This is a genomic window from Alteromonas sp. G5_S2_22_S1, from assembly GCF_054968525.1.
In genome coordinates, this window is sequence record NZ_JBQKUJ010000003.1 from 115,344 (window position 1) to 173,014 (window position 57,671).

General features: G+C 44.9%; 44 protein-coding genes and 2 tRNA genes (2 of these 46 cut by a window edge). 34 read left to right on the plus strand and 12 right to left on the minus strand.

The window, feature by feature from the left end:
• Together ACTRWF_RS04865 and ACTRWF_RS04870 are read left to right on the plus strand one after the other, a co-directional pair.
• On the plus strand, window positions 1-249 hold the 3' portion of the coding sequence (locus tag ACTRWF_RS04865; protein ID WP_020743169.1) for a cytochrome C assembly family protein. 549 nt of this gene lie to the left of the window's left edge; only the last 249 of its 798 coding nucleotides appear in the window; the start codon falls outside the window, past its left edge; the stop codon is at window positions 247-249.
• 177 nt (window positions 250-426) lie between these two features.
• On the plus strand, window positions 427-1,722 hold the full coding sequence (locus ACTRWF_RS04870; protein ID WP_015066648.1) for an HlyC/CorC family transporter: 1,296 nt from the start codon (window positions 427-429) through the stop codon (window positions 1,720-1,722).
• A gap of 10 nt (window positions 1,723-1,732) precedes the next feature.
• Here the strand turns inward: ACTRWF_RS04870 and ACTRWF_RS04875 are convergent, their stop codons facing one another.
• Both ACTRWF_RS04875 and sixA read right to left on the minus strand, forming a co-directional pair.
• Window positions 1,733-1,933 carry a hypothetical protein gene (locus ACTRWF_RS04875; protein ID WP_020743168.1) on the minus strand — a complete coding sequence of 67 codons (201 nt, stop codon included), beginning with the start codon at window positions 1,931-1,933 and terminating at the stop codon, window positions 1,733-1,735.
• Window positions 1,934-2,054: 121 nt separating this feature from the next.
• Window positions 2,055-2,570: a phosphohistidine phosphatase SixA gene (sixA, locus tag ACTRWF_RS04880; RefSeq protein ID WP_020744710.1), complete on the minus strand. Its 516-nt coding sequence runs from the start codon at window positions 2,568-2,570 to the stop codon at window positions 2,055-2,057.
• A gap of 171 nt (window positions 2,571-2,741) precedes the next feature.
• On the opposite strand from sixA, the gene ACTRWF_RS04885 reads away from it, so the two are divergent.
• The 3 genes from ACTRWF_RS04885 to ACTRWF_RS04895 all read left to right on the plus strand — a co-directional run bounded on the left by ACTRWF_RS04885 (window position 2,742) and on the right by ACTRWF_RS04895 (window position 10,732).
• On the plus strand, window positions 2,742-5,489 hold the full coding sequence (locus ACTRWF_RS04885; protein WP_462835186.1) for an insulinase family protein: 2,748 nt from the start codon (window positions 2,742-2,744) through the stop codon (window positions 5,487-5,489).
• 218 nt (window positions 5,490-5,707) lie between these two features.
• The gene (locus ACTRWF_RS04890) at window positions 5,708-10,264 is read left to right on the plus strand and encodes an EAL domain-containing protein (RefSeq protein ID WP_462835187.1); all 4,557 of its coding nucleotides are present in this window, start codon (window positions 5,708-5,710) and stop codon (window positions 10,262-10,264) included.
• 297 nt (window positions 10,265-10,561) lie between these two features.
• Window positions 10,562-10,732 (plus strand): hypothetical protein, encoded by a 171-nt coding sequence (locus ACTRWF_RS04895; protein WP_462835188.1) that lies wholly within the window; start codon window positions 10,562-10,564, stop codon window positions 10,730-10,732.
• 100 nt (window positions 10,733-10,832) lie between these two features.
• Here the strand turns inward: ACTRWF_RS04895 and ACTRWF_RS04900 are convergent, their stop codons facing one another.
• The 3 genes from ACTRWF_RS04900 to fadI form a co-directional block, all read right to left on the minus strand.
• On the minus strand, window positions 10,833-11,030 hold the full coding sequence (locus ACTRWF_RS04900) for a hypothetical protein (protein WP_020743164.1): 198 nt from the start codon (window positions 11,028-11,030) through the stop codon (window positions 10,833-10,835).
• A gap of 209 nt (window positions 11,031-11,239) precedes the next feature.
• On the minus strand, window positions 11,240-13,381 hold the full coding sequence (gene fadJ, locus ACTRWF_RS04905) for a fatty acid oxidation complex subunit alpha FadJ (RefSeq protein ID WP_333972858.1): 2,142 nt from the start codon (window positions 13,379-13,381) through the stop codon (window positions 11,240-11,242).
• Between the two features lie 19 nt (window positions 13,382-13,400).
• Window positions 13,401-14,711 carry an acetyl-CoA C-acyltransferase FadI gene (fadI, locus tag ACTRWF_RS04910; RefSeq protein WP_015066640.1) on the minus strand — a complete coding sequence of 437 codons (1,311 nt, stop codon included), beginning with the start codon at window positions 14,709-14,711 and terminating at the stop codon, window positions 13,401-13,403.
• A gap of 411 nt (window positions 14,712-15,122) precedes the next feature.
• Here fadI and ACTRWF_RS04915 point away from each other — a divergent pair, with 411 nt between their 5' ends.
• The 17 genes from ACTRWF_RS04915 to ACTRWF_RS04995 all read left to right on the plus strand — a co-directional run bounded on the left by ACTRWF_RS04915 (window position 15,123) and on the right by ACTRWF_RS04995 (window position 36,475).
• Complete coding sequence (locus ACTRWF_RS04915; RefSeq protein WP_012517843.1) at window positions 15,123-16,079, plus strand: AAA family ATPase; 957 nt, start codon at window positions 15,123-15,125, stop codon at window positions 16,077-16,079.
• Between the two features lie 3 nt (window positions 16,080-16,082).
• Entirely contained in the window at window positions 16,083-17,057 is a 975-nt protein-coding gene (locus ACTRWF_RS04920; RefSeq protein ID WP_020745603.1) for a DUF58 domain-containing protein, read from the plus strand.
• Entirely contained in the window at window positions 17,057-17,725 is a 669-nt protein-coding gene (locus ACTRWF_RS04925; RefSeq protein ID WP_462835189.1) for a DUF4381 family protein, read from the plus strand. Before ACTRWF_RS04920 ends, ACTRWF_RS04925 begins: the two co-directional genes overlap by 1 nt.
• Window positions 17,718-18,767 (plus strand): VWA domain-containing protein, encoded by a 1,050-nt coding sequence (locus ACTRWF_RS04930; protein WP_462835190.1) that lies wholly within the window; start codon window positions 17,718-17,720, stop codon window positions 18,765-18,767. The genes ACTRWF_RS04925 and ACTRWF_RS04930 overlap by 8 nt, the downstream gene beginning before the upstream one ends.
• A complete protein-coding gene (locus ACTRWF_RS04935) occupies window positions 18,767-20,770 on the plus strand; it encodes a VWA domain-containing protein (protein WP_462835191.1) in 2,004 nt (667 codons plus the stop codon). Before ACTRWF_RS04930 ends, ACTRWF_RS04935 begins: the two co-directional genes overlap by 1 nt.
• A complete protein-coding gene (locus ACTRWF_RS04940) occupies window positions 20,771-22,579 on the plus strand; it encodes a BatD family protein (protein WP_462835192.1) in 1,809 nt (602 codons plus the stop codon).
• A gap of 213 nt (window positions 22,580-22,792) precedes the next feature.
• Window positions 22,793-24,646, plus strand: a complete 1,854-nt coding sequence (locus ACTRWF_RS04945; protein ID WP_141153595.1) for a DUF885 domain-containing protein — start codon at window positions 22,793-22,795, stop codon at window positions 24,644-24,646.
• 108 nt (window positions 24,647-24,754) lie between these two features.
• Complete coding sequence (locus ACTRWF_RS04950) at window positions 24,755-25,312, plus strand: sigma-70 family RNA polymerase sigma factor (RefSeq protein ID WP_012517836.1); 558 nt, start codon at window positions 24,755-24,757, stop codon at window positions 25,310-25,312.
• Window positions 25,305-26,009, plus strand: a complete 705-nt coding sequence (locus ACTRWF_RS04955) for a DUF3379 family protein (RefSeq protein ID WP_462835193.1) — start codon at window positions 25,305-25,307, stop codon at window positions 26,007-26,009. The genes ACTRWF_RS04950 and ACTRWF_RS04955 overlap by 8 nt, the downstream gene beginning before the upstream one ends.
• Before the next feature lie 210 nt (window positions 26,010-26,219).
• The gene (locus tag ACTRWF_RS04960) at window positions 26,220-28,181 is read left to right on the plus strand and encodes a diguanylate cyclase (RefSeq protein ID WP_462835194.1); all 1,962 of its coding nucleotides are present in this window, start codon (window positions 26,220-26,222) and stop codon (window positions 28,179-28,181) included.
• A gap of 115 nt (window positions 28,182-28,296) precedes the next feature.
• Window positions 28,297-29,802 carry a sodium/proline symporter PutP gene (gene putP, locus ACTRWF_RS04965; protein WP_462835195.1) on the plus strand — a complete coding sequence of 502 codons (1,506 nt, stop codon included), beginning with the start codon at window positions 28,297-28,299 and terminating at the stop codon, window positions 29,800-29,802.
• 254 nt (window positions 29,803-30,056) lie between these two features.
• Entirely contained in the window at window positions 30,057-30,971 is a 915-nt protein-coding gene (gene cysD / locus ACTRWF_RS04970; protein WP_012517832.1) for a sulfate adenylyltransferase subunit CysD, read from the plus strand.
• Window positions 30,971-31,567, plus strand: a complete 597-nt coding sequence (cysC, locus tag ACTRWF_RS04975; RefSeq protein WP_012517831.1) for an adenylyl-sulfate kinase — start codon at window positions 30,971-30,973, stop codon at window positions 31,565-31,567. The genes cysD and cysC overlap by 1 nt, the downstream gene beginning before the upstream one ends.
• A complete protein-coding gene (gene cysQ, locus ACTRWF_RS04980; RefSeq protein ID WP_012517830.1) occupies window positions 31,567-32,358 on the plus strand; it encodes a 3'(2'),5'-bisphosphate nucleotidase CysQ in 792 nt (263 codons plus the stop codon). The genes cysC and cysQ overlap by 1 nt, the downstream gene beginning before the upstream one ends.
• 1 nt (window position 32,359) lies before the next feature.
• A complete protein-coding gene (gene cysN, locus ACTRWF_RS04985; RefSeq protein WP_462835196.1) occupies window positions 32,360-33,775 on the plus strand; it encodes a sulfate adenylyltransferase subunit CysN in 1,416 nt (471 codons plus the stop codon).
• Window positions 33,776-33,791: 16 nt separating this feature from the next.
• Window positions 33,792-35,516 carry an SLC13 family permease gene (locus ACTRWF_RS04990; protein ID WP_012517828.1) on the plus strand — a complete coding sequence of 575 codons (1,725 nt, stop codon included), beginning with the start codon at window positions 33,792-33,794 and terminating at the stop codon, window positions 35,514-35,516.
• Between the two features lie 254 nt (window positions 35,517-35,770).
• Window positions 35,771-36,475, plus strand: coding sequence for a YIP1 family protein (locus tag ACTRWF_RS04995; RefSeq protein WP_012517827.1), 705 nt, complete (start codon window positions 35,771-35,773; stop codon window positions 36,473-36,475).
• Between the two features lie 133 nt (window positions 36,476-36,608).
• On the opposite strand, the gene ACTRWF_RS05000 is transcribed toward ACTRWF_RS04995, so the two are convergent.
• Window positions 36,609-37,502: a DUF3025 domain-containing protein gene (locus ACTRWF_RS05000; RefSeq protein ID WP_287148493.1), complete on the minus strand. Its 894-nt coding sequence runs from the start codon at window positions 37,500-37,502 to the stop codon at window positions 36,609-36,611.
• A gap of 70 nt (window positions 37,503-37,572) precedes the next feature.
• On the opposite strand from ACTRWF_RS05000, the gene ACTRWF_RS05005 reads away from it, so the two are divergent.
• The gene (locus ACTRWF_RS05005) at window positions 37,573-39,240 is read left to right on the plus strand and encodes a M28 family peptidase (protein WP_462835197.1); all 1,668 of its coding nucleotides are present in this window, start codon (window positions 37,573-37,575) and stop codon (window positions 39,238-39,240) included.
• A gap of 100 nt (window positions 39,241-39,340) precedes the next feature.
• Here ACTRWF_RS05005 and ACTRWF_RS05010 read toward each other — a convergent pair whose 3' ends face one another.
• On the minus strand, window positions 39,341-40,123 hold the full coding sequence (locus ACTRWF_RS05010) for an RMD1 family protein (protein WP_462835198.1): 783 nt from the start codon (window positions 40,121-40,123) through the stop codon (window positions 39,341-39,343).
• Between the two features lie 349 nt (window positions 40,124-40,472).
• Between ACTRWF_RS05010 and asnB the strand changes: the two genes are divergently transcribed.
• Complete coding sequence (asnB, locus tag ACTRWF_RS05015) at window positions 40,473-42,143, plus strand: asparagine synthase B (RefSeq protein ID WP_012517823.1); 1,671 nt, start codon at window positions 40,473-40,475, stop codon at window positions 42,141-42,143.
• Between the two features lie 57 nt (window positions 42,144-42,200).
• Here asnB and ACTRWF_RS05020 read toward each other — a convergent pair whose 3' ends face one another.
• Together ACTRWF_RS05020 and queE are read right to left on the minus strand one after the other, a co-directional pair.
• Complete coding sequence (locus ACTRWF_RS05020) at window positions 42,201-43,121, minus strand: type 2 periplasmic-binding domain-containing protein (protein WP_020745595.1); 921 nt, start codon at window positions 43,119-43,121, stop codon at window positions 42,201-42,203.
• Entirely contained in the window at window positions 43,122-43,796 is a 675-nt protein-coding gene (queE, locus tag ACTRWF_RS05025) for a 7-carboxy-7-deazaguanine synthase QueE (protein WP_012517821.1), read from the minus strand.
• A 94-nt stretch (window positions 43,797-43,890) separates the two neighbouring features.
• On the opposite strand from queE, the gene queC reads away from it, so the two are divergent.
• Entirely contained in the window at window positions 43,891-44,547 is a 657-nt protein-coding gene (queC, locus tag ACTRWF_RS05030) for a 7-cyano-7-deazaguanine synthase QueC (RefSeq protein WP_020745594.1), read from the plus strand.
• A 120-nt stretch (window positions 44,548-44,667) separates the two neighbouring features.
• Here queC and ACTRWF_RS05035 read toward each other — a convergent pair whose 3' ends face one another.
• The 3 genes from ACTRWF_RS05035 to ACTRWF_RS05045 form a co-directional block, all read right to left on the minus strand.
• On the minus strand, window positions 44,668-45,594 hold the full coding sequence (locus ACTRWF_RS05035) for a LysR family transcriptional regulator (protein ID WP_015066624.1): 927 nt from the start codon (window positions 45,592-45,594) through the stop codon (window positions 44,668-44,670).
• A gap of 265 nt (window positions 45,595-45,859) precedes the next feature.
• Window positions 45,860-47,875: an excinuclease ABC subunit UvrB gene (gene uvrB, locus ACTRWF_RS05040; protein WP_012517818.1), complete on the minus strand. Its 2,016-nt coding sequence runs from the start codon at window positions 47,873-47,875 to the stop codon at window positions 45,860-45,862.
• A gap of 107 nt (window positions 47,876-47,982) precedes the next feature.
• Entirely contained in the window at window positions 47,983-49,365 is a 1,383-nt protein-coding gene (locus ACTRWF_RS05045) for an MATE family efflux transporter (RefSeq protein ID WP_462835199.1), read from the minus strand.
• Between the two features lie 1,033 nt (window positions 49,366-50,398).
• Between ACTRWF_RS05045 and ACTRWF_RS05050 the strand changes: the two genes are divergently transcribed.
• From ACTRWF_RS05050 to ACTRWF_RS05090, 9 genes are all read left to right on the plus strand, one after another.
• Window positions 50,399-50,475: transfer RNA gene (locus ACTRWF_RS05050), tRNA-Asn, on the plus strand.
• Between the two features lie 27 nt (window positions 50,476-50,502).
• Window positions 50,503-50,579: transfer RNA gene (locus ACTRWF_RS05055), tRNA-Asn, on the plus strand.
• 194 nt (window positions 50,580-50,773) lie between these two features.
• Window positions 50,774-51,355, plus strand: coding sequence for an electron transport complex subunit RsxA (rsxA, locus tag ACTRWF_RS05060; RefSeq protein WP_012517816.1), 582 nt, complete (start codon window positions 50,774-50,776; stop codon window positions 51,353-51,355).
• Entirely contained in the window at window positions 51,355-51,936 is a 582-nt protein-coding gene (gene rsxB, locus ACTRWF_RS05065) for an electron transport complex subunit RsxB (RefSeq protein ID WP_462835200.1), read from the plus strand. Before rsxA ends, rsxB begins: the two co-directional genes overlap by 1 nt.
• Window positions 51,937-51,941: 5 nt before the next feature.
• On the plus strand, window positions 51,942-54,389 hold the full coding sequence (gene rsxC, locus ACTRWF_RS05070) for an electron transport complex subunit RsxC (RefSeq protein ID WP_462835239.1): 2,448 nt from the start codon (window positions 51,942-51,944) through the stop codon (window positions 54,387-54,389).
• Window positions 54,386-55,474 (plus strand): electron transport complex subunit RsxD, encoded by a 1,089-nt coding sequence (gene rsxD, locus ACTRWF_RS05075; protein ID WP_462835201.1) that lies wholly within the window; start codon window positions 54,386-54,388, stop codon window positions 55,472-55,474. The genes rsxC and rsxD overlap by 4 nt, the downstream gene beginning before the upstream one ends.
• Window positions 55,471-56,244 (plus strand): electron transport complex subunit G, encoded by a 774-nt coding sequence (locus ACTRWF_RS05080; protein ID WP_012517812.1) that lies wholly within the window; start codon window positions 55,471-55,473, stop codon window positions 56,242-56,244. The genes rsxD and ACTRWF_RS05080 overlap by 4 nt, the downstream gene beginning before the upstream one ends.
• 2 nt (window positions 56,245-56,246) lie before the next feature.
• Window positions 56,247-56,939, plus strand: coding sequence for an electron transport complex subunit RsxE (locus ACTRWF_RS05085; RefSeq protein WP_462835202.1), 693 nt, complete (start codon window positions 56,247-56,249; stop codon window positions 56,937-56,939).
• 45 nt (window positions 56,940-56,984) lie between these two features.
• Window positions 56,985-57,671: the 5' portion of an endonuclease III domain-containing protein gene (locus ACTRWF_RS05090; RefSeq protein ID WP_012517810.1), read on the plus strand. It continues 27 nt past the right edge of the window; the window shows 687 of its 714 coding nt (coding positions 1-687); it begins with the start codon at window positions 56,985-56,987; its stop codon lies beyond the right edge, outside the window.

Consider the following 57,671-nt stretch of genomic DNA (forward strand, 5'->3'; position numbering starts at 1 on the left):
ACATCACTATTAACTGTGTCGCTAATCAGCGGTTTTGTGTTTTTAGAAGATATGTTTAATAAAACTTACGCACACAAAACCGTGCTTTCTGCTGCTGCTCTTGTGGTGTTTCTTATTCTATTAGTTGGGCAAAAGGTTCGAGGTTGGCGTGGTAAGCAGGTTATAGCACTAACCGTTTTGGGCGTTGCGCTATTGTCGCTAGCTTACTTCGGTAGCAAGTTAGTTCGCGAGTTTTTATTGTCAGCATGATTAAATAACCCGCTACCCCGCTCACCTGACTCATCACCAACCTCGCTAGGTTACCTAGCCAAAAGCACTGATGTCTGCGGTTTTCTAAACAATTAGGGGCATATCAACAATTTCCCCTTGAAACCCAGACATCAAATCAATACATTTGAAGCCTAAGTATAGACAGGGACCCCCTAATTGGACGACATATCAACGAGTACGCTGTTTATCGCGCTCGGCGTACTCATATTACTATCAGCGTATTTCTCTAGCTCAGAAACAGGCATGATGTCGATAAACCGCTATCGGCTCAAGCACTTACAAAGTGAAGGCAACCGTTCTGCAATACGGGTTGCTAAGCTTTTAGACAGGCCTGATCGCCTTATCGGTCTGATTCTTATTGGTAACAACCTCGTCAATATTGCGGCGTCTTCGCTTGCAACCATACTGTGTATTCGCTTATTTGGCGATTACTGGGGCCTTTTCGCCGCTACGTTTGGCTTAACCTTGGTGTTACTCATTTTTGCAGAAGTGACGCCTAAAACATTGGCGGCGCTCTACCCTGAAAAAATCGCGTTTCCTAGCTCGCTTATTCTTCTGCCTTTGCTCACCTTACTATACCCGTTTGTGGCCGCTATAAATGGCATCACGAATGGCATCCTTGCATTACTTCGTATTAGCCCTGCTAATGGAAGTGATGACTCGTTAAGTCGCGAAGAATTAAGAACGGTTGTATTTGAAGCCGGCACCATGATCCCTAAAAAGCACCAAGATATGTTGGTCAGTATCTTAGATTTAGAAAGCGTGACCGCCGAAGATATTATGGTGCCCCGCGCTGAGATTTTTGCCATCGACATCAATGACGATTGGAAGAAGATTCAAAAGGCGCTGACTCATGCGCAGCACACCCGAGTTTTACTGTATCGCGATAGCATTGATGACGCAGTGGGCTTCGTTCACGTGCGCGATGCGCTGCGTCTTCTATCAAAAGACCAGTTTACCAAGTCTAGTCTACTGCGCGCAGTACGAGAAATTTACTACACGCCAGAATCAACGCCGCTTCACACGCTAATGTATAAGTTCCAAGCGGAAAAAGAGCGAATCGCTCTTGTGGTGGACGAATATGGCGACATTATGGGCCTGGTAACGCTAGAAGATATTTTAGAAGAAATTATTGGTGATTTTACCACCAGCATGGTGCCAGACCACAGTAAAGAGGCGCACGTACAGCAAGATGGATCTGTGTTAGTTGACGGAAGTGCAAACGTACGTGAGTTAAACAAAGAGATGAACTGGAATTTACCCACTGAAGGCCCGAAAACCCTGAATGGGTTATTGCTCGAGTACTTAGAAGACATTCCTGAGAACAAGGTTAGCGTGCGCTTGGCAGGATACCCATTAGAGATTGTGGATATTTCAGAAAGCATGATAAAAACGGTTCGGATCATGCCCGAATATTATGTGCCCCCTAGAGACTCAAATAATGACGGTTAAGGTTTATTGCCTATAGCTCACCTTTTGCTTCGTCAGCTAGGCGCTGCTCACGGTTCGACAGTGCCCTAGCTTTCGCAGCAGCAACTTTATCTGATAGCTCAGATAGTTTGGCAATAATATCCTGCGTCTCCTCATCTTCACGTAAATCCGCCTCCGCCATATGCGATTGCAATGAACGCTTAAGGAGCTCAGGAATAGATTTGCTATCCATTTCCCAACCCTTCAATAGAATAAACTTTGACACTCTCAAAGATACTATCGACCGGAGAAAAGGATACTTAACGATTAATTGAACAATTCTTGGAATTTATCGGCGACGCTGAATAAAAACATTAAAGGCCCTGATAGTGAGTGACTAACGTGCCCTTGTGTTCGCGTAGCGAGTATTTAATGACGGCAATAGAAGCCGTAGAAAACAAACTTGTTGTGTACGACTGGCATAACTCATCAACTAAGTAGCTAACTAAGGGCATATGGCTTACTACCAACAACTTTTTAATCGGCTTTTTGGAGTTGACCGCGGCATGTAGCAGGCCATCAATGTAATCGCTCACAAGTTTCGGCGAGCCTTCTGGAACAATATCATCACTACTTTCTACTTTGCCTGCAGCAATATCTAGCGACACCATATCATGGGTTTGCTTTGCTCGACGGTAGGGGCTAACAAGCGCTAAATCAACGACGCCTGTATTGCAATATTGGTCTTTTAACCACAATGCGGCGGTTTTAGCTTGTTCTCTACCTAGAGGGGTTAGCTGTCTGCTTTTATCATCGAGTCGGGGCGCTTCGGCTTCACCGTGACGCATAATGAAAAGATAAATGTCGTCGTTGCTACTTTGACCTGACATAACATTGCGCATAGTATTAATGAAAGTATGCTAACGATATCAGAGAGCTGATACTACGCCTAGCGCTAAACGGCGAATAGTGAGAATTTTCGTACATTATTTAACGTTTTGTGAAGTTCTTCTAAATAGATGCTCCAGCAGTAAGGTGCTCCTGACCAAAAACGAGACAATGTGAATAACACCATAAACTTAGAAAATGCGCATCACGTTACTCTACCCAATGGATTGTGTGCCATGTTATGCCACACACCTGAAGCCAGCGAGTCTTTCGTATCTATGGCGGTTAGAGCGGGTCATTTTTACGACCCTAACGATTGTCAGGGGTTGGCCCACCTACTTGAACACATGCTTTTTATGGGAAGTCGTCACCTGCCCAAGCCGAACGCAATTAATGGGTTTATTGAGCAACACGGTGGAACAATAAACGCCTGGACAGGGACTGAATACGCCAACTACCACTTTAGCTGTAGCGGCGGTGCGTTAGCGCAAACCTTGCCCGCGTTTGCTGATATGCTTAGACAGCCCTTGTTCGAAGAAGACGCATTAACTAACGAAATAAAAAACATTCACGCTGAGTTCGAATTTAAGAAAAAAGATGACCTTCGTCGTCTGTACCAAATTCACAAAGAAACCTGTAATCCTCACCACCCCTTTGCGAAATTTTCCGTAGGCAACAGCGACACCTTTTCACAGCATGAATGCGCTGAACTAAAGCACCGGCTAAAGTCTTTACATCAAACTTACTACTGCGCTTTGAATATGCGATTGTGCATTGCCAGCCCTATGCCAACTCCTCAGCTTGAAGCCCTTATACACCAGTGCTTTGGCTCGCTGCCAAGTGGCGAACTCGCGCCCGATAACTGGCCCCCTCTATATACTGAAAACGAGTTGGGCATACAGATAAATATACACCCGTTACAATCAGCTAAACGAATGATTGTGACTTTCGCCCTCCCCGCTTTGCAAAACGATTACAAAACAAAGCCGTTAAACTACATCAGTCACTTAATTGGTGATGAGGGCGAAGGCAGCTTGCTTGCTTATTTAAAAGAAAAGGATTGGGCTCTCAACCTGATTGCAGGCTCAGGCATTGAGGGAGACAAATTTAAAGACTTTAATGTGAGTTTTCAGCTCACTCAGAAAGGCCTTGAAAACAAATCGCAGGTATTAGAAGCCCTCTTTAGCTACATAGCGTTAATTCGAAACGCCTCTGTAGAAGAATGGCGCTTTCACGAGAAGTCGCAGCTTAACGCCCTAGCCCTTGAATACGAAGAAAATGTAAAGCCACTCGGCCTTGTGACTGAGTATGCCGAGCATCAGTTTATCTTTGACGCTAGCGAGTTAAACCAATTGCGTTCGACAATTGGTAGTTTTGACCGAACTGTTATAGAACACGCTTTATCTTACTTTACACCAGACAATATCCGTTTAAAGGTAATTTCAAAAGATGTAGACACCACGCAGGTTTGCGCGTTTTATGAGGCGGAATATAGCGTTGAGCCTATTGATGATAGCGTATTACGTTCGCTCGCTTCGCCTAAAAAAATAGCAGCACTAAACCTTCCTCCACCTAACCCTTACTTGGCAAAAGAATATTCTCTTGTTTTGCCCGAAACAGGGTTCAATATTCCCAATAAACTTGTCGACAACGGCCACTATCGCTTTTGGTTTGCTCAAGACCAGCAGTTTCATAGCCCAAAAGGCGATATTTATATCTCCTTTGATGCGACCTCTTTTTCAGATTCTTTAACCTCGGTGGCAGCAAAGCGAATTTGGTTAGGCGCGCTAAATGACTACTTACAAGCTAAATACTATCGCGCCGAGATTGCTGGATTACATTATAGAATTTATGGGCATCAGGCGGGGTTTACTCTGCATACTCGAGGCTTTACTAATCAACAGACATTGTTAGCCGGCCAGCTTCTTGACGCTGTGTTGAGTTTCACCCCGGACGAGCGGGCATTTAAACACCATAAAGCCCTTCAAACTCAAAGCTTACATAATTCGCTTTTAAACAAGCCTACTAACCGTTTATTTTCCCGATTAAGCGTACTGATTCAAAGAAACACGCAAGCGCCAGTTGAACTGTTAGACGTGATCGACAACATCTCTTATGACCAAATGCTTACCAGCCGAAGTAAGGCCTTTGAGCGATATTTTGTCGAAGCCTTTATGCATGGGAACTGGACCAGTGATGAAGCAAAATCGTTTTCAGCCTCTCTTAAAGGTCAATGCGATAGCGCGGGTGGTGCACCGCTATCACGGGCCGTATCGAAGTTACCAGTAGGCGGCACTTTGTACCATGAAGTGGTGTGCAACCATGATGACTCGGCAGTGGTGCTTTATCTGCAAGCCCCGTCGCCCAGTTTAACAGACACAGCCCTTTGCATGGTATTGGAGCAAATGCTGGCGGCGCCATTTTTTAATTCACTAAGGACAGAGCAGCAGCTAGGCTACATTGTTGGTACGGGCTATGTTCCCCACAACCAGCATCCGGGAATGGCCTTTTACATTCAAAGCCCTCAGTGCAGCCCTAAACAGTTGTTAGATGCCATGACAGAGTTTTTATTCCAGCAACTAAACGAAATTGAGTTCTATCGCTTTTACTGGCCCACTATTCAACAAAACCTTATTAAACAACTAGAAGAAAGGGACCTAACCCTCTCTATGAAGTCACAGCGGTTATGGGTTAGTTTGGGAACCCAAGATTTAGGTTTTAACCGCAACACAAAGCTTGCAGAGCGTGTGAAGAGCCTTAGCTTTGAAGAAATACAAGACTTCGCACACCAGTTAGCCAAGCGCGAACGGTGTGGAGAGCTCGTGCTGTTTTCCAAAGGAAAATTTGAAACTATACCGACAAACGAAAAGCGCACTATTAACAGTATTTCTCAGTTTAAACAGGAAATACCTTACTACTGATAAGTTAATACCTTCACCTTTTGCCAACTCTATTGAAACGTACATCTTAATCGATTTACAAAAGCGAGTTGGCTATTAAGTAACCCACCAATATTGTTATTTCCAAAAAGTCCTTGTAGAGACACTTTTAATTCGGCATATTTATTGTTCTGGTCGTTAGGGATGCTGCCAGTAAATAAATAAAAAAATAATAAATGGCGTAAGCCAAAGGTGTTTAGGTGCGCTCAACCCTAATATATTCAATGCTGCTTCTTTTGTTGGCTTTGTCGGGAGTACTTTTTTCTTCCGCAAAGGCGATAGAGGTCTCTGATCTTCATTTTACAGAATTAAATAAGCAACACGGCCTTTCAGACACTGCAGTACTTGATATTGTGGAAGACCACATGGGCTTTATTTGGCTGGCAACGTCAAATGGCCTCAATCGCTATTCAGGTTATGACGTAAAGCAATATCATCCGTCAGATGTCGACCCGAATTCCCTACCTTCAGGCTACATTCAAACGCTATTTGTCGATTCAGAGGGCAAATTGTGGGTTGGAACCAACTCTGGTTTGGCGTTCTATCAGCCCGATTCAGACAGTTTTAAAGTCTTTAACAAAGAAAACTCGGTAATTAAGACAGATCTAATCACAGCGATTTCCGAAGCAAAAAATGGTGACGTAATTTTTTCGGATAAAAAGTTCCTTTACCGATATTCGAAACAGACGTCACAAATACACGTTCTCACCCAAGTTTTTAAAGACGAAAGCTTTATAAAAGTTATCTTTGAAGAGGCCAACCGTATATGGGTAGGCTCCAATAAATTTGGTGCCGCCCTAATAGATACCGAAACGCTGGAAGTTCACGACACGAGCAAAGTCAACCCCTGGGGCGTTTCTTTAGACATACGCGCGCTTCACGATATCACCGTGATTAACGGCAATTATTGGTTGGCGACAAATGAAGGCCTTATCGTTTTAGCGTCTAGCGGTCGTATTTTAAAGCGAATTCAAGGCGATGATTTAGGGGTCACAGAAGAAGTAAACTCGCTTTCAATCTCTGTAGTAGGTAACGATATTTGGGTCGGAAGCTATATTGGACTGTTTTTATTGTCAGACGCCGCTGAAAGCACCATATCACCTGATTACACCCCTGATTATCTGCACTTAAATTCAGACACTTATAGCGCAACCGGTATTCCATCCGCCATCGTAATGCGGGTAATAGAAGATCGCACGGGCGTAGTGTGGGCGGCAACCTTTCATCGCGGCGCTTTCAAGTATCACCCTGAGTATGCCAGCGTACATTTTCACCCCGTTTATAATTCCGACCGCCATAGCGACGATAACTTTTCTACCTTGTGGGGCTTTGCAGAGAGCAGCGACAAAGCCCTTTACTTGGTTTCCCAGCAAAAAGGGCTGGGTAAAATATCTCGGGAAACGGGAAACGTCTCGTTTTTCGACTTTTTCGAGGAAATGGACCCAGCCATACACTACTGGGATATTGAAATTGATGAGCAGGACAATATTTGGATTGCATCCTCTGCAGGCTTACTCGTCCTAAAAGACACCGGAGACGGCTTGGAGTTAGTCCACGAGTATTTTAAAGGTTCATTTATCGACTATATCTTTAAAAGCGACTCAGCCATTTGGTTGCAGGTAGCCATCGGCCATGTTTATTCGATAAATACTAATGCTATTCCAGCCCAGATTCAAAACATCGAAGTACTAAAAACGGCCTTCACTGAAAAGTATGGCGATATCCTAGCGATATACGAGGATGGCGATAATAACATTTGGTTCAGGGCAGGTGAAAAGCTGGTCATTTACTCTGTTAACGAGGGCAGAGTTATTCAAGTTCTGGACTCATCAAATGGCATAAATTCTTACGTCTATGGCGTGCATGAAACCCCATCTGGTTTATGGTTAACCACACGTTCTGATGGCGTTATCCAACTAGATAAAAAAAGTTTCGCCTTACTTAATAAACAGGAGAGAGACAATCAAAGCGGCTTTATCACCTCAACAACGGCTGTGGAAAATAGCATCTGGTATTCCGATGCCAAAGGGGTTCATAAAGTTCACTTACCGACATTGAGAGAGGCTGACAGCATTCCCAATGCACAGTTGGAGTTTAACTCTCTTGGCGAAGGCGCTGTAATTGCAACCGCTGATAAAACGATTTATTTTGGCGGTAATAAAGGCTTTGTTAAAATTTCAAAGCAAGCGATAAGCGCGAGTGACCAATTAAAACAAACCCTCCCGCCGCAACTTTATCAAGTTAGCGTATTTGGATCATTGGCAAAAGCTAAACGCAAACAAGGTGAAAATGAAGAAGCCTCAAGTTATCAATCTTTTAAAGAGAATGTCATCTATGACGAGCAGTTAGTGCTAAAGCACGACGAAACACGCTTTAGTATTTCGTTTGGACTCGTTAATCCGGTTTACCCAGAGCAAGTGACTTACCGATACAAGCTTGTGGGTTTTGAGAGTGATTGGATTTATGTTGATAAAGAACGTACTGCTCAATTTAACAATATTTCTTTCGGCAATTACACGTTTTCAGTACAGGCTAAAGAGCCTGGCAAAGCCTGGTCTGAAAGCAGAAACTTGAAAATAACCATTGAACGTCCCCCTTGGCTTCATACCGTTGCCCTTGTTTTTTACTGTTTAATCGCGTTAGCGATACTCGCCTTCATTGTGCGTCAATACCAAATCAGAAAAGCAAATCAATTGGCCATTAAAGAGTCTGAAGAGCGTTTAAAGCTTACGCTTTGGAGCTCTGGCGACGAACTGTGGGATTGGGATGTTTACCGAGGACAAGTCTACCGTGCTAATACCTGGGGCACCTTAGATTTTCCGCAGGACGATATCCGTACCACCGGCGCTTATGATGCCAACATTCATCCTAACGATATCAATCGGGTAAAGACTGCGTTACGAGAACATTTAGAGGGGAATAGCGATTTTTACGAGCTTGCCTATCGTGCTAAAACCTTTAAAAACCAGTGGATTTGGATATTAGACCGCGGAAAAGTAGTAGAGCGCGATCACAACGAGCAGCCTGTGCGAATGACGGGCACGCTTAAGAATATCCACCACCTTAAAGAGGCAGAAGAGCAGCTTAATCTATTTAAGCGCTCTATTGAAAACATCTCGGAAGGGGTATTCATTACGAATACGCAGTTTAAGTTTATTAGTGTCAATAACGCCTACTGCCGCTATACGGGAGAAACCCGCGAGCAGGCCCTAGCCAGTTACATGCACTTCCATTTGTACCCCGACGCATTTACCGAAGAAATTAAGAAAACCCTTAAAGCTAAAAGCAACTGGTCGGGCGAAGTAGAGAGCGTGCGCGTAAATGGCGAACGTTATGAAATGGAGCTTAATATTGATGCAGTCCACGATGAAGACGGAAAAATTAGCCATTTCGTTGGGGTATTTAGCGATATTACCTCGCGTAAGAGTACCGAAAAAGAGTTATTGAAACTCGCGAATGTGGACCCGCTCACAGAGCTTCCCAATCGCTCGTTTTTCCAGGCGAGTCACCAAAACTTAGTGCGAAAGGCAGCACAGCATAGCCTGCTCTGCCTAGACATGGATAACTTCAAAAAGATTAACGATTCCCTAGGCCACCAAACTGGCGATATCTTGATTAAACAAATCGCCAAACGGCTACAGCGCATTACGGGTAAAAACGCCACCTGTTATCGCTTAGGTGGCGATGAATTTAGTATATTGATGGAAGACAATGCGGATATCCACACGGTAACCCACTACGCCCAAAACTTACTTGATACCCTGTCGCGCCCCTTTATTATCAATAAGCAGGAGTTCGTCCTTGGTGCCAGTATTGGTATTGCATTTTTCCCAGACGACGGTGAATCCCCCCAGGAAATGTTGAAAAATGCCGACACGGCCATGTACTTTGCCAAAAACAATGGCGGCAATAGCTATCAATTCTTTAGTGGTGAAATGAACCAAAACGCGGTTAGGCAGCTGCAAATTGAAAACCTTATTCGCCAAGGCATTAAAGACGATCTGTTCACTGTGTATTACCAGCCTAAAGTGGATATCGCTTCTGGAAAGCTAGTAAGCATGGAAGCACTGGTGCGTTTTGAACACCCGCAAAAAGGCATTGTAAGCCCTGGGCAATTTATTCCGTTGGCAGAACAAACCGGTCAAATTATTGAAATTGGTGAGCAGGTACTTCGAAAAGCCTGTGCCGATACGAAACGCTGGGTAAATCAAGGGTTATTTAGCGGCCGTGTTGCCGTGAACATTTCAGCGAAACAATTCGAGTTGCCCGATTTGGACGACAGGATAAATAAAATATTAAGCGATGTGGGCCTGTCACCGCTGCATTTGGAGTGTGAAATTACCGAAGGTACGCTAATGGAAAGCCCTGAAAACGGGCTACAAATGATGACTCGCCTTCGTGAGCGCGGTATTCACCTAGCGCTAGATGATTTTGGTACAGGCTACTCGTCGTTAGCGTATTTAAAACGCTTTCCTTTGAATACCTTAAAAATTGATAAAGCCTTTATTGACGATATTGCAAAGAGTAACGTCGACCGTCATATGGCCGCCGCCATTATAAACATTGCCCACAACTTGGGGCTAAAAGTGGTAGCGGAAGGCGTTGAAGAAGAGTCTCAACTCGATATTCTGCGACGTTATGATTGTGAAATGCTGCAGGGCTTTTTATATAGCCGCCCGCTTAACGCAGAGCGCTTTGAGAAACTGCTAACAGAAAACCAAAAGCTTCATACCCTTTTAGGTAATACGCAATTCTAGAAAGATGTGCCTCGCTTAAGGGGCGTCAAATTTCCTTACTAACTTCCGCTTTTTGCAGCATAAGGCAAAACACTTCCTTTTAACCCTTCGTATATTAGACTTTAGTGCCAACTTTATGGCGCTAGAACATCGCCCCGTCAATCCGCACAAAGAAACAAACCATAACCTATTGATTTAAATAAATATATATTGTTTTTTCAATATTGGCACGGTACTCGCTATACCATTGGTGTCGATAAGAAATATAAAACAATCGGCTTTGTTTGTTCGTTCAAAAAATAATCAGAGGAAATTAACATGTTAAAAGAGTACGCCGTTGCACTAGTACTTTCTACCGCTACCCCAGTTGCTGCCGATAAGCAAGAAGGCGCTAAACAAGCCCCCGAATCGCAAAAAGAAACCATTACTCAGCCAGAGTACATCAGACCTAAGACCGGTGGCGGCCATGGCGGTGGCGTGGGCTTCTAATTTGAAGTTGAAACGATTTTCAAAAAAAGAGAGCCTCTGCTCTCTTTTTTCATATCTGGGGGATAAGCAACACTGCTATTAGTTTACTAAAACGCTAAAGCTACGCCGCAATATAAAGGTTATTAAACCCAACCGCATTACGCCAGTGTAAATGTCGAGAGATAGAGAACATAGGCAGTAGAACAGGGCCTAGAATAAGGCCGGCAATCGCCCACTTCTTTGCGTTCATTCCCCATTTAAACGCTTCTACATAAAAATATAGAGAAAATATAACGCTTAATACTACGAGTGAAATCACACTGCCTCCAACCTGTTTAACCTTAATTTGCAGAATTATTTGTCTCAATCAATTATTCACGTTAAGCCACTGATAATTGACGCCAACAATTTGACACGTTTAATTTTTAACCGCGCAGATTTTACCCAAAATAGAACAATAAACCAGCAGAAATAGACGTCAGGCACAAAAAAACCGGGCTAAGCCCGGTTTTTTAACATTTTATAAACTTAACTATAAAATGTTTGATCATTTTCCGCCATGTTCACCAACACATCGGCCGGTGCGAATTTATCGCCTACCGCTGTTGCATAGTGATTAAGGCGCGCAACCACATGTTTAATGCCAAGCATATCCATATAGCGAAATGGTCCGCCTAAAAATGGAGGGAAGCCAATACCGAAGATAGCGCCAATATCACCATCACGAGCGTTACGAATAACGCCTTCATCCAAGCAACGCGCTGCTTCATTTAGCATCATTAGTACACAACGTTCAGCCACTTCTTTTTCGCTTAGCTTAGCAGAAGGTGATAGCCCAAGAAGCTCGTAGATAGACTCATCCACTTCTTTACCAGGTTTTTTACCCTCGTAAGAATAGAACCCTTTCTGATTCTTCTTACCTTTTCTGCCATCGGCCAATACTTTGTCGAAGGCACTAGGCGCAGTGAAACGCTCACCAAACGCCTCTACAAGGAATGGGATGATCTTGGTACCTACATCAATGCCCACTTCATCAAGAAGCTTAACAGGCCCTACAGGGAAGCCAAATTTAACCAGAGACTTATCAATATGCTCAATAGGCTCACCGTCAAGGATAAGGTTCGCCGCTTCGTTCATGTACGGGGCTAAAATGCGGTTTACGTAGAAGCCCGCGCCGTCTTTAACTACAACCGGCGTCTTACCTTGCTTTTTAGCAAACTCAACCGTTGAAGAAATTACTTGGTCTGACGTTTTCTCATGCGCAATAACTTCAGCTAGCGGCATTTTGTCTACTGGCGAGAAGTAATGTAGGCCAATCACGTTTTCTGGACGTGCTGCTTCTGCCGCGATCTGCGTAATAGGGATCGACGAAGTGTTAGACGCAAAGATGGTGCTTTCTTTGCAGTTTTCTTCAATATCCGCCACCATTTTTTGCTTAAGATCTAAGTCTTCAAAAACAGCTTCTACAACAATATCTACATCTTGATAACCGCTGTAATCTAACGTTCCGGTTAATAGCGCAAGTTGCTTCTGCATTTCGCTGTTACGCATGAAACGCTTCTTCACCTTCTTGTTTAAAATGTCGTAACTGTATTTCATTGCGTTAGCGATGCCTTCAGCGCGGACATCTTTAATACGCACAGGTACGCCCGCTTTCGTTGAAGTTACATAGGCAATACCACCGCCCATTAAACCACCGCCAAGCACGCCGACCTTTTTCATCTTTTCAGGTTTAACACCTTCAACACCGTTCTCTTTCTTCATTTCCGTTGTCGCGAAGAAAATTTGGCGAAGTTGGAATGACTCAGGGGTCATGACAAGCTTACCGAAGGCTTCTGCTTCGGCTTTAAGGCCCGCTTTCATACCTTCGTTGATACCAGTTTCGATAACATCGATGATATGGCCAGGTGCAGGGTAGTTGCCTTTCGTTTTTGCAAAGGTCGCTTCGTGCGCTTTTTTGAACATCATGTTACGGCCTGGGCCGGTCTTTTCTAACATTTTGTCCATCACACTTTTTTGCGGTGCTTCACGTTCAGGCTTGCGCTTAAGAGCAAACTGCTCTGCCACTTTTAACAGCACGCTATGCGGCACTACATCGTCTACAATGCCGTATTTTTTGGCTTGTTTGGCTCGCGCAGGAGAGCCCGTAAGCATCATCTTCATTGCTTGCTGAACGCCAATTAGACGAGGAAGACGCTGTGTACCACCACTGCCCGGCAGCAAGCCTAGCTGAACTTCAGGTAAACCTACCTGAGTACTCGGTGAATCGGTACATACACGATAGTGACACGCCAATGCTAGCTCTAAACCACCGCCTAATGCAGGGCCATGAATAGCGGCAACAAACGTCGCCTTCATGTTTTCAATTCTATCGAAAATGGCTTGGCCACCAGCAGCAATGGTGGTGGCGTCTTCAGCAGTTTTACACTCAGCAAGCATACTGATATCTGCACCTGCCACAAACGAGGTAGGCTTACCGCTGGTAAGGACTACACCTTTAATGCTGCTATCACGCTCAATATCGTCGAGCATGGCAGAGATTTCATCGCCGAATTCCGCTTTAAGCGTATTCATACTTTCGCCAGGCACGTCCATGCTAAGAATAGCAACGCCATTATCCTGCTTTGTTAACGTGAATGCGCCAGATGTTGGCTGAACTTCATTTGTCATTTCTTGTTCCTGACTCATCTTATTCTGTCTCCACAATCATAGCGGCACCTAGACCACCGGCAGCACACGCAGTTAATAGACCTGAACCACCGCCACGACGATTCAACTCATTTAGCATTTGCGTAATCATTCGAGTACCGGTTGCGGCAAATGGGTGACCATAAGCAATAGAGCTACCCATTACGTTAAACTTATCCATATCAATTTCGCCAGTTGCTTTGTCGCGACCTAATTTCTCTTTGGCGAATTTGTCGCTTGCAAACATTTTAACGTTTGCCAAGGTTTGCGCGGCAAACGCTTCGTGCATTTCAATTAGTGTTAGGTCGTTAAGGGTCATGCCCGCACGGTCAAGAGCGATAGGCGTAGCATATGACGGGCCCATCAACATGTCTTCCCACACGTCTATTGCAGCGAATGCATAGCTTTTGATGTAACCCAGTGGGGTATAACCTAGCTCTTTTGCACGGCTTTCTGTCATCATTAGCACTGCAGAAGCACCATCGGTTAGTGGTGTAGCGTTAGCGGCGGTGACAGAACCGTATTTTTTGTCAAACACAGGGCGAAGCTTTGCGTACCCTTCAAGCTTTGAGTCAAAGCGTACGTTGTTATCGCGCTCAAGGGCACCTTTATAAGGTTCTGCATACGCTGTCATTACTTCGCTTGACAATTTACCCGCTTCCCAGCTTTCAGCCGCAAGGCTGTGCGAACGGTGCGCTAGCTTATCTTGCTCTTCACGAGAAATCTGGTGTGTTTTTGCCATTTGTTCGGCCGTTTGGCCCATCGACAAACCGGTAGAGTACTCCGCTACCGCAGGTGGAACGGGCGCGAGGTCTCTTAAGCTTAAGCGCTTGAAGATATTCAGCTTCTGACCAAGGGTTTTGGTTTTCTGTAAGTCTACTAGCGCGCGCGCTAGATTTTTTGACACTCCAATTGGCGACACAGACGTTGAATCTGCACCACCAGCAATACCCACTTGAACCGTACCAGCCATCATGCTTTCAGCAATATTGACTGTTGATTGGAAACTTGTAGCACAGGCGCGTGACACGCTGTATGCGTCAGTGTGAACGTTCATTCCCGTGCCAAGTACTATTTCACGCGCAATGTTCGGTGCTTCAGGCATTTGGACTACCTGACCATAAACCACCTGATCAACCCACTCTTTTTGAACACCATGGCGAACGAGAAGTTCGTTTACGACCATTTTACCTAAATCTACAGCCGGTACGCCGTGGAAATATGTAGCCATTTTCGCAAACGGAGTACGCAACCCCGCGACAATGGCGATGCGATCACCCTCTCGGGTAGTAACTGATTGTTTTGTAGCCATAATGCACCTAAATTGAGGACCTACTTTAAACTTCGCTTTACTGATTCAAAGTGGTCTGACCTGTAATAAACCCGATTTTTACAAACTATGAACAAAATAGCAAATAATGCGGGGAGAAGGACAATATAAATAGAACTAACGTTGTTATCGCCATCAATAGACAGTAGTAAACAACAATGGTTTTGCCATAAGCGCCACCAAATATCGTATTTTTATTACCATTTGACGACTTGAAGAAAGATACAATGAACCTTATATGGAAATGAAAGTCTGTTTTGTGTCATTGTGGCGCGTACTTAGATTTGGATAATTTATTTATAGTGTAAGCGATCACTTTTTTTAATGGTTCGTTTATGCCTCGGTCGAAATGACACTTCCCTATAACGAGAAATCAAACGGAAATTTTGCATTATGGCAGCAGCGCAATTTCAACAGTTACATGCTTATCTAGACCAGCAAATTATTGGTCAACATGCGTTAACTAAAAGCCTTCTTATCGCTCTTTTAGCTGATGGTCACCTGCTTGTAGAGGGGCCTCCCGGACTTGCAAAAACTCGCGCAATTAATGCATTGGCAAACGGTATCGACGGTGACTTCCATCGCGTTCAGTTTACGCCAGACCTTCTTCCGGCCGACCTGACCGGCACCGACATCTATCGCCCTGAAACGGGTGAGTTTGTCTTTCAAAAAGGCCCATTATTTCATAACTTAGTCTTGGCCGATGAGATAAACCGGGCACCGGCAAAAGTTCAGTCAGCGTTACTCGAAGCGATGGCTGAGCGTCAAATTACCGTGGGCAGTAAAACCTATCCGTTGCCACCGCTCTTTTTAGTTATGGCTACGCAAAACCCATTAGAGCAAGAAGGGACTTACCCTCTTCCTGAAGCGCAGTTAGACCGCTTTTTAATGCACGTTGATATTGACTACCCTGGCGCCGAGACGGAGTTAGAAATTTTGCGCTTAACACGCGGAGAAGCGCTGTCAGAACCGCCTGTCACGCCACCTACCCTTACTCAAGAAGACATATTTACCTCGCGTAAAGAGGCGCTATCTCTTTATATGGCGCCTGAGTTAGAGCAATACTTGGTGCAGCTAATAATGGCAACCCGTAAGCCTGCTAACTTTGATGCGGACTTAGGCCAATGGATTGCTATGGGTACTAGTCCTCGCGCAACCATTAGCCTAGACAGGTGTGCTCGCGCACATGCATGGCTGAGCGGCAGAGACTTTGTTGGCCCAGACGACATTCAAGCCGTTGTTCATAACGTTCTGCGCCATCGAATTATCTTGTCTTACCAAGCCGAGGCGGAAGGTATTACGATAAACGATGTGCTTGATAAGATTGTAGCTACTGTCGCAGTTCCATAAACCATGGATAATGTACACGCGCAGCTATACAAGCTGCAAAGTAATGGTGTTTCTCTGTCTACCGCAGAGCTTCTTCGCTATCAGCAGTTAGCCAAGCTATTTAACTTAGCGCCAAAGCGTGCGCCCCAAGCCAGGCTCGCAGGAAGCTATCTCACGAAGCACAAAGGGCGCGGTATGGAGTTTGACGAGGCGCGACACTACCAGCCTGGTGACGATATTCGCGCTATCGATTGGCGAGTAACCGCTCGCACGGGAAAAACCCATACTAAGGTTTACCGCGAAGAGCGTGAACGCCCGGTCTTTCTGTTCTGTGACTATTTACCGTCAATGGCGTTTGGCACCCAACTGCTGACAAAAGCGGTTCAAGCCGCTCACGTATCGTCGCTTATTAGCTGGTCTGCCGCTGCCCGCGGAGACAAAGTAGGCGCTCTTGTATTTAATCAACAGCAACATAAAGAAATAAAACCCCTTACCCGTAAAAAAGCCGTGTTGCATGTTTGCCATGAGCTGATGGCATTACACGAGCAAAGCGCGCAAAGCAAACCTGACAAAGCGAAGGACGAAAAAGCGTTTGCCGATGCATGTGCTCGCGCAAGGCGTTTAGCTAGACCTGGCAGCCTGGTATATTTGGTGTCAGATTTTCAGCATTTAAGTGCACAAGCTATTCAGCATTTAAGCCATTTAACACGCCATTGCGAAGTAAGGGCAATAGTTGTCAACGACCCTATTGAGCATGCACTTCCGCAAACATCGTCGCTTCAAACAGTGAGCGTTTCAGATGGGCAAAACCAGCAGCGATGGGTGTTAGGCGATACGCACGAACAACGCCAATACAAGAAATGGCGAGATGAACACAATCGTTCTATTTACGACATGCTAAGGAAAAGCAATATTTCTCGCTTTAGTGTTTCAGCAGGTATTCCTCTTGATGACCAGCTTCAAAGTATGCAACAAGAACAAAGACTGGAGTTAAGTTGATGCAGAGCAACAATTCTACTCCAACGCTAGCACAAGCTATGCAGCCAACTAATCAACAGCCGCTATCAATGCCCGGGCAGCAACAAGACCCCCTCGCTCAGCTGCGAGATATACACGTACCCAGTGAGGTAAACCTTTGGCCGTTGGACTGGGGCTGGTGGGTATTAATTGCGTTTAGTGTTCTAGCACTTATTGGCATTTATAAAGTTGCGTCGGCGCATATTCGCCACAACAAGGCGCGTAAACAAGCGTTAGCTCTTTTAGATACGGTTTCAGTACAGCAAGACAACTGGCCTGTCACGCTTAACTCAGTGCTAAAACGCACAGCAATGAGCTATTACCCTAAGCAGCAGGTGGCGGGTTTATACGGTAAACAGTGGCAAACGTTTCTTACCTCGGCCCTTAGAAAGGGTAATAAGACGCTTGAAGATAACTTAGCGTTGCTTGTCAGCAGTGTATATCAAGCGAAACCTAACGCAGGCGATTTTGAAGCCTGTAAAAGTGCGGTGAGAGAATGGCTTAAAAAAGCGCGTTTTCCCAAAACGTTAGCTAATCATTATGGTGAGTTCAAACACACTGAAGACAGTGATGATTCACTTGCCTCGAATAATGTATTACGCAATAAAGCATTAAGCGAAGATAACAACAAGGAGCCACAGCATGCTTAATTTCGCTTGGTGGTGGGTATTCTTTGCTCTTCCCCTCCCTATTATTGTTCGCTTACTGTCGAAGAAAACGCACGAATCGCCCATGGCGGCGCTGCGCGTACCAAGTTTACGCCCTGGTGAAGTATCAGAGCAGACGCAATTAAAACAAACCAAAACCCCCTTAATTATTAGCAGCCTTATCTGGTTGCTACTTATTAGCGCGGCAGCTCGACCTCAATGGCTAGGAGAGCCTGTTAGTATTCCTAACGAAGGCCGAGAAATGATGCTCGCCGTTGACCTTTCAGGCAGTATGAAAATTGACGATATGCAATTAAACGGTAGGCAAGTTAACCGCCTAACCATGACTAAGTCAGTGGTTTACGATTTTATCCAGCGCCGCGTTGGCGACCGTCTTGGACTTATTTTGTTTGCTGATACTGCATATGTGCAAGCGCCTTTAACTTACGACAGGGACACCGTATCGACCTTGCTTAGCGAAGCGGTAATAGGTCTTGTGGGTGAACAAACGGCGATAGGCGACGCCATAGTTTTGGCGGTAAAACGTTTCGATGAGCGAGACGAGTCTAACAACGTGCTTATATTGCTTACTGATGGGCAAAACACAGCGGGTAATATTACCCCCGAACAAGCCAAAGAACTCGCTATCAATAAGGGTGTTAAAGTTTACACCATTGGTGTGGGCGCCGATAAAATGCTTATTCAAAGCTTTTTTGGTAGCCGTGAGATTAACCCTTCACAAGAACTTGACGAAGGCATGCTTACAGACATTGCTACCTCTACAGGAGGCCAGTACTTTAGAGCACGTAACGCACAAGAGCTAGAGGCCATTTATCAACAGCTCGATGCCCTAGAACCCATTGAAGGCGAAACCCGCAAGATGCGTCCGCTAAGCGCGCTTTTTTACTACCCACTGGCAGCAGCAATAATGTTGTCTGCGCTTTGGGCATTATTTATCCTCGCTAACTCGGTGTACCGCTGGGCAAGACAAAGGCGCACTGCCGTTTCTATGTCCCATGCCAATGCAGTTAAGGAGACGAAATAGTGGAACTCGACTTCTTAAACCAATTTCACTTTCTACGTCCAGAGTGGTTTGCAGCAATCATCCCCCTGCTGCTGCTTGTCATCTTAATAAGAAAGGCAACGGCTAAACAGTCTGGCTGGCAATCAGTAATCCCTTCACACCTTTATCAATATATGGTGATTGGAAAAACAGAGGTGGGGGCAAAACCACCTATAATGCTGTTGGCTATTGCGTGGTTTGTGAGTGTGATTGCATTGGCTGGTCCAACGTGGGAGCGCTTACCTCAGCCGGTATACCAGCTAAAGATGGGGCATGTGATTGTGATAGACATGTCGCTTTCTATGCGAGCAACGGATATGACGCCCGACCGACTGACCCGCGCTAAATATAAAGCGATAGACTTAGTCAATGCCATAGGTGAAGGCGAAATGGGCCTTGTTGCTTATGCTGGTGATGCCTTTGTTATTAGCCCCCTCACCGAAGACGCGGCGAATATTACCACTTTAATACCCAGCCTTTCTCCTGAGATTATGCCTGTACCTGGCAGCGACCCGCTTTTAGGTATCGAAAGCGCCGCAGCGCTTTTAACCAACGCGGGCTATAACTCGGGTATGATTTACTGGATAACTGATGGTATAGAGTTAGCGCAGCAAAATGAACTGCAAGAATATGTCGCGTCTATTCCCTTTACGCTAAATGCACTTACCGTTGGCACAGCCGAAGGGGCGCCAATACGCCAGCAAAGTGGTGAATTACTTAAAGATCACACAGGTAGTATCGTAATTCCTAAACTTAACGACGACGCAGTTAAAGGTGTCGTCAAAACCAGCGGCGGTCGGTTTGAATCATTTACTTCAAACGATACCGATATTGAAGCACTTGCCGCTATTTCATTGTTAGATAAAGGCAACAGTGAAGAAGACGAAGAGGATAGCAATATTCAAGGTGACCAGTGGAAGGAAGTAGGCCCTTATCTGGTAGTACTATTGTTGCCTTTGGCCGCTTTCGCATTTAAAAGGGGCTTGGTTTTCTTACTTTTAGTTGGATTACTTAGCCCTCCTGTTATGCAAAAGGCCCATGCATTACAAGGCTCAGACGTAGCAAGCGAACGGCAATCAGGCATAGAAAATTCAGCGCAGCCTAAGTCACTCTCGTGGTGGCAAAAGCCATTTATGAATGACAATCAAGAAGCGTTAAATAGCTATCAGCGAGGCAAATATAAAGACGCGGTTAGCCAGTTTGACGATAAATTGTGGAAGGCATCATCGCTTTATAAGTCGGGGGAGTATGAGCGCGCACTAGCGGCTTTTGAAAATATTCCAGGCCCTGAAAGTTTGTACAATCAGGGTAATGCGCTTGCCAAGCTTGGGAAACTTGAAAAGGCGATTGAAAAGTATGAGCTAGCGCTACAGGAAGCCCCTGATTTTGAAGATGCGAAGGCGAATAAGAAAATAATTGAAGACTTATTGGAGCAGCAAGCGCAGCAAGAAAAGCAAAATCAGCAGCAAAACCAGCAGCAAGGTTCAGATCAAAATCAAAACCAAGACAACCAGCAGAATAATGGTGAAGATGATCAGCAGCAGTCAGGCGAGCCCAATAACCAAGATGGTGAGCAAAACGACAATAGCGACCAGCAGTCTGGCCAAAACCAACAACAAAACTCAACGGAACAAAACGGGGAGCAGCAAAACTCTGACAATGCAGAGAGGAGCGAGGACAGTGAGCCGTCTGAGCCTGAACAACAGGAGCCGTCCAGTCAGCAAGATAACGCGGACCAAGGTGAAAACGCGCAGCAAAATAGTGCACAAGCGCTAGATGAAAAGGAATCGTCAGCACAAGAGGCCGAAGCAATGCAAAGTCAAGCGGGCGAGCTATCCGATGCTGAAAAAGAAGAACTACAACGAATGGAAAGTTTAATGCGTCGCGTGCCAGATGACCCCGCATTCTTATTAAAACGAAAAATGCAATTAGAAGCACAAAAGCGTCAGCGTCAACGTATGCCTTCAAACCGGAGTGATTGGTAGATGAGAGCTTTATTACAATCTACATATTTTGTTTTTATATTCGCGGTAATGCTAAATGGGGCCGCTTTTGCTGATGTGAATTCAGTGGAAGCAACCATTGATAGAAACCCAGTCATGGTGGATGAAGCCATCCGACTCACCATTACCGCCGATGGCAGTGCAGACAGAGATGCTTTTGACAGCTCTCCCCTACTCAAAGATTTTGTTGTAGGTCGAACGTCGGTCAGCAGCCAAACCTCTATCGTCAACTTTGACACCAAACGAACAACGGTGTGGACAACCACCTTATTTCCCCGCAAAGAAGGTTCGTTCACCATTCCTTCGCTATCTATCGAAGGTAAAACCACCAAGCCGATACAAGTTAAGGTTATTCCCGTTCAAGAACAAAGCAATGTAGCGCGAGACTACTTTGTCACCACAGATATCGACTTAAAAGAAGCCTATTTAAATCAACAGCTGCTCTATACAGTTAAACTGTATCTTTCAAGCAATATTGAGCGCGGCAGCTTACAAGCGCCAGATATGCAAAATGCTGAAATTACTCAGCTAGGCGAAGATAAGCAATACACTGACATTGTTAATGGCCGCCGCTATCAAATTATTGAACGTCAATTTGCCGTTGTACCTCAAGCATCAGGTGAGTTCACATTAAGAGGCCCTATATTTACCGGCGAAGTCATGGCCGCAAATACCAACCAGCGCTTCGGTTTCTTTAATAGAACCCAGCAGGTTAATCGGGTTGGCCCTGATATTACCGTTAATATCAAACCTATACCTCAGGGCATTGATTATCCTTGGCTTCCCTCCGAGATGGTGAGGGTTGATGAAGAGTGGCCTCAAGGCGATAGTTTCGTTGCAGGCGAACCGGTTACCCGCATCGTTACCTTAACCGCGCTAGGTGTGGTTGAAGAGCAGCTGCCTGATATCCCTGAATTTTACCCACCTAATTTCAAGCTTTATCCTGACCAAGATAACACGACGACAGTGGAAAAAGATCAGAGCCTAATTTCTCAGCGTCAAACATCTCTGGCAATAATTCCCACTGAACCAGGCAACTTTGTTTTGCCTGAAATTACTATCCCTTGGTTCAATACGTTAACCCAAAAAACTGAATATGCCACTATTCCTGCTCGTTCCATCACCGTAGCGGCGGCATCAGGCAAAGATGGCAATAACGGTAGCGCACCAGAGCCGCTTGCAAACTCTGAAACTGCTGACGATACCCCTACGCTAGTTAACACACCTGTTAGCCAGGAACGCAGCGACGATGTAGGCGAAGAAAATCGTGATAATGCAAGGGAAACGCGTACCGAAGAAGACACCACATTCCTCTTGCTAACGTTAGCCATAGTGAGCGCTTTACTGATTGTCACAGCATTGGGGTGGTTTTTAGCATTCAGAAAGCTTAAGCGCGTTACCCATGGTGGACATATTCCAAGCCATGGTAAACACAACGGCAGGGGGGGTAGCGTATTAGGCCATACTGACGAAAAAGCACAGTTTCAACGTGTTATGTCTTTGATAAAAGCCAATGACACAAGGGCGCTTACCCCTGCGCTTCAACAGTGGTTGAAAACACTCACCGGTGACAATGCTCAACTTTCACAGTTTGCCAGCATTAACAGCCTAATGAGCGAGCTTTACGCTGCCCGTTTTGCCAAAAATAACGCCGACAAAAATGCGCAATCAAAGCAAATAAAGCCCGTATTTGAAAAGTTATCTACCGAAATCAAACGCCTTAGAAGCGAGTGGCAGAAAAAGCACACGGGCGACAGCAACAGGTTATCTGACTTATATCCTGCTTCGTAAAACGCATTTCGATTGCCAATAATAATCTTATAAGGTGAGATTGGCGTCACTACCACCATGCTCCTTTTAACGGTAAAGCCTAACTACTTAAGCTTTACCGTTAAAAGGAGCATGGCTTAAACAACATTTTGTGTTTAAAACAGCAACATGGCTCAAAAACTTTCCATCGTTTTTGACTAAGCAAAACAATTAAATAAACGCGACGGGGCTTAAATGAAAAAAACACTGTTAAAGCTAACGCCAATAGCGCTAGCCATTACCACTTTAACGGCTTGCTCACCAGCAAGTGAAACCGCTAAAACCGCACCAGAACCTATAAAAACTGAAAAACCTGCTGGGCAGTCTGAGTCTGAGCGGCTAAACGCATTCTTTGAACGTACTTTTGAAGAAAACCTCAAGCGCTCCCCTCTTTTTCAAAGCTATCTTGGCAAAAAATGGGACTACGATAAATGGGACGACATCAGCGAAGAAGAAGCCGATGCCCGCCTAGCTATTGCCAAAAATCGGCTTGAGAAGCTAGAGAGTTTCGATACAAGTAAACTTAATGAACAGGAAAAGCTAAGCCTGAGATTATACAAATTAGGCATCGAACGAGACTTAGCAAACGACGAATTTAGGCATCACCGCTATATCGTGCATCAGTTTCGCGCAGCTCACACACAAGTTCCCAGCTTTCTTATCAATATTCACAGCGTAAACAGCAAAGAAGACGCCCAAGCGTACATTGGTAGATTAGACAATGTACGCACGTACTTTGACCAAGTCATCGACCAGATGAAAATTCGCGAAGAAGCCGGCGTTTTCCCTCCTGCCTGGGCATACGATCAAATGATTGATGCATCGAGAAACGTCATTACTGGGGCGCCGTTTGATTCAAGTGAAACGCCTTCTACTATTTGGGAAGACTTCCAGAATAAGGTTGAAAGCCTTGAGATCACTGATGCGGAAAAAACAACGCTTTTAGGGGAAGCGAAAGCGGCACTTGTTACATCAGTCATGCCTGCCTATGAAAAATTTATTGAAGAACTCGCCCACCAGCGTGAAGTAACGCCTGAAGGCGACGGTGTATGGCGTTTGCCTGATGGTGACAAATGGTATCAAAATCGCCTTAATTGGTTTACCACGACCGATCTAACCGCTGAAGAAGTTCACCAAATCGGTTTGGAAAACGTTGAACGTATTCATAACGCCATGCGTGAGATTATGGATAAGGTAAACTTTGAAGGAACACTTCAAGAGTTTTTCGTGTTTATGCGCGAAGATGACCAGTTCTATCTCCCTTCAACAGATGAAGGAAGACAGCAATATTTGGATATGGCAAAAGCCGCCATTGACGAAATGAGAGAAGCCATTCCAGAGTATTTTGGCATTCTTCCAGAAGCGCCAATGGTTGTTAAGCGCGTAGAAGCGTTTCGTGAACAATCGGCCGGTAAGGCGTTTTACCAAAGTCCTGCGCAAGACGGCAGCCGCCCGGGTATCTACTATGCCAATTTGTTCGATATGAAAGCAATGCCTACCTATCAACTTGAAGCACTCGCATATCACGAAGGTATTCCCGGGCATCACATGCAGCGCGCTATCGCACAAGAGCTTGAAGGTGTTCCTCAGTTTCAGAAGTTTCTTAGTTTCACGGCGTACACCGAAGGCTGGGGGCTATATACGGAAGAACTGGCAAAAGACATGGGATTTTATGAAGACCCCTACTCTGATTTCGGCCGGTTAGCGATGGAGTTGTGGCGGGCTTGCCGTTTGGTGGTAGATACAGGCATACACGCAAAGAAATGGTCGAGAGAGGAAGCGGTAGATTACCTTGTTAAGAATACCCCAAATCCTGAATACGACGCGCAAAAAGCCATTGAGCGCTACATTGCTATGCCAGGACAAGCGACCGCTTATATGATTGGCAAGCTAAAAATTATGGAGCTAAGAGAGCGTGCTCAAAGTGAACTTGGCGATAAGTTTGATTGGAAAGGCTTCCATGATGAGATTTTGAAATACGGTCCAGTGCCGCTTTCCATTCTTGAAGAAAACATCAATACCTGGATAGCCATGCAAAAAAATAAGTAGCGCTATTCACTACTTTTTAGCTTTACCTAAAAAAACGCGTCTTTCGTTTAGCGAAATGACGCGTTTTTTATGCCATAGTGAAAAAAGTTTTAGTTTTCGGATTTTTTTATGCGCACGCGAAATAAAACCGGTAATGGTCAGGTCTTATCGGGTATGAAAGCAAAACACCAAAGATATGAAGCGCTTGTAAAAGCCTTTCACGCAGACATTTACCGCTATGCGTTCTGGTTAATCAAAGACCAAAGCATTGCCGAGGATGTTGTGCAGGAAACTTTCTTACGCGCTTGGCGCTCGCTTGATGCCCTTAATGATGAAAAGGCGGCAAAGTCATGGCTAATTACTATTCTTCGCCGAGAAAACGCTCGCCGGTTTGAGCGCAAGCAATTCGATACCGTTGATATCGACGATGTGCATATTCAAGACGACACCCAACATGCTGATGGCGATCTTAAAAATAGGGAGTTACAGCGCTTGTTAGGAGGCTTGAGTGTGGAATATCGCGAACCGTTAATCCTACAGCTAATCTTTGGGTTTAGCGGTGAAGAAATTGCTAATCAACTTGGGCTTAACAAGAATACGGTTATGACTCGGCTATTTAGAGCGAGGAATCAACTCAAAGAGGCGTTAGAGAAACAAAATGAACAGAGAGGTCGTATAAATGGATGAATTAGAATTTAGGCGTCGAATCTACGCCGATCCAGAAACGACTGACAGTGATGTTGTAGAAGCGGCCAAAGCGGATGAGAGCAAGCGTAGTTTCTGGAATGAACAAAAACAGTTAGACAAACAGTTTAAGCAGGCGCTAAAAGTTGAGGTGCCTGATGATTTAGCCAGTAAATTAATTTGGCAGCAGTCAGCTGATGAGTTCACCCGATATAAGCGCAGAAGCCGCTGGTATGTGGCGATGGCAGCATCTGTGGCATTCACAATAGGCATTGGCTTAACAATGTGGTATCACCAGCCACTTAGCATTGGCGGTCAAGCGCTTGCTCATATGCAATATGCGGAAATGGAACATGCTCACTCACTGCTTCCGGTAGATTTAAATATGGTCAATGCAAAACTCGCGAGTTTTGGAGGCAGTTTAAGTGAAATGTTAGACGGCATAGAGGTTGCTAATTATTGCCACTTGAGTACGGTGAGAAGCCTGCACCTTATTGTTAATACCCCGCAGGGAAAAATGTCGGTTTTTGTAGTTCCACAAAGAGGTGATATCAGCGTGCCTAGTGAATTTGAGGACAGCCAATATCACGGGGAAAGCATCAAGATGCGACGCGCTAATGTAATGGTAGTGGGTGATAGAGGCGCCGACCTAAGTGAAATGAAAAAAGCGGTTTCAGAAAGAATTCAGTTCTCTGCCTAACTTTTGACAAGTCTGGTAATTCGTTCCAAAAAAGTGCTTATCTTATGCACTTCCCTTCTTCGGCCCACTCGGGCCGATTTTTTTACCCAAAATTAAGATGAAACGTTAAACGATAAACGATAAACTTTATACTTTCGGACTAATGTTAAAACGCTCGTTTTAATTCAAATAAACATTCCGCTTATCCGCAGTTCAGAGGTAGCAATCACAATGAGCGCTTGGTGTCGTTTTGCAAAGGTGAAGTTTTGTCTACTTCTCACCATTTTTTTTAGCCATTCTCTTCATGCACAGTTAGACAACAACTCTGAAAAGTTGAGGCTTAAAAAGCTAAATACTTATAGTCATATGACTGCGCTTGCTATGTACAACTGGAATCTGCAATCTGATATCGACAACGACCAAATAGTGACCGAAATTGAAAAATCACAAATACAACATGATGATAGTAGTGAAGGTATAATTTTCAGACATTTATTGGCGACAGCAACGGCTAACGAAACCGAAAACCCTCGAATACCCATTTACGTAAAATTCCCTTTGCTTGAAAGCCACTGGAGAGAGCTGAAATCGCTAAATCCAGATTTGTACGCCGCAGCCAGGGCTTATTACATTTATGCCAGAGCAGTTAACGACTTTGACGGTTCCTCTCTGCGAATCAATGTAACAGTGCCTGCGCTCAGACGTTTGAAACATGAAGTTCTAGAGACTGGCAGCAAAACAGCTACCGCGATAGTTAGCGTATGGCTGTCAATGGAGCTTACCTTAGCTAACCCCATTCAGGCAATCAATGAATTAGAGTATGCACTCCCCCATTTGCCTGCGCGAGCTTCTACACGAACTCTAGAAAATGCTTTAAGTAGTGCTACCGCTCACGAATGGCTTCGCATCGCTTTTACAGAGCTATCGGTACCAAGTAGAGCCTACTTTCACTCAATGACGATTATTAAGCAAAGCAGTCTAAATGATGGGTCCGTTACGTGGGCATATTTTACTTCGATTGACTCTCTTCTTCTCCAAACTAAATATGAGGACGCGCTGCTCACTTCCAATAGGGCCCTTGAGTTTGTAAAAAATAGAAATTCAGAACTTGAGATGTTTTTAATTCTCTATCAAAAACTGCGAGTGCTCTTAATGGGATTTCAGCAGACTCGTGATAGTGAAATACGCTCTGTTATAAACAAGATGGATACAATAGATACCGTTCAGATTAAGACTCAAGCAGAAGAGCTTTTTTACCTTTATCAATCTTATAAAGCTATTGCTGAAAGCGATGAAAATCTGCTCTCGAAGGCGATTGAACAATATAAAAAAGCGATGCTGGAGTCCTTACCATCTACCGAGTTTAGAGCCGAACACCTGTTAAAAAAAGAACTTGAACTTACCCGAATTTATGACGCTGCTGGCAATTACGAAAAAGCCTATGAGCATTCCAAAGTTTACAACCAACTTCTCTTCGAAAAAAATACCGAGCAGTTTAAGCTTTCATCTCCTTCGCTCACCGATGGTATAGCAAGAGATATTGCGTTGGCACGCTATCGCCAGCAAGAGCTTGCTGCACTTCGCGATGAAAAAATCGGGCTGTCTACCGATAAAGAAGCCATGAAAACAACCATTTTCGCATTGATAACGACCATTTTAATTATTCTGGCGCTATGGTTGTGGATTGCTAAACGCCAAAGCGACACGCTTGCTGAGCGAGACTCACTAACCGGCGCATTAACACGCAGAGCGATGCTTAAAAGCCTTAAAAAAGCATTAAAAAGTGACAGCACATCCTGTGTTGCGCTATTAGATGTAGATAACTTCAAAAAAATTAACGACAGATATGGGCATTTAGTAGGAGATGAAGTGTTAACAACGCTTACTCAAACTATTCAAAAACGAATTCGAAAATCAGACAAGCTTTGCCGATACGGCGGCGAAGAGTTTTTAATTTACTTCTCAGACACGGATCAACAGTCAGCCAAGCGCATACTTGATGAACTTAACGCTAGCTTATCTCGTCAAAAACTGTGGAGCGGAACCGACCAAAAATTTTCAGTCAGCTTTTCTTCTGGCCTTCTAGATGTGAACGGAGAAACAAACTTAGACACAATTATCAAAGCCTGTGACGACCTCCTGTATAAAGCAAAACGCGAAGGCCGTGCTCGCGTTGCCGCTTTCTCATTTTAAATTAGCCCAAACTTTTTCAACGCGTAACCGTATAGAAAACATGCAAGGTCGCTGACTGACGTAGAGACTCTACGTCATAGGTGTTAGCATGAGAGAAAAAACATAGGGAATTTATATGGCTACTGGCACGATAATCTCGTTGGGTTTGTATTTTGTGGTAATGTTGGGGATAGGGCTTTTCGCCTATCGGCAAACAGATACCAACGTTGAGGGCTACATGCTTGGCGGCCGCCAACTTGGTCCAGCGGTAACCGCACTATCAGCAGGTGCATCAGACATGAGCGGTTGGATGCTTATGGGCTTACCGGGCGCAATGTATGTTTCCGGACTCTCGGCTGGCTGGATTGCAGTGGGGTTGACCTTAGGCGCTCTTGCTAACTACATGTTAGTGGCACCACGTCTTCGCGTTTACACCGAAGTTGCCAATAACTCGATTACCCTGCCCGATTATTTCGAAAATCGCTTTGCCGATAATTCTCGCATGCTACGCGTTATAGCGTCAGTGGTTATCGTTATTTTCTTTACCCTATATACCTCTTCGGGCGTAGTCGCAGGCGGCAAGTTATTTGAAACGTCATTTGGCCTATCGTACGAAGCTGGACTCTATGTAACCGCAGGCGTTGTAGTGGCCTATACCCTGGTGGGCGGCTTTATGGCAGTGAGCATGACTGACTTTGTTCAGGGCTGCATTATGTTCGTGTCGCTTATTATGGTCCCTGCTGTTGTTATCAGTGAATTAGGCGGCCTAGGTGCCTCAATCGACGCGCTAGATAACATCAACCCCGCGTTGTTTGACGCCTTTATGGATGCATCTTCCAATGAAGCGCTCACTGTTATTGGGATAATTTCTCTTATGTCTTGGGGGCTAGGCTATTTCGGTCAGCCGCATATCATTGTGCGCTTTATGGCTATCCGCTCGGTTAAAGACATCCCTACAGCCCGCAATATCGGCATGAGCTGGATGATCGTATCTATCATCGGCGCGTTAATAACCGGTTTATTTGGGTTAGCTTATGTTACCGGTAACGGCAATGACATTGACCCAGAAACCGTCTTTATTTATCTCTCACAAATTTTATTCCACCCGCTAGTGGGTGGGTTCTTACTTGCCGCCATTTTGGCCGCGATAATGAGCACTATTTCTTCTCAGCTATTGGTAACATCTAGTTCATTAACCAGTGACTTCTATCAAGCTTTCTTGCGCCGCGATGCATCGGACGGCGAGCTAGTTATAGCGGGTCGTGTGAGCGTTGTGATAGTCGCACTAGTTGCTATCTACCTTGCCTATGATAGAGACAGCACTATCCTAACCTTGGTGAGTAATGCGTGGGCAGGCTTTGGTGCCGCTTTTGGTCCTTTGGTATTATTTAGCTTATTTAAGCGGGAAATGACTCGTCGCGCCGCACTAGGTGGAATGATAGTAGGTGCAGTTACCGTATTACTTTGGATTTACCTTCCTATTGAAATTGGCGGCCAGCCCTTAGGCGACTGGATGTATGAAATCGTACCGGGCTTTATACTATCTAGCTTAACAATTTTAATTTTAAGTAAATCAGGTACCCCACGAGAGGGTGTTGTAGATACCTTTGATGCGTTTCAAGCTAAACTTGACGAGAGATAACGCACCTTGAACTTTTAAAAAAACAGCATTTAAAAGCCCTGTTTAGGTAACTAAGCAGGGCTTTTTTCTTTTTCCCAGGCCTTTAAATAACGGCTTATGCTTCATTTGCATGACACTTTTATTTAAAGGAATAAGATAGCTATTTTAAATAGCAAAATCGCATACTACTTTTTAATTTAAATATGTTATCGTTCTATGCAGAAAAATAACCCGCATATAACTTTTTTATATATAACATAAATTCGGACTTCAAAATGACTGCTAGTATCCCGTCTGTAACGCATTTGAAACAACTCGAAGCCGAGAGTATCCAAATTTTCCGTGAAGTGGCTGCTGAGTTTGAAAACCCAGTAATGCTTTACTCTGTAGGAAAAGACTCTTCTGTATTGCTTCACCTTGCTCGTAAAGCCTTTGCGCCAGGTAAAATTCCTTTCCCACTCCTTCACGTTGACACCACGTGGAAGTTCGGTGAAATGATCAAATTCCGTGATGAGCAAGCAGAGAAGCATGGCTTTGATTTGCTTGTTCACATTAATGAAGAAGGTGTTGAAGCTGGCGTTGGCCCATTTAGTCACGGCTCAGCAAAACACACGGACATCATGAAAACCCAAGCCCTCAAGCAAGCATTGAACAAATATAAGTTTGACGCTGCGTTTGGTGGTGCCCGTCGTGATGAAGAAAAATCACGTGCAAAAGAGCGTGTTTACTCATTCCGCGACAGCAATCACCGTTGGGACCCGAAAAACCAGCGTCCAGAGCTTTGGAATATCTACAACTCGCAGGTTAACAAAGGCGAAAGTATTCGCGTATTCCCAATGTCTAACTGGACAGAGCTAGATATCTGGCAATATATCTACCTGGAAAATATCGATATACCACAACTTTACCTTTCTAAGCCTCGCCCAGTTGTTGAGCGTGACGGCATTCTTATTATGGTTGATGACGACCGTATGCCTTTAGAAGAAGGTGAAGTACCAGAAATGCGCTCTGTGCGATTCCGTACCCTTGGCTGTTACCCACTAACCGGTGCCGTTGAATCAGAAGCAGCAACCCTTCCTGAAGTTATTCAAGAAATGCTGCTTACCAAGACCTCTGAGCGTCAAGGCCGCGTTATAGACCATGACAGCGCGGGCTCTATGGAGAAGAAGAAAATGGAAGGGTACTTCTAATGGCCACAGACAACGTCGTTTGGCACAAACACGAAGTCAACAAGACCACCCGCTCTGAGAAGTTAGGTCAAACACCTCGCGTGTTTTGGCTTACCGGGTTAAGTGGTTCTGGTAAATCTACGTTAGCTAACTTGCTTGAGAAAAAACTTCACGAGCAAAATAAACACACGTACCTGTTAGATGGCGACAACGTACGTCACGGGTTATGTGGCGATTTAGGTTTTAGCGACAAAGATCGGGTTGAGAACATTCGCCGCATCAGCGAGGTCGCCAAGCTTTTTGTTGACGCTGGAACCTTGGTACTGACTGCGTTTATCTCTCCGTTTAAAGCTGACCGCGATTATTGCCGCAGCTTAATGGAAGAAGGCGAGTTTGTAGAAGTGTTTGTTGATACCCCGCTTGAAGTGTGCGAAAAGCGCGACCCGAAAGGCTTGTACAAAAAAGCACGTAGCGGCGAAATCAAGGACTTCACTGGTATTGATTCAGCGTACGAAGCGCCTGAAGCACCAGAAGTACACCTAACATATCAGGATGAACCGGCAGAGCAAACCGCTGAGCGTTTGTATGCTTTGCTTCAAGAAAAGGGATTGGTGTAATGACACAGCCTATTAATTCTCTTGCACAGAAAGTGCTGACTATCGCTAAAGAAGCGGGCGATAAGATAATGGCGATTTACGAGAAAGATTTTGCCATTTACGAAAAGCAGGATACCAGCCCATTAACTGAAGCTGACCTTGCCGCGCACAACGTTATTGTAAATGCCCTTGAAGCGGAGTCTGATCTGCCAATCCTTTCTGAGGAATCAGCAGATATTTCGTGGGATGAGCGCAAGACGTGGTCGTCATACTGGCTGGTTGACCCGCTAGACGGCACCAAAGAGTTTATTAAGAAAAACGGTGAGTTTACGGTAAACATTGCACTTATCGAAAACGGTAAACCGACTATGGGCGTAGTTTATGCGCCAGCACTCAACAAAAGCTACGTAGGCATTGTGGGTGACGGTGCATGGACTGAAGTAGATGGTGAATTCACCGCTATTTCTGCACGCAAGCACGACGGTGCAGAAGTGTGGAAAGTGGTAGGCAGCCGTTCTCACCAAAGCCCTGAAATTCAAAATTTATTGGCACAGCTTGATGGTGATACTGAGCTAGTGGCGATGGGCAGCTCACTAAAGCTTTGCTTAGTGGCCGAGGGCGATGCACACCTTTACCCTCGTTTAGGCCCAACGTCTGAATGGGATACGGGTGCTGCACATGCAGTCGCATTAGCGGCGGGTGCGAACGTGACCGTACTTGACCCTGAAAATCCATTAGATGACAACGCTGACGCTCTTACCTATAACCAAAAAGAGTCTGTGTTAAACCCCTTTTTCCTTGTGAGCGCATAACATGAACAATGAAAACGAATTATTGAGACAGGACATTCTGTCTTACCTAGAGCAACACGAAAAGAAAGACATGCTACGTTTCCTTACTTGCGGTAGCGTAGATGACGGTAAGAGCACCTTAATTGGTCGCTTACTTCACGATTCAAAAATGATTTATGAAGACCAGCTTGCTGCAATCACTAAAGACAGCAAAAAAGTTGGGACTACGGGCGAAAAAGTAGACCTTGCATTACTTGTAGACGGTCTTCAATCTGAACGTGAACAAGGTATTACGATTGACGTAGCATACCGCTACTTCTCTACCGACAAGCGTAAGTTCATCATCGCTGACACGCCAGGGCACGAGCAGTACACCCGCAACATGGTAACGGGTGCGTCTACTTGCGACCTCGCCATCATTCTTGTTGATGCTCGTGGCGGCGTTAAAGTACAAACTAAACGTCACTCGTTCTTAGTTTCTCTTCTCGGTATTAAGCACGTTATTGTTGCTATCAACAAAATGGACTTAATGGATTATTCAGAAGAGGTCTACAAACAAATTCAAGAAGACTACCTGAAGTTTGCTGAGCAGCTTGATATTCCTGACATTCAGTTTGTGCCTATTTCAGCATTGGAAGGCGACAACGTGGTAGGTAAAAGCGAAAAGACCCCTTGGTTTGACGGCACGCCACTAATGGAAATGCTAGAAAACATTGAAATTGGTGAAGACGATAACCTTGAAGATTTCCGCTTCCCAGTTCAATACGTTAATCGTCCTAATCTCGATTTTCGTGGTTTTGCGGGCACAGTAGTATCAGGCCAGGTAGCGCCAGGTGATGAAGTGACTGCCCTACCTTCTGGTAAGAAATCAAAAGTGAAGCAAGTCGTTACGTTTGAAGGCGACCAAGAGCGTGCTTATGTGCCTCAAGCGGTTACGCTAACCCTTGAAGATGAAATTGACATCTCTCGTGGCGATATGATTGTAAAATCAGACAACTTGCCGCTGCTTAACACGCAGTTTAAAACTCACCTTGTGTGGATGTCTGAAGAGCCGCTAATGCCAAACAAGCAATACTTGTTTAAGTTTGCGACCAAATCTACGCCTGGCGTTGTGGCGCATATCGATAACCAAATTGATGTGAATACCCTTAAAGAAGCTGATGCAATGCACCTAAACCTTAACGAAATTGGTGTAGTTGACGTTAAGTTTACACAGCCTGTAGCGTGCGACCCGTACAAGCGCAACCGCCCTACTGGTTCATTTATCGTTATCGACCGCTTAACCAATGGTACAGTGGGTGCGGGTATGATCATCGACGAAATTGCCGGTGACGCACAGCATACATCGCCTAACTTCTCTGAGTTTGAGCTTGAATTCAATGCGCTAGTACGCAAGCACTTCCCGCATTGGAACTCTGTGGACATCAGTAAACTATAAGCAGGACTGGAGCATTATGGATGTGACCCAGTTCATCGTACTGGCAATTTTTGCCGGTACGATATGCGCGCTGATTTTGACCCGTCAGCGCCCTTCTACTGTATTTTCAGGTGCAGTATTGGCTTTACTGGTTACCCAGCAGTTATCTCTTGATGACATCTTGCTAAATTTAACAAACAAGGGCCTTATCACCCTTGTTTTGTTGCTTTTAGTGAGTAGTGCTATTGATAAAACCGCTTTGATTAAGCGACTTGGTAGAAAGTTAGTTAGCGCTAATTTCACGCAGTCCTATTGGCGATTATTTTCGTTAACCTTTGTCTCTTCTGCGCTGTTAAATAACACCGCAATTGTGGCAAGTCTTATTGGTCCTATTAAACAGAACCAATATCACCCTGCATCACGACTACTCATTCCGCTTTCTTACGCCGCGATACTCGGTGGTACGGTTACCCTAATCGGGACTTCTACTAACCTTATCGTTGACAGTTTCTTACAAGAACACGGACACCCTGGTTTCAATTTCTTTGATTTCACCCTGTATGGCACCGTGGCCGGTCTTACCTGTGGCTTACTTATGTTTATGCTATTGCCTTTGCTGCCCAATATTGGCAACAAAAACAATAACTATCACGAGTATATGGTTGAAGCTGAAGTTGAACCCGGATCTGAGCTAATTGGCAAGACTGTTGAGCAGAACCACCTGCGAAACCTTCCTGAGCTCTTTCTAGTGGAAGTGGTACGCGATGGCAATTTAATCTCTCCCGTGGGCCCTGACCTGGTTATCTTAGAAGGCGATAAACTGATCTTTTCTGGCAATGTACAAAAGCTCGATAACTTAAGCCATATTAAAGGGTTAAGTATGTTCGCTGAGTCAGACGGCGTGTTGCGAGAAAGTTTAACGGAGGTCGTTGTTGCCAACCGTGCGCAGGTTATTGGCCAAACCATTAAAAAACTTGGTTTTAGAGCACTGTTTGATGCCGCTGTAGTAGCCATTCGCCGCGATGGCGAGCAACTTTCTGGCAAATTAGGTGAGATAAAACTGCAGGCCGGTGACTTTTTGCTACTGGCAACGGGCCCCGATTTTGCCACCCGTCAAAATTTGAATAAAAACTTCTTTATTCTGTCAGAGCAAAAGATCGCTCGCCCGCTCACGAATAAACAGGAATGGATCACACTCGGTGGCTTTCTTACTACTGTTTTATTGGCAGCTGCAAACGTTATCTCACTTGCCATTGGGCTGCTGTTCTTGGCCGCAGTACTTATTGGGGTAAGAGTAACGTCGAACGGCGAAATGAAGCGAAATCTACCGCTTAACCTCATTGTTGTCATTGTTGGAGCCTTAAGTTTAGCCACTGCTCTTGAAAACTCGGGCGTTATAATGACAATGACAGAGGCATTAATGCCTGTGCTGTCTGGTACCAACTGGTTTATTGCGCTTGTGATTATTTACTTAATTACGCTGTTGTTAACCGAGTTTGTTACCAATAATGCGGCAGCGGCCTTGATGTTCCCTTTTGCCTATGGCCTTGTGCAGATTATTGGCGCGCCTCTTATGCCATTTGCGTTGGCCGTCGCCTTTGCTGCTAGCGCGAGCTTTATATCGCCTTTCGGATATCAAACTAACCTGTTGGTTTATAATGCCGCCAACTACCGGTTTTCACATTTCATAAAAATAGGCCTGCCTATTTCCATTGTATACAGTTCTATCGTACTTACTTTATTGAATGTGACTTACCTTTAGTTGCGATAAATAAGAGGAGCCAAGGCTCCTCTTATTCGTTGTGCTTTTCGTGTAGGTACAATGAGTTACCTATTCCCTATCCACTATATTCACTTTCTCTTACAAAAAACCTCTCTAATCAGAATCTTGTGCTGTACAAGGTCTTTAGCCCTCAGTAATCTATATCGCTAAGATTATAAAACTAAACCTACAGCGTTATTGTTCAGCGATAGCGTCACACTGTGTTCGAGCAACAAAACTATAAGGAGCAAGGGATGCATAACGTATCGAACCCTTTCCAAGCGTGTAACGATATATTTTTTAAACCGAACGGCGTATTTAAGGCCGTGGGTGAACACAATAACTGGAGTTGGATGCCATTTATTTTGATTATGGCTATTTCTCTGGTTTCTCAATATCTCTACGTTAACTTTGTTGATATTGAATGGTTTGCTGAAATGAACATTGCAGCGCAAGGTGACATGAGCCCGGCAGAAGAAGAGCAAATGAAAGCTTTCTTCACCAGAAGCGCGTTGCTCTGGTCATCGGTTATTGGTGCTTTCTTTATCCCTATTGTTATCAATGCCGTTTACGCTGTTTACGTAAACCTTGCGACCCGTTCTGACGACAGCCATGTATTTGGCTTTACAGACTGGTACGGCTTTGCATGGTGGTTATCAATGCCTTACGTATTAACCGGGTTAGTGGGGGTAGCGCTTTTGCTCTTTACCGGCGATCACCAAGTTGCACCTTCTATCTTATCACCGGCTTCTTTAGGTTTTATTGCCAGTATTCCGATGGACTCTCCGTGGTATGCCTTCGGCCAAGCGGTAAGGTTAGAACTGTTCTGGGGAATTTACCTTGCAACGGTAGGTATTACTCAATGGACCTCGTTTTCTCTTAAAAAATCGGCGCTCATTGCCAGCGCGCCTTATTTAATTATCTACAGCATTTGGCTGCTAGCGCTGGCTGTCTTTTAAGTCACGTCTTTGCTAGTGATGCTGCGCTCTAGTCATTCTTTTTGATACTAGAGCGCAATATGCCCTCGCGTTTTAACGTTATGTAAATTTATAAGCCGCGCTGCACTAAACCACAAAAATAAAAAGTCTCAAGCTAGGTCCACAGTGGCAGTTGTTTGGTAGGCTTACTTCCCGCTCTTAGTGGCCTAAAGTAGTCACTATTACTGTAAAATGTTTCATCTTGCTTGTGGTGCCATGAAGGAACACCCAACAGCGGTAAAGGTTTCAGCAATGGTGCACACTCAAAGCAATCTAACGCTTTAATACGTGCGACCATAGCCTCGTCTAACTGCGCACGCTGCTGCCACCTATCGAGCTGACTAAAACCATAAGGCACAGACACTGCCAGCCACTTCCCTGTTAAACCGATAAAAGGGTTCAACATCATTTCTAAGTTTGCATGACCAAAAATAAAAGGGCTGACCTGTGTGTACCACATCTCTCGATTGGCAATAAACACTGTTTTCCATTCATGGTGAGCAAGGCGGTACAGAAACTCTTCGCGACAAGCCCGTGCCGACTGTTTCGCATGGGGTAAGTCACTTCCTTTGGGTGATTCAACAGCAAGCACCACTCCGCATTCGTCGAAGTGAGTAATACGGTTTCGCCGCGCCGTTCTTGGGTTAACACCATAGCGGTTAATATCGGCAACATGTAACTCATTGAGCAACGATTTCGTTTTAGGAAATTGTAGCCAAATAAGTGCATTGAATAAGTCGTGCCAGCTACGTTCGCGGGTCGGAATAACTTTGTCTTCGCTAATAATTGTTTCGTAATAGCGCTGCTCGTCGTCTTTGAATAAGCGTTGACCTTTAAACGTCGGGCCTTGCCAACTTGCCTGATATTCGGCGACTTTTTCGTTAAGCAATTCAGGGGTAGGAAACTCACTGCATGTGAAGAGACCTAATTCGTTAAGAAGCGCATTAACAGGCGTACTGGCGTGGTTTAACAGGTAGTCTTTACAGAAAGGGATCGCGTCTGATTGCATATCAACTATTGGTTCGCTTTGGGGTTTTCTCTATACTGGGACGGTATTGTAGAGCAAACAGAGACTAACAATGAAAAAAATGTTTTTGCCATTGCTTGTACCTACCCTTTTAGGTGTAAGTGCATGCACTCCTTCAAACGACAGCGCGTCACAAAACCCAACGGCTGAAAAAGCGCTATCAGCAGCCTCTAACTTCGACAGTGTTTATAACAGCATTTCAGATAGCGATATACGCGAACCGCTAAAAATACTTTCTTCAGATGAATTCGAAGGCCGCTTACCCACCACTGAAGGCGAAAAGAAAACCATCGACTATTTAGTCAGTGAGTTTACTAAAGCCGGGCTTAAACCAGGCAACGGAGACAGCTTTTTACAAAAAGTGGCACTGATGGAAATTACCGCCTCTTCAGACATGACCATGACGATTGGCGACAATAACTTTGTCTATAAAGAGGACATGGTTGCCTCGTCTAAGCGTGAGCAAGCGGCTGTGTCGCTAGAAGAGTCCGAGCTCGTTTTTGTAGGCTATGGCGTTAATGCGCCAGAGTACGACTGGAACGACTACGAAGGATTAGACGTTAAAGGCAAAACTGTGGTTATGCTAATTAATGACCCAGGCTTTGAAAATCCGGACAGCGGCAAATTCCAAGGCACCACCATGACCTATTACGGTCGCTGGAGCTACAAGTATGAGGAAGCAAGCCGTCAAGGTGCAGCTGGCGCCATTATTGTTCATGAAACGGCACCGGCCTCTTACGGCTGGTCGGTCGTCGCAAACAGCTGGAGCGGCCCACAATATGGCTTAGTCAGTGCGGATAAAGGTGCAAGCCGCGTTGCCGTTGAAGGCTGGCTGACGCTAGATGCGGCGAAAAAAGTGTTCGCAGATGCAGGCCTTGATTTCGATACCGAAAAAGCCAACGCGATGAAAGGGCCTTACAACAAAGCGATGGACCTCAAAGCATCGGTAACGGTAAAAAACACCTTCAAAAAATCGGAAAGTAATAACGTTATTGCTACCCTACCCGGCGCTAAATTTCCTGATGAGCACATCATTTATACCGCGCACTGGGATCACTTAGGTAAAGATGAAAGCAAGGAAGGCGATCAGATTTATAACGGCGCGCACGATAATGCCACCGGTACTGCCGCTATGCTAGCTATGGCTAAGGCTTACTCAGCACTTTCACCAGCGCCAAAGCGCTCTGTTTCATTTTTGGTAGTAACAGCAGAAGAGCAAGGCCTGTTGGGCAGTAAGTTCTACGCAAGTAACCCTGTCATTCCGATTGAAAATACCGTAGCAAACATCAATATGGATGCCATGAATGTACTCGGTAAGACTAAAAACGTCGCGGTTGTGGGTATGGGTAAATCTGAAATGGAAGACTACCTTCAAGACGCTGCTGTGAAACAAGGCCGCACGTTAACGCAAGAAGACCGACCTGAAGCGGGTTATTACTATCGCTCTGATCACTTTAGCTTTGCCAAGCAGGGTGTACCCGCACTTTACGCAGAAGGCGGCAATGAACCGGCCGATGAAGAAACCGCCAAATACAGAAAGCGCATGAACGTTATCGTTACCGGTTGCTATCATCAGGTATGTGACCAATATCGCGATGACTGGGATTTAAGCGGTATCGTTCAAGATACACAGATGTTGTTTGACGTAGGTGTTAATGTAGCGAATGCAGACGCATGGCCAAAGTGGAACGAAGCGAGCGAGTTCCAGCGTCAAAACTAAACCTTTGATTAGAGCGGAAGATTTATCAATGCCTAACGCTCGCTAAATAGGGCCTCAGATGAGGCCCTTTTCATTCGTTCGGCTTTATCCTGCCCTGATATCACATCAGTATGGCTTTAAGCTCCTCAGCACCAAACGTGGCAATTTCAAACGCGATCAAAATTATAATTATCCACTCTAAGAATGATGAGTGTTTGTGATTCAAGTCATCGGCTAGCATTTCAAATAATTCGTGAATAACGTCTAACTTATTAGATAACAATTCTACACGAGGCCGGATATCCAGATAACGGGATGTCATTGTATAGGCGAACTCGTAATCTGGGTACTCCCAGAAAAACTCAGGGGTATCTAACAAGCCGTAGTGTAAAAAGATATCACTTTTGGTACTAAACAAGTGACCACGAATTTTCGCCAATGCCCTTCTACTTAACTTTATTTTACCCGTTTCAGCTAGGGCTTTAGGTAAATGCGCATAGGACGCAATAGTTTCTTGCGCCTTTTCTTCATATTCATCGAGCTTTACAGACTGGGCCAGCGCATGACTGATAGAAAGCCTGAGCAAATCGTCGTTACTGGGTAATACAATCGTATCCCGCTGTAGCTTTAGCGTATCACCTTCAATAGCAAATCTTAGGTGTTCTTGATGCTCGCCACCTAGCACTGCGTCTTTCAGTTTAAGTCTGTGCAGAAGCGCGAGCTTTTCATCTTCATCTACGCCCCAAAAAACAATCACCCCATAGTCAAAAAGCCACGCCTCCCCGCCAAATACATCAATTTGAACCGCATCTCGATATTGCGAGCCCAATGATGCAAATTGCTCTGCAGGCATATCGAAGTCAGGAATAATAAAAGCCGACACTCGGTCGTTAGAAATGTGCATACCCAAACCAATGAGATTAAAAACGGCAGAATTATGCGCTCAAAACTCGCAGGGGAATAGGGCTTTCATTCGTTAAAAAAACACTGGTGACGACACAATTATTTAATCTATCTCTTTTACATTTTTCCGCTGTATTAGAATAAAAATGTTAATAAAAGTCGGTTTTGAGATAAAAGGAATAAGAATTTCCATTTTCTCATCATATTGTACTTGCAATTTCCTGTCAGACTGGCACATTCAAGGCACGCGAAAAAAGAATAAAAACAATCCTTCGCTCACTCGTACGCGAGTAACGACAGAAAAAACTTCAATTATTTTTTTCAACAAGTGAACAGAGAGAATCCGTTATATGTGTGGTATTTTCGGTATCCTTGATATCAAAACCGATGTGTCTGAACTCAGAACCCAAGCCCTCGATTTATCTAAACTTTTGCGCCACCGTGGCCCTGACTGGTCGGGTATCTGGAATAATGACAATACCATTCTTTGTCACGAAAGATTGGCGATTGTCGACGTAGATACAGGTGCGCAGCCTCTTATCAGCCAAAACGATAAGCAAATCCTTGCGGTTAACGGCGAGATTTATAACCACAAGCAACTTGCTGCTGACTTAGATGAGCCTTATCCGTTTAAAACCCGTTCAGATTGTGAAGTTATTCTTCCTCTTTTCCAGCAAAAAGGCGTGGATTTCATTGACGAACTAGAAGGTATGTTCGCCTTCATTCTTTACGACGAAGAGCAAGATGCCTACCTGATTGCCCGCGACCATATCGGAATTATTCCGCTCTATACCGGTTACGATGAGCACGGCAACTTCTACGTATCATCTGAAATGAAGGCGCTCGCAGGCGTGTGTAAAACGATTAGCGAATTCCCTCCTGGCCACTATCTGTGGAGCAAAGAAGGTAAAATCACTAAGTATTACAAGCGCGACTGGATGGAATACGACAACGTAAAAGACAACACCAGCGATTTAGACGAACTACGTGTAGCGTTTGAAAAAGCGGTGAAGTCTCACATGATGTCTGACGTGCCGTACGCTGTACTATTGTCTGGCGGCTTAGATTCATCTCTGGTATCCGCTGTTGCTGCACAGTACGTAGCAAAGCGTGTAGAAGATGAAGACAAAACCGATGCGTGGTGGCCTCGTTTACACAGCTTTGCGGTGGGTCTTGAAGGTGCGCCAGATTTAAAAGCGGCGAAGAAAGTGGCGGATATGATTGGTACCGTTCACCATGAAATCCATTTCACCATTCAAGAAGGTTTAGATGCCATCCGCGATGTTATCTTCCATCTAGAAACCTACGATACGACAACGATTCGTGCAGCTACTCCTATGTATCTAATGACCCGTAAGATTAAAGCGATGGGTATCAAAATGGTACTATCTGGGGAAGGCTCAGATGAAATCTTTGGCGGCTACCTGTATTTCCACAAAGCACCGAACGCAAAAGAGTTCCACGAAGAAACCGTACGTAAGCTAGATCGCCTCCACATGTTCGACTGTGCTCGTGCTAACAAAGCGACCTCAGCCTGGGGTGTAGAAGCGCGCGTTCCTTTCTTAGATAAGAACTTTATTGACGTCGCCATGCGCCTAAACCCACAAGACAAGATGTGTCTTGACGGCAAAATGGAGAAGTGGATCTTGCGTAAAGCATTTGATAACGGCGAGACACTTCCGGCGGAAGTATTGTGGCGTCAAAAAGAACAGTTTGGTGACGGTGTAGGCTACTCGTGGATTGACTCAATTCGCGATTTCGTGGAAAACGAAGTAACAGACCAACAGCTAGCAACGGCCGAATTCAGGTTCCCTGTTAATACGCCAGACACGAAGGAAGGTTACTACTACCGCACTATCTTCGAAGGGTACTTCCCTCAAGAAAGCGCAGCGCGTTGTGTGCCAGGCGGTAAGTCTATTGCGTGTAGTACCGCAGAAGCCCTTGAGTGGGACGAAAGCTTTAAGAACAATGCAGACCCTTCTGGTCGCTCAATGAAAGACGTTCACGCGGGCGAATCATAACGCTCCCAAACGGTAAATATCTTTATTAAAAAACGCGGCAATTGCCGCGTTTTTTATTTACTGATTTTTTACCTGATTCGGCCTGTACCACAGTGACGAGTTTGTCAGCGGCGTTTCCAGTGGCAGTAAAGGGTTTTCTAAAGTGAAGATTTTTCTGTCCTTCACATTTAACGACGCTAGAATTGACGAGTAGGTTGAATTGAATAGCTCGTCAAAAGACCCGTCGTCTATCGCTCTATTCAGCCCTGTTTCTATCAAATTAGCCAAAGTTTTATTACTCGAACTAACAAAGTAGTACATCGCAGTGGGATAATACAACGCCATGGTGGGCTCAAGATGAAGGTTACTTCGACGTCGCCCTTCAGCATCGAGTTCAGCAGTCACTTCCATTACGGAACGTGGAAAAAAGTCTCCTTTGCCCTGCTTTATCATATCGTAGGCCTCACGAAATTCAGGAACCGTGAATACATTAAAACCATTCGCTTGCAGAATTTTCGTGTCGGGCCATTCTTCACCTTGAATAGGAGTCAACTTACGCATATCCGCAAGGGACAACACATCTGTAAATTTTGGCTTCTTGTTTTCGTTTATAACGAAAACACGCAAGCCGATAAGGCCTTTGGCAATAGGTATTCTAATTGGCGTAAGTTCTTTTTCACGTTGACTGTCAGTCATGCTCCAGACAACGTTTACTTCTCTATTCTCGCGAAGTTGACGCATAGCTTTACCCGTAAGTAATATACGATCTGACGGGCGAAGTTCGTAGTTCACTCCGGTTTTATCAAGTGCGAGTTTCAGTAACGCTATAGGGTATTGGGCGCGCGCATCTGAATCGTCGATAGGCCGCGGATAAGTAATAGTCCACAAGGCTCCCTGTGCAGATGACACCATCAACAAAGAACATAACGCAAATGCAACGGTAGTTGCCTGCTTAAACACGTTGAAGCTGCGCCTTGCGTTAGGTTTTCTAAGAAACATTTATTCAATACCGATGTATTTGTGTGTTTGTAAAGATAGCCGCCAGTTACGCTCAATACAAGTACGAACGGCTAGCTCTGTTGCCCGCTTTTGTTGGCTAATAGGTTGTAAACAGACCTGTTTCCCTTTTAATGAAGACACATTAGCCAACAGTGCATCAAGCTCGTCGATATGCTTTTGCATGGCAATGGGGTGCTTAATTTCATTCGCTCTCTCAAGGGCGCTAATCAATACATCATAGCCCCCTTTCATATTAATTTTTGGCGAAACTGTGACATAAGTACGCTCGTCGCAAAGTATCTCAAAGGTCCCGCTGGTTTCTATCTGCGTGGTATAGCCCTTATCGTGCAATAGGGTAGTCAGTGGACGCAAGTCGTACATACAAGGTTCACCGCCGGTGATAACCACATGCTTAGCAACATACCCTTCATGGCCGAACTGTGTCAGCAAATCACTTTCATTAGAAATGAAATAGGTTTCCGATTCTTGCCCTTTGGTAATTACCGCTTCTGGCGTAACGCTTAAATCCGGCTTTATTTCCCACGTGTGTTTTGTATCACACCAGGGGCAACCTACGGGGCAACCTTGTAAGCGAACAAAAATAGAAGGAACACCTGTGTGAGCACCCTCTCCTTGGATAGTTTCAAACATCTCATTGATGTTTAATGTGGACATTACAGACAATTTGACACCCTTTAACGATTGTATGTTGGGATTTTACCAAGGATCACATAAAATTCGGGCATAATTTCTTAAATCTTCGAAAACTATGTCAGAAAACGTTGTTGTTATCTATTCAGGAGGTATGGACTCCTTCACAGTATTGCACAAAGCATTAAGAGCCGGAAAAAAAGTTCACGCCCTTAGTTTTGATTATGGCCAGCGCCATAAAAAAGAGCTCGATTACGCGGCCGCTGTGTGTACGGCTCTCGGTGTACCCCATAAAATTGTGGATATAAGTGCAATCAACACCTTGATTGGTGGCTCTGCGCTAACGTCAGACATCGACGTGCCCGAAGGGCATTACGAAGAACCAAGCATGAAGCAAACAGTTGTCCCTAATCGCAATATGATATTGCTTTCTCTTGCTGTTGGTTACGCCGTGAGTCTTGATGCCAACGAGGTCTATTACGGCGCCCACTCTGGCGATCATGCTATTTACCCTGACTGTCGCCCCGAGTTCGTGCACAAAATGAATGACGTATGCGGCATTGCGAACTATACCCCAGTGACTATTATGACCCCCTATATCAAAGACAGTAAAACCGCCATCTTGACTGACGGGTTGTCAATGGGACTTGATTACGGGCAAACGTGGACGTGCTACAACGGCAGAGAAAAAGCCTGTGGCAAGTGTGGTGCCTGTGAAGAGCGCTTAGAAGCCTTTAAAGATAACGGTGCAACCGACCCGCTTGAATACGAATAACTAGTAGTCACTTAGAACAAAAAACACCTCTTATTGCTAGCGCACTCACCCACGTGAGCAAAGCGTCGAATGAGAGGTGTTATCACCCACAACCTTACCTCTAGATAGGCAAGCTGAAATTTACTTTTGGCTCTCAGAGATAAAGTAACTTAACTCTTTAATGCAGTAGCGAAGCACTGGGTTTAATCGCGTGTTTTTGCCATTCATTACAAACAATTCGTGGCTGAAATTAAACAAACTTCCTTTAGCAATAGGCACTAGTCCTAACGCAGCGCCCTGCTCTTTTGCCATATAATCAGGTAACAACCCGATATATTCCCCTGTCATGATTGCGGACATGGCCGCATCGAAAGAGTCAGAAAATGTTTGTATCGATAATCGAGTTTCGTCTTCAATATAGTTAGCCGAAGAGAGCCCGGCAATACCAATCGCTGGGTAATCGCCTATTTTTACCCCTTCTGGCAAGTCTGTATCACGATATTTCGCCAGTGGATGGGTCGGTGCACAGTAAAGGCGCCCTTCAGTTTCAATACCTATTGGGTGGAAGGTCACTGATTCGGGTTTAACCATGTCATACGTTGAAACCACAAGGTGACATTCACCAGACAACGCCACATGTTCAACTTCATTATAGAGACGGGTTTGGATATTGACGTGAATATCATCAAACTTCTTCATGGTGCTTTTCACTGCTTTACTTACAGCAAGGTGCATTGATAGCGGAAGACCTGCCATTAACACAAGCGTTATATGGCCAGAATAATCATCGTGAAGCGACTTGAGATTGAATACAAAGTTATCGAAGGCATTGAAGATGCGTTTTGTTTCCTGAAAAACGACTTCACCTTCTTTTGTCATCTGAAAGCCACCACGACCGCGATGACATAGCACCAAATCTAGACGCTCTTCCAGTTTCTTGATCGCTGCACTGATATTAGGGCGTTGCATGCGCAACACGGGTTCTGCCGCAGTAAATCCGTTGCAGCTCGCTACAGCGTAAAATACACGAAGTAGCTTTATATCTGACTCCTGAAGACGATTAAGCATATTAGCACCTGTTTATAGGTATAGTTATCGATACTCAATTTAGAACTATATGAAACTAATTGTGTTATTACAACGACATTTTGCGGCTTTTCGTCTCAATTTTATTAAAAAAGCTGATTATTATGCTACCGAAAATATTTTGTTTGTTAGGCATTTACCTTAGGGAAAAACTGAATTTAATACAGGGTAAAAGGTAGTGCTGATGTGGGTTATCCGTTTATATACGGATAGCCCACATACAGGGCGACACTATTATTTTAAGCGTTTAGGAGAGCGCGACAACTTGCTTGCGTAGTGCTTCAATATCGTCGCGTAGCGATGCAGCCTTTTCAAACTCTAACTCGCGGGCATATTCGAACATTTGCTTTTCAAGTTCGGTAATTTGATCCATCAACTCAGTCGCACTCGCTGCTTTTTGTTTACTCTTCTTCTCTTCAACTTTTCTAAGCCTTACCTTACCTGATGCAGGATGCGCACTTTCCCCTAAATCCATGATATCGGTAATAGGTTTATTAAGTCGCATGGGGGTAATGTTATTTGCTTCGTTGTGAGCCATTTGCTTTTCACGACGACGTTCGGTTTCGTCCATCGCTTTTTTCATCGACTTGGTAATCGTGTCTGCATACAGTATGGCACGACCGTTTATGTGTCGTGCGGCACGACCTATGGTTTGAATAAGAGAGCGCTCTGCACGCAAAAAGCCTTCTTTGTCTGCATCTAAAATAGCAACCAATGATACCTCGGGCATGTCCAAACCTTCACGCAACAGGTTAATCCCCACCAACACATCGAATTTACCTAAGCGTAAATCGCGAATGATCTCGATACGTTCAACGGTATCTATATCCGAGTGCAGATAACGCACTTTAACGCCGTGTTCATTTAAATATTCACTTAAATCTTCGGCCATGCGCTTAGTGAGCGTAGTGATGAGTACCCGTTCATCTAGCTCAACACGTTTTTTAATTTCAGACAGTACATCGTCAACTTGCGTAGCAACGGGGCGAACTTCAATAATGGGGTCGAGTAAACCTGTTGGGCGCACGACCTGCTCGACAATCTCGCCCTCTGTTTTCCTTAGTTCGTAATCACCCGGTGTCGCCGACACATAAATCGTTTGAGGGCAAATTTGCTCAAACTCTTCAAACTTTAACGGCCTATTATCTAGGGCAGACGGCAGTCGAAACCCAAACTCCACTAGCGTTTCTTTTCTCGACCGGTCACCTCGATACATAGCACCGACTTGAGAAACCGTAACGTGAGACTCGTCGATAAACATCAAACCATCAGCCGGAAAATAGTCCAATAATGTAGGTGGCGGCTCGCCCGGAGCGCGGCCAGAAAGATAACGAGAATAGTTTTCTATGCCCGAGCAATAGCCTAGTTCCATCATCATCTCGATATCGAACTGAGTTCGCTGAGAAATGCGCTGCTCTTCAATAAGTTTATTTGCCTCTTGAAGCTGCTTTTTGCGCCCTCCGAGTTCATCCTTAATATGCTCAATGGCATTTAATATTTTTTCTCGTGGTGTTACGTAGTGAGTTTTCGGAAAAACGGTGGCGCGGATCACTGACTTATCTACCGCCCCAGTTAAAGGGTCGAATAAACTAATCTTATCAATTTCGTCGTCAAACAATTCCACCCTTACCGCTTGCTTCTCTGAGTCAGCGGGGAAGATATCTATCACATCGCCTCGAACTCGAAACGTGCCTCGCTCAAAGGCTAAATCGTTGCGTTTGTACTGTAACTCTGCAAGGCGACGTAAGATATCACGCTGGTCCATGGTGTCGCCCTGACGTAGGTGCAACAACATTTTCATGTAAGATTCAGGGTCGCCCAAACCATAAATGGCAGACACACTTGCCACAATAACAACGTCTCTGCGCTCCATCAGCGCTTTGGTGGCCGATAGTCGCATTTGTTCAATGTGGTCATTAATAGACGCGTCTTTCTCTATAAAGGTATCTGTACTTGGTACATAAGCTTCGGGCTGGTAATAGTCATAGTAAGAAACAAAGTACTCTACCGCATTATTAGGAAAGAATTCCTTCATTTCTCCATATAGCTGTGCTGCCAGGGTTTTGTTGTGCGCAAGAATAAGCGTGGGGCGCTGAACTTCTTTAATAACATTCGCCATGGTGAAGGTTTTACCCGACCCCGTCACCCCCAAGAGTGTTTGACCCGCCAACCCGCTTTCTAAACCGTCCACTAAAGCTTCTATCGCCTTAGGCTGGTCGCCCGCTGGCTTGTATTTCGAATGAAGCTCAAACCCTCTACTCATTTATATAACCTTTTATATAGCTTATTGACTAACCTAGCATTCAATTGATTGTGCAAGTCTACTGAACTGACTTTACACTACGCTTTGCATTTCACTGTCACACTGCGTTATTGCTCACTGACAGGTGACGTATCGTTCTCAAAGTCAGCGATAGCGCGTTTAAAGACAAACAAAGAAACACATGCCATTGCAACATTGGCAATGACAGTACCTGCGAATAATCCCTTAAGTTCAAAGAAAAAGCTTCCGGCAACACTGATGGGTACGAAGAAAACAAATAAGCGGATGACACTTAATGTGAGCGCTGTCATAGGACGGTGCATCGCATTTAACGATGAATTAGTGAGGATAATAATACCCTGCATGCCATATCCAAGCGGCACTATCATTAAAAACAGTTGTATCAGCACACTCACTTCAACTTCGTTTGCAAACGCTACCGCAATCCAGCTAGAGAGCCCCCACATAACGAGAAAAATAAGAAATTGCCAAATCAGCACGAACTTTAACGTCAGTGAATAGGCTTCCTTAACCCGACTGACTTGCCCAGCGCCCACGTTTTGACTAATAAAGGGCGGAAGCGTCATAGACAGTGCTAACACGACAATACTGGCAATGGACTCCATTCGGTTACCCACTCCCCACGCGGCGACGGCTTCGGCGCCGTAGCTTGCGACTACCGCAGTCATGATTCCGCCGGCAACCGGAGTTAGCATATTTGCCCCAGCGGCAGGTAAACCTATTTTAAGGATCTCGCGGCTACTTTCGCGCAATTCACTAAGCGAGAGTAGTCGAGGCAGCATTAACTTCCGGCGCACTGCCAATATGTATAGAATCCATAAAGCACCCACTATCCATGCAATAAAGGTTGCTAATGCGGCCCCTTTTATTCCCATCGCAGGAACAGGGCCTAGCCCAAAAATAAAAATAGGGTCAAGCAATGCATTCAACCCACCTCCTGCCGCCATCACTATACTAGGCGTGCGCGTATCACCACACGCGCGCAGCACACTGTTTCCTACCATGGGCATTGCCAAAAAAATGCTCGATAAATACCAAAGCCCCATATAATCAGAGATATAAGGCATCAAGTTCTCTGTTGCATTGAGCATTTTGAACACAGGCTCTATGGTAAAAAAACCAATTAGCGCCAATGCGCCTACCAATAAAACAGACAGCATTATCGAGCCTGTGGCATAGTGCTGTGACTTGGTGAGCGCTTTGCTGCCTTGTAGTTTACCTATAATGGCAGACGTACCAATACCTAGCCCTATGTTCAGGCTTATAACGGTAAACGTAACAGGAAAGGTAAAACTAATTGCGGCTAGTGGGTCGGTACCCAACAAACTTACAAAGAAAGTATCGATAAGCCCAAAGCTCATCATCATAACCATCCCCAATATCATTGGAATGGTTATACGCTTTAACGTAGCACCAATTTCTCCTTCCAATAAGTCGGAAGTACGTTGTTTAGCGTTACTTTTTATCACTTGAGCTCCGGCAAACTAAAAATCCCCTTATTTATAGCGCGCTAGTGTAAAAGAGTAAGGTGTATTTAGCTATGCGTATTCGATAAACAAAACATTGCGTGAGAGGGCTGAGAATAGGCCTCTTCTTTTAAAAAAAGTACATGAACCCTTGTTATTTTTCGAAACCCAGTGAAAACTGTACTTTATCAACGTTTATAGTTTTATATGCCCTTACTCACATCACCGCTTTTTGATGACAGTTTGGTTTCCGTTACGTTTCAGTTTATATACAAACAGTGAAGCCACTAAATAATTACCCACTTGCATATTATGCGCTATTTAAATAGTGTCAGTAATCGTAAACAAAACCAGCATCAGCGTTAAAAAATTGTAAAACATTGAGAAATATAGTGGATTACCTTGAATAGCATTTAGGCATTCGTTGAATTAACACACAAGCTACTTTTTGTTCAAGAGATCTTATTCGATCACCAAATACGATCCAAGAAAACAACTTAACGCTATGTTATAAAAGATAAAAGTTATTAAACTTACGACTTAAGACTAAGATCACTCTACCCCCGATCTCGCCATGCAACTCGTTAAATCTAAGCTATCAACATAGTTATCCACAGATTTAGTGGATAACTAACGCCAGACCATATTCGGCGGGATTTCGTGCTCGTTTAAATTCTCAGCACGTAAGTGATGACTAACCTTTTAGTCCTCAGGTACAGGTTACAGATTTATTAAACACTGTACATAATAACAGTGTGAAAGATATTTTTTATTCTATTTAGTTATAGAAAATAGGTTTAAAGAGATATCGTTACCAATAAGAAGATTATAGACAACGTATTACGTAAACATCCTCATCACACCGGTGTTTGAGTAATAATGCACACTAATTAACCATTACTTTCGTCTCATTGATGACAAATTAAACACAAAAGGCCCAAAAAGCTATTTTTTGCGCAGTCAGTACAAATATTTCATTTATATTGTTGACAGTTCCTAAGTACGTCTTTAATATTCGCCTCCGTTGAAGCACAGGTCCCCCTTAGCTCAGTTGGTTAGAGCGACGGACTGTTAATCCGCAGGTCCCCCGTTCGAGTCGGGGAGGGGGAGCCAACTTCAGCAAACAACTTAGGTGTCGATTCCCCCTTAGCTCAGTTGGTTAGAGCGACGGACTGTTAATCCGCAGGTCCCCCGTTCGAGTCGGGGAGGGGGAGCCACTTAGTTGGCTCTTAAATCGCCTCACCCTCATCATTCTATTTTAATTCCTAAAACAGCGCGTTTAGACATTAAATAACCCTAATTCAATCAAGTTGTTAAACCCGTTCTAAAAAGGGATAATAGACGCAATCTGTTTTTCTTTTTAAATCACGGGCGATGTCCGTCAAAATTCCTCGAAGGAATAGCGATATTCATGACTGAATTTTTACTGCTATTGATTGGTACAGTACTGGTTAACAACTTTGTGTTGGTTAAGTTTCTTGGCCTTTGCCCATTTATGGGTGTTTCAGGCAAATTAGAGACCGCTATGGGTATGTCTATGGCAACCACTTTTGTGCTTACCCTCGCCTCTGCGTCAAGCTATCTAGTTGAAACCTATTTGCTGGCCCCCTTAGGTATTGGCTACTTAAGAACCCTTGCTTTTATCCTGGTTATCGCGGTGGTTGTACAATTTACAGAAATGGTGGTGCATAAAACCAGCCCTACCTTATATAGACTGCTAGGCATTTTTCTTCCCCTTATTACTACAAACTGTGCCGTGCTCGGTGTCGCATTACTAAACCTCACTGAGCAACACAACTTTATGCAAAGTCTTATATACGGTTTCGGTGCAGCAGTTGGCTTTTCCCTTGTATTGGTTTTATTTGCAGCAATGCGCGAACGTTTAGCGGCGGCCGACGTACCAGTGGCTTTTAAAGGAGCATCCATTGCGATGATTACCGCCGGTCTCATGTCTCTTGCATTCATGGGCTTTAGCGGGTTGGTGAAAGTGTAATGACGATATCTACTGCTATTATTTTTGCCGTTATCGCTATCGGGGCACTTGCCCTGATTTTCGGCATTGTTTTAGGCTACGCCAGCATTCGCTTTAAAGTAGAAGGTGATCCGCTTGTAGAGCAAATAGACGCGGTGCTTCCACAAACCCAATGTGGCCAGTGCGGTTACCCAGGGTGTAAACCTTATGCAGAAGCTATTGCTGAGGGTGATGATATAAATAAGTGCCCTCCAGGCGGTGAAAGCACTATTAAAAAGCTTGCTGATTTAATGGGCGTAGAGCCTAAACCGCTTGATGCCGCTCACGGCGAGGAAGACGTAAAAAAAGTGGCGTTTATCCGCGAAGATGAATGTATTGGATGCACTAAGTGTATTCAAGCATGCCCGGTAGATGCCATCCTAGGTGCTGCAAAACATATGCACACCGTGATAACTGATGAATGTACCGGGTGTGATTTATGCGTCGACCCCTGCCCTGTTGACTGTATTGACATGGTACCTATTACCCAAACAACTTCTACGTGGAAGTGGGACTTCTCTTCATCTCCAAAGGGTGATATTCCCATAAAAATGGTGTCGTAATTGTGATGTACCCCAGTTTTGATTCAATTATAGAAACCCTCAATGCGGGAAAGACGTTCTCGTTCCTAGGTGGCGTGCACCCAGACGATAAGAAGTCGCTTTCTAATACATCTGTTATTAAAAAACCCTCCATGCCCGAGCTGTTGGTGGTTCCTCTTAGGCAGCACATAGGCTCAGATGGCATATGTTGCGTTCAGGTTGGTGATACCGTATTAAAAGGGCAGGTGTTATCCCAGAGTTCATCGCCATTCTCAGTCCCTGTACACGCGCCTACTTCAGGTGAAATTGTCGCTATTGCGCCTCATGTGGTAGCCCACCCAAGTGGCCTGACAGAAATGTGTATTTCGATACGTCCAGACGGTAAAGATACGTGGTGCGAGCTGTCTCCTATTGCTAATTACAGCGACGTTCATAGTAATGAGCTGATAGAAGCCATTTGCCAGGCGGGCATTTCGGGCATGGGAGGCGCGGGCTTCCCCACTCATATAAAAACATCAACATCTAAGCCTGTTGAGTTCCTTATATTAAATGGCATTGAGTGTGAGCCCTATATCACTTCTGATGATCGCCTGATGCGTGAGCATGCGTGGCAAATACGCCAAGGGCTAGACATTCTTACGCATCTTATTGGCCCTAAAGCCATCATAGTGGCTGTCGAGGACAACAAACCAGAAGCGTTTGAAGCGTTGAGTATTGCCTGCCAAGATAAAAAAGAATACCGCGTAGTAAACGTTGAAACCAAATACCCTGCTGGCGGAGAAAAGCAGCTTATTCAAGTTATTACGGGTCGCGAAGTGCCAAGAAACGGCCTACCTGCAGATATCGGCGTCATGATGTTTAATGTAGGTACTTGCTTTGCAATTGCAGATGCAATCCTGCATGGAAAACCGCTCATAGAACGCATTGTGACCGTTACCGGTGAAGCGGTTGAATCTCCCAGTAACTTTAGAGCGTTAATCGGTACGCCGGTTTCACATTTGTTAGATGAAGCTAAGTACAACCCGAAAAAACAAAAAAAACCAAAAGTCGTCATGGGTGGCCCTATGATGGGCTTTACGCTATCTGACGCCACTATTCCAGTAATAAAAACCACTAACTGTTTATTAGTTCCTGCAAAAAAAGAGTTAGTAGACGACAATGCCGAGCGACCGTGTATACGTTGTAGCGCTTGCGCTGATGCCTGCCCGGCTTCGCTCTTGCCCCAACAAATGTTTTGGCATGCCAAAGCGAAAGAATACGACAAAGCCGAAGAGTATAACCTTTTTGACTGTATTGAATGCGGGGCATGTGCGTACGTTTGCCCAAGTGAAATACCGCTAGTGCATTATTATCGTCAAGCTAAAGCTGAAATACGTTTGCAGCGCGATGAAAAGAATAAAGCAGAGAAAGCAAAGCAGCGCTTTGAAGCGCGTAAAGAGCGGTTAGAACGAGAAAAGCGCGAGCGTGAAGAGAAGCATAGGAAAGCCAAAGAAGCGCGATTGGCGGCGAATAAAGCAAAAGAGCAAAGCGCGGCATCAGTAGATAATACTAATAGCGCCAATGAGGGTGCCTCACAATCAAAAGACAAGGTCGCCGCCGCCTTAGCTCGCGCTAAAGCGAAAAAAGCGGCTATGCAAACCACTGCTAATGGCGAGTCGCACGTACAGCCTCAGCGCGATGATGTTAATGAAACCTCTACATTACTTGAGAATACGCCATCACCAGACGATAAAAAGGCCCAGGTCGCTGCCGCCATAGCGAGAGCAAAAGCAAAGAAGGCCGCTCAAGCAGGTCAATCAAGCCAGTCGTCACAAAATGAACAGCCAGCAACTGAGGTAGGCGCACAATCCGCTGCCGATGAAAAGAAAGCGCGAATTGCTGCTGCCGTAGCGAAAGCGAAGAAGGCAGAACAAAGTGCTGAAGACAGCGAAGAGCCGGCCTCGCAAGTCGATGAAAAGCCAGCATTGAACCCAGCTGACGAAAAGAAAGCCCGCATTGCGGCTGCCGTTGCAAAAGCGAAGGCCAAAAAAGCGGCACAAAATGCAGAAGAAACAACGAAAGAACCTGCGCCACCTGCAAACCAGGCTGACGAGAAAAAAGCACGCATTGCGGCTGCCGTAGCGAAAGCCAAAGCCAAAAAAGCGGCACAAAATGCAGAAGAAGCAACGGAAGAATCTATGCCACCTGTAAATCAGGCTGACGAGAAAAAAGCACGCATTGCGGCTGCCGTAGCGAAAGCCAAAGCCAAAAAAGCGGCACAAAATACTGAGGTCGAGCCTGAAGACGCTTCATTGAAAGGTGCGTCAACCCACGTTGGTTCATCTGATTCACAGGCACCAGACACATCAAGGGCTGAACCAGCGCAAGAACAACAGCACGATGAAAAAGATGAAAAAAAAGCGCGAATTGCTGCCGCTATTGCTAAAGCGAAAGCGAAAAAAGCTGCCGCTGACAAAGAGAAAGAATCACAATGAAGTTAAGTTTATCGAGCTCACCACACCAAAGGGTTAGACGCGATACCGGTCAAGTCATGCGCATGGTGATATACGCCATGCTACCAGGCATGATTGCGCAATCCTTCTTCTTCGGCTGGGGCATGCTGATACAAGCATTTATTGCTGTAGTGAGCGCATTATTAATCGAGGGCGTTATATTATTTTTAAGAAAATGTCCTATTGAGCGCACGCTAACAGATTACAGCGCAGTATTAACTGGGCTACTAATAGCCATCAGTATCCCACCCACCCTGCCTTGGTGGATGACGGTTACTGGCGTATTCTTTGCCATCGCTGTGGCTAAGCAAGTTTATGGCGGACTCGGGTTTAATATTTTTAACCCTGCAATGATTGCTTACGTCGTCTTACTCATTTCTTTCCCAGCCGCTATGAGTTTATGGCTGCCACCGGCGACACATGCGGGCATAACGCCAAGCTTCCTCGATTCGGTATCGCTTATTTTCACCGGTTTTACCACCAGCGGCTACGATGTTACTCAGCTTAAAACCATCGCAGATGGGGTTACGATGGCGACGCCGCTAGACACATTAAAGACAGATTTAACACAAGGCGTTACCTATACAGAGTCATTGAGCAAGCCAATTTTTAACGGCGGATTTTTTGACGCTGCTGGCGCAGGGTGGGGAATCGTTAGCATTGCCTATCTATTAGGTGGACTGTATTTGTGGAAAACCCGCGTAATTAGCTGGCATATTCCAGGCGGCATGCTTATAAGCGTAGCTGTGTGCGCATCATTACTTCATTTAGTTAACGCCGATTACTATGCCTCGCCCTTGTTTCATTTATTCAATGGCGCAGTGATGGTTGGTGCATTTTTTATTGCAACCGACCCTGTATCAGCATCGACTACACCGAAAGGCAGAATCATCTTTGGAGCCGCCATTGGTTTTTGGGTTGTGATTATTCGTACTTTTGGCGGGTATCCCGACGCTGTGGCCTTTGCGGTTATTATTATGAATATGGCCGTACCTCTTATCGATTATTACACCCGCCCGCGGGTATACGGGAAAAATGTAAGCAAAGGTCGAGGTAAGCCGCAATGATGAAAGAAAGCTTAACCAAAAACGGCCTGATGTTAGGCGCATTTGCCGTGGTTACCACGGCGCTGATTGCGCTAACGTTTTATGGCACCAGCGATAAGATAGAACAGCAAAAGCAGCAAAAACTGCTAAGCGTATTAAACGAAGTCGTTCCCAGTGAGTTTCACGATAACGCCTTATATGCAAATTGTACCCAAGTGAATGCCGTTGAATTAGGTGGCAAAAAAAGTCATAAGGTTTATCGCGCTACGTTAAATGGCAGCCCCAGCGCCTTAGTGCTTGAAGCTACAGCGCCCGATGGCTACAGCGGTGATATCGATATTGTTGTGGGGGTGAATGTTAAGGCCACCGCTTTTTCAGCTGCGAAAAACAGCGATGACGTTACCGCAATTGACAACACGAGTAGTGTGAACGCTGATATGACTGTACTTGGCGTAAGGGTTATTGAGCACAAAGAAACCCCAGGGTTGGGCGATAAAATTGAGCTTGCGGTAAGTAACTGGATTACTTCGTTTAACGGTAAATCCTTTTCAAAAGACAATTTAGCCCCGTGGCAAGTTAAAAAAGACGGCGGTGAGTTTGATCAATTCACCGGTGCAACCATTACTCCAAGAGCAGTGGTGGGTGCTGTGCGTGAAGCATTGCTTTATGCACACACGAATAAGTCGGCCTTATTCTCCGCGCCAAATACTTGTGAAAGCAAAGATAACGTTAACACAACCGAACCTACTGATATTAACGAGGCGCACCCTCAACGTGTAGAGGAGCTTTAAACGTGACTGATTTTCGCGATTTATCACTACAGGGGCTTTGGAAAAACAACCCTGCCCTCGTTCAGTTATTAGGCCTATGCCCCCTCTTAGCGGTTACGGCTACGTTTATCAATGGCTTAGGGTTAGGCCTTGCCACTATGCTGGTTTTAATTGGCAGCAACGTAACGGTATCGTTAGTGCGAAACGTGGTACGAAATGAAATTCGTATTCCCGTTTTCGTGATGATCATAGCTGCGTTTGTCACTATTGTTCAGTTGTTAATGAACGCGTTCACCTACGAACTTTACCTGGCATTAGGTATATTCATCCCTTTGATTGTGACTAACTGTGCCATTATAGGTCGGGCAGAAGCGTTCGCCTCGAAAAATGGCCCGCTTGCATCGGCGTATGACGGTCTAATGATGGGGCTAGGCTTTACCGCAGTACTGGTTATTCTCGGCGGCATGCGCGAAATATTGGGCGCTGGCACACTGTTAACTGGCGCAGATCGTTTATTTGGCCCGATTGCTGAAAACTGGACCATTGTGCTATTTAATACAGAAAATCCATTCTTACTTGCCGTATTACCCCCTGGCGCCTTTTTAGGCATGGGCCTGTTAATTGCAATAAAAAATAGTATCGATGCCAAAATAGCGACGCAGCAGACTGCCCCGACAGAAAAAGCAGCGCGTGTTCGGGTTACAGCGGAAAGCTAACTAGCTCGTGTTAATAAAGCAAGAACAGAGTAAGAGACAGCATTAATGACTGACGTAGTGAAGCCCATTTCTAAGCAAGAAAAAGTACGTGAAATCATGCGTATACTGGATGAACTCTATCCAGAAGTTCCAATTTTTCTCGATCATAAAGATCCTTATACCCTTCTTATTGCCGTGCTTTTATCCGCTCAATGTACCGACGAACGCGTAAACCAAATTACACCAAAGCTATTTGCTCGCGCAGATAATCCTTACGATATGGTGATGATGACTATTGAAGAAATTCAAGACATTATTCGCCCTTGTGGTTTATCGCCGATGAAATCTAAAGGCATCTGGCATCTGTCTGATATGATAATCAAGCAGCATAATGGTGAAGTTCCCGCCAGTTTTGAAGCGCTAGAAGCCATGCCTGCGGTGGGCCACAAAACCGCTGCGGTAGTTATGTCTCAAGGCTTTGGCATCCCAGCATTTCCTGTAGATACCCATATCCATCGCCTAATGTATCGTTGGGGGCTGTCAAACGGAAAAAGTGTAGAGCAAACCGAGCGAGACGCGAAACGCTTGTTCCCAAAAGAAAGATGGAACGACCTCCATCTCCAAATAATCCTGTATGGAAGAGAGTACTGCCCTGCTCGCGGTTTCGATCTAAATAAATGTATTATTACGCGCGAATTCGGCAGAAAGCGTTTTATAAACGAAGTGCTAAAAGAACAAGAAAAAAAGCAAAAA

Excerpts from the sequence above, each read along its gene's own strand:
- ACTRWF_RS04875 (WP_020743168.1), bottom strand. The coding sequence starts at position 1,933 with ATGGATAGCAAATCTATTCCTGAGCTCCTTAAGCGTTCATTGCAATCG.
- sixA (WP_020744710.1), bottom strand. The coding sequence starts at position 2,570 with ATGTCAGGTCAAAGTAGCAACGACGACATTTATCTTTTCATTATGCGT.
- ACTRWF_RS04895 (WP_462835188.1), top strand. The coding sequence starts at position 10,562 with ATGTTAAAAGAGTACGCCGTTGCACTAGTACTTTCTACCGCTACCCCA.
- fadJ (WP_333972858.1), bottom strand. The coding sequence starts at position 13,381 with ATGACAAATGAAGTTCAGCCAACATCTGGCGCATTCACGTTAACAAAG.
- fadI (WP_015066640.1), bottom strand. The coding sequence starts at position 14,711 with ATGGCTACAAAACAATCAGTTACTACCCGAGAGGGTGATCGCATCGCC.
- ACTRWF_RS04915 (WP_012517843.1), top strand. The coding sequence starts at position 15,123 with ATGGCAGCAGCGCAATTTCAACAGTTACATGCTTATCTAGACCAGCAA.
- ACTRWF_RS04920 (WP_020745603.1), top strand. The coding sequence starts at position 16,083 with ATGGATAATGTACACGCGCAGCTATACAAGCTGCAAAGTAATGGTGTT.
- ACTRWF_RS04925 (WP_462835189.1), top strand. The coding sequence starts at position 17,057 with ATGCAGAGCAACAATTCTACTCCAACGCTAGCACAAGCTATGCAGCCA.
- ACTRWF_RS04930 (WP_462835190.1), top strand. The coding sequence starts at position 17,718 with ATGCTTAATTTCGCTTGGTGGTGGGTATTCTTTGCTCTTCCCCTCCCT.
- ACTRWF_RS04940 (WP_462835192.1), top strand. The coding sequence starts at position 20,771 with ATGAGAGCTTTATTACAATCTACATATTTTGTTTTTATATTCGCGGTA.
- ACTRWF_RS04945 (WP_141153595.1), top strand. The coding sequence starts at position 22,793 with ATGAAAAAAACACTGTTAAAGCTAACGCCAATAGCGCTAGCCATTACC.
- ACTRWF_RS04950 (WP_012517836.1), top strand. The coding sequence starts at position 24,755 with ATGCGCACGCGAAATAAAACCGGTAATGGTCAGGTCTTATCGGGTATG.
- ACTRWF_RS04955 (WP_462835193.1), top strand. The coding sequence starts at position 25,305 with ATGGATGAATTAGAATTTAGGCGTCGAATCTACGCCGATCCAGAAACG.
- ACTRWF_RS04960 (WP_462835194.1), top strand. The coding sequence starts at position 26,220 with ATGAGCGCTTGGTGTCGTTTTGCAAAGGTGAAGTTTTGTCTACTTCTC.
- putP (WP_462835195.1), top strand. The coding sequence starts at position 28,297 with ATGGCTACTGGCACGATAATCTCGTTGGGTTTGTATTTTGTGGTAATG.
- cysD (WP_012517832.1), top strand. The coding sequence starts at position 30,057 with ATGACTGCTAGTATCCCGTCTGTAACGCATTTGAAACAACTCGAAGCC.
- cysC (WP_012517831.1), top strand. The coding sequence starts at position 30,971 with ATGGCCACAGACAACGTCGTTTGGCACAAACACGAAGTCAACAAGACC.
- cysQ (WP_012517830.1), top strand. The coding sequence starts at position 31,567 with ATGACACAGCCTATTAATTCTCTTGCACAGAAAGTGCTGACTATCGCT.
- cysN (WP_462835196.1), top strand. The coding sequence starts at position 32,360 with ATGAACAATGAAAACGAATTATTGAGACAGGACATTCTGTCTTACCTA.
- ACTRWF_RS04990 (WP_012517828.1), top strand. The coding sequence starts at position 33,792 with ATGGATGTGACCCAGTTCATCGTACTGGCAATTTTTGCCGGTACGATA.
- ACTRWF_RS04995 (WP_012517827.1), top strand. The coding sequence starts at position 35,771 with ATGCATAACGTATCGAACCCTTTCCAAGCGTGTAACGATATATTTTTT.
- ACTRWF_RS05000 (WP_287148493.1), bottom strand. The coding sequence starts at position 37,502 with ATGCAATCAGACGCGATCCCTTTCTGTAAAGACTACCTGTTAAACCAC.
- ACTRWF_RS05005 (WP_462835197.1), top strand. The coding sequence starts at position 37,573 with ATGAAAAAAATGTTTTTGCCATTGCTTGTACCTACCCTTTTAGGTGTA.
- ACTRWF_RS05010 (WP_462835198.1), bottom strand. The coding sequence starts at position 40,123 with ATGCACATTTCTAACGACCGAGTGTCGGCTTTTATTATTCCTGACTTC.
- asnB (WP_012517823.1), top strand. The coding sequence starts at position 40,473 with ATGTGTGGTATTTTCGGTATCCTTGATATCAAAACCGATGTGTCTGAA.
- ACTRWF_RS05020 (WP_020745595.1), bottom strand. The coding sequence starts at position 43,121 with ATGTTTCTTAGAAAACCTAACGCAAGGCGCAGCTTCAACGTGTTTAAG.
- queE (WP_012517821.1), bottom strand. The coding sequence starts at position 43,796 with ATGTCCACATTAAACATCAATGAGATGTTTGAAACTATCCAAGGAGAG.
- queC (WP_020745594.1), top strand. The coding sequence starts at position 43,891 with ATGTCAGAAAACGTTGTTGTTATCTATTCAGGAGGTATGGACTCCTTC.
- ACTRWF_RS05035 (WP_015066624.1), bottom strand. The coding sequence starts at position 45,594 with ATGCTTAATCGTCTTCAGGAGTCAGATATAAAGCTACTTCGTGTATTT.
- uvrB (WP_012517818.1), bottom strand. The coding sequence starts at position 47,875 with ATGAGTAGAGGGTTTGAGCTTCATTCGAAATACAAGCCAGCGGGCGAC.
- rsxA (WP_012517816.1), top strand. The coding sequence starts at position 50,774 with ATGACTGAATTTTTACTGCTATTGATTGGTACAGTACTGGTTAACAAC.
- rsxB (WP_462835200.1), top strand. The coding sequence starts at position 51,355 with ATGACGATATCTACTGCTATTATTTTTGCCGTTATCGCTATCGGGGCA.
- rsxC (WP_462835239.1), top strand. The coding sequence starts at position 51,942 with ATGTACCCCAGTTTTGATTCAATTATAGAAACCCTCAATGCGGGAAAG.
- rsxD (WP_462835201.1), top strand. The coding sequence starts at position 54,386 with ATGAAGTTAAGTTTATCGAGCTCACCACACCAAAGGGTTAGACGCGAT.
- ACTRWF_RS05080 (WP_012517812.1), top strand. The coding sequence starts at position 55,471 with ATGATGAAAGAAAGCTTAACCAAAAACGGCCTGATGTTAGGCGCATTT.